This is a genomic window from Roseofilum sp. SBFL, from assembly GCF_017746885.1.
In the GTDB taxonomy this organism is placed as follows: domain Bacteria; phylum Cyanobacteriota; class Cyanobacteriia; order Cyanobacteriales; family Desertifilaceae; genus Roseofilum.
Genome location: NZ_JAGHZH010000198.1, coordinates 1 through 49,484, shown reverse-complemented (window position 1 = coordinate 49,484; position 49,484 = coordinate 1). Strand labels below are relative to the sequence as shown.

The 49,484-nt window shown below is 45.6% G+C and carries 42 protein-coding genes; 19 read left to right on the top strand and 23 right to left on the bottom strand.

The annotated features are described in order from the left end of the window. Positions 1-178 precede the first annotated feature (178 nt). The 9 genes from J7545_RS23825 (at position 179) to argH (ending at position 9,877) form a co-directional block, all read left to right on the top strand. Complete coding sequence (locus J7545_RS23825) at positions 179-355, top strand: hypothetical protein (RefSeq protein WP_318699322.1); 177 nt, start codon at positions 179-181, stop codon at positions 353-355. Between the two features lie 244 nt (positions 356-599). Further along, complete coding sequence (locus tag J7545_RS23820) at positions 600-767, top strand: hypothetical protein (protein WP_318699323.1); 168 nt, start codon at positions 600-602, stop codon at positions 765-767. 3 nt (positions 768-770) lie between these two features. Further along, a complete protein-coding gene (locus J7545_RS23815) occupies positions 771-1,946 on the top strand; it encodes a homocysteine biosynthesis protein (protein WP_318699324.1) in 1,176 nt (391 codons plus the stop codon). A 93-nt stretch (positions 1,947-2,039) separates the two neighbouring features. Beyond that, positions 2,040-4,277 carry a Na-K-Cl cotransporter gene (locus J7545_RS23810; RefSeq protein WP_318699325.1) on the top strand — a complete coding sequence of 746 codons (2,238 nt, stop codon included), beginning with the start codon at positions 2,040-2,042 and terminating at the stop codon, positions 4,275-4,277. Continuing rightward, complete coding sequence (gene rarD / locus J7545_RS23805) at positions 4,278-5,174, top strand: EamA family transporter RarD (protein ID WP_318699326.1); 897 nt, start codon at positions 4,278-4,280, stop codon at positions 5,172-5,174. 102 nt (positions 5,175-5,276) lie between these two features. Next, a complete protein-coding gene (locus tag J7545_RS23800) occupies positions 5,277-6,437 on the top strand; it encodes a hypothetical protein (protein WP_318699327.1) in 1,161 nt (386 codons plus the stop codon). 353 nt (positions 6,438-6,790) lie between these two features. Further along, positions 6,791-8,248 (top strand): PP2C family protein-serine/threonine phosphatase, encoded by a 1,458-nt coding sequence (locus J7545_RS23795; protein ID WP_318699328.1) that lies wholly within the window; start codon positions 6,791-6,793, stop codon positions 8,246-8,248. A gap of 11 nt (positions 8,249-8,259) precedes the next feature. Beyond that, entirely contained in the window at positions 8,260-8,460 is a 201-nt protein-coding gene (locus J7545_RS23790; RefSeq protein WP_318699329.1) for a hypothetical protein, read from the top strand. A 25-nt stretch (positions 8,461-8,485) separates the two neighbouring features. Then, positions 8,486-9,877, top strand: a complete 1,392-nt coding sequence (gene argH, locus J7545_RS23785; RefSeq protein WP_318699330.1) for an argininosuccinate lyase — start codon at positions 8,486-8,488, stop codon at positions 9,875-9,877. Positions 9,878-9,980: 103 nt separating this feature from the next. Here argH and J7545_RS23780 read toward each other — a convergent pair whose 3' ends face one another. Continuing rightward, complete coding sequence (locus tag J7545_RS23780; protein ID WP_271941479.1) at positions 9,981-10,166, bottom strand: hypothetical protein; 186 nt, start codon at positions 10,164-10,166, stop codon at positions 9,981-9,983. 186 nt (positions 10,167-10,352) lie between these two features. Here J7545_RS23780 and J7545_RS23775 point away from each other — a divergent pair, with 186 nt between their 5' ends. Together J7545_RS23775 and J7545_RS23770 are read left to right on the top strand one after the other, a co-directional pair. Next, positions 10,353-10,808 carry an NUDIX hydrolase gene (locus J7545_RS23775; protein ID WP_318699331.1) on the top strand — a complete coding sequence of 152 codons (456 nt, stop codon included), beginning with the start codon at positions 10,353-10,355 and terminating at the stop codon, positions 10,806-10,808. A 171-nt stretch (positions 10,809-10,979) separates the two neighbouring features. Then, on the top strand, positions 10,980-12,227 hold the full coding sequence (locus J7545_RS23770) for a DNA repair exonuclease (protein ID WP_318699332.1): 1,248 nt from the start codon (positions 10,980-10,982) through the stop codon (positions 12,225-12,227). A 29-nt stretch (positions 12,228-12,256) separates the two neighbouring features. Here the strand turns inward: J7545_RS23770 and J7545_RS23765 are convergent, their stop codons facing one another. The 10 genes from J7545_RS23765 to J7545_RS23720 form a co-directional block, all read right to left on the bottom strand. Next, complete coding sequence (locus J7545_RS23765) at positions 12,257-14,011, bottom strand: ATP-binding protein (protein ID WP_318699333.1); 1,755 nt, start codon at positions 14,009-14,011, stop codon at positions 12,257-12,259. A gap of 48 nt (positions 14,012-14,059) precedes the next feature. After that, entirely contained in the window at positions 14,060-14,965 is a 906-nt protein-coding gene (locus J7545_RS23760) for a PhnD/SsuA/transferrin family substrate-binding protein (protein ID WP_318699334.1), read from the bottom strand. An 87-nt stretch (positions 14,966-15,052) separates the two neighbouring features. After that, entirely contained in the window at positions 15,053-15,733 is a 681-nt protein-coding gene (gene bioD, locus J7545_RS23755; RefSeq protein WP_318699335.1) for a dethiobiotin synthase, read from the bottom strand. Positions 15,734-15,761: 28 nt separating this feature from the next. Continuing rightward, complete coding sequence (locus tag J7545_RS23750) at positions 15,762-17,270, bottom strand: site-2 protease family protein (RefSeq protein ID WP_413038746.1); 1,509 nt, start codon at positions 17,268-17,270, stop codon at positions 15,762-15,764. A 143-nt stretch (positions 17,271-17,413) separates the two neighbouring features. Further along, positions 17,414-17,836 carry a hypothetical protein gene (locus J7545_RS23745; protein WP_318699337.1) on the bottom strand — a complete coding sequence of 141 codons (423 nt, stop codon included), beginning with the start codon at positions 17,834-17,836 and terminating at the stop codon, positions 17,414-17,416. Positions 17,837-17,845: 9 nt separating this feature from the next. Then, entirely contained in the window at positions 17,846-18,154 is a 309-nt protein-coding gene (locus J7545_RS23740; RefSeq protein WP_318699338.1) for a hypothetical protein, read from the bottom strand. 86 nt (positions 18,155-18,240) lie between these two features. After that, a complete protein-coding gene (rnc, locus tag J7545_RS23735) occupies positions 18,241-18,909 on the bottom strand; it encodes a ribonuclease III (RefSeq protein WP_318699339.1) in 669 nt (222 codons plus the stop codon). Positions 18,910-19,105: 196 nt separating this feature from the next. Beyond that, entirely contained in the window at positions 19,106-19,342 is a 237-nt protein-coding gene (locus tag J7545_RS23730) for an HNH endonuclease signature motif containing protein (protein WP_318720207.1), read from the bottom strand. 332 nt (positions 19,343-19,674) lie between these two features. Then, positions 19,675-20,580: an N-acetylmuramic acid 6-phosphate etherase gene (murQ, locus tag J7545_RS23725; protein ID WP_318720206.1), complete on the bottom strand. Its 906-nt coding sequence runs from the start codon at positions 20,578-20,580 to the stop codon at positions 19,675-19,677. Positions 20,581-20,584: 4 nt separating this feature from the next. Next, positions 20,585-20,986 (bottom strand): DUF3110 domain-containing protein, encoded by a 402-nt coding sequence (locus J7545_RS23720; protein WP_318699850.1) that lies wholly within the window; start codon positions 20,984-20,986, stop codon positions 20,585-20,587. Between the two features lie 260 nt (positions 20,987-21,246). On the opposite strand from J7545_RS23720, the gene J7545_RS23715 reads away from it, so the two are divergent. Continuing rightward, the gene (locus J7545_RS23715; protein WP_318720205.1) at positions 21,247-27,381 is read left to right on the top strand and encodes a translocation/assembly module TamB domain-containing protein; all 6,135 of its coding nucleotides are present in this window, start codon (positions 21,247-21,249) and stop codon (positions 27,379-27,381) included. Positions 27,382-27,439: 58 nt separating this feature from the next. Then, positions 27,440-28,333: a Uma2 family endonuclease gene (locus J7545_RS23710; RefSeq protein ID WP_318699848.1), complete on the top strand. Its 894-nt coding sequence runs from the start codon at positions 27,440-27,442 to the stop codon at positions 28,331-28,333. A gap of 107 nt (positions 28,334-28,440) precedes the next feature. Here the strand turns inward: J7545_RS23710 and J7545_RS23705 are convergent, their stop codons facing one another. After that, the gene (locus tag J7545_RS23705; protein ID WP_318699847.1) at positions 28,441-29,259 is read right to left on the bottom strand and encodes an SDR family NAD(P)-dependent oxidoreductase; all 819 of its coding nucleotides are present in this window, start codon (positions 29,257-29,259) and stop codon (positions 28,441-28,443) included. A 289-nt stretch (positions 29,260-29,548) separates the two neighbouring features. Here J7545_RS23705 and J7545_RS23700 point away from each other — a divergent pair, with 289 nt between their 5' ends. Then, on the top strand, positions 29,549-30,124 hold the full coding sequence (locus J7545_RS23700; protein ID WP_318699853.1) for an EF-hand domain-containing protein: 576 nt from the start codon (positions 29,549-29,551) through the stop codon (positions 30,122-30,124). A 180-nt stretch (positions 30,125-30,304) separates the two neighbouring features. On the opposite strand, the gene J7545_RS23695 is transcribed toward J7545_RS23700, so the two are convergent. Beyond that, positions 30,305-31,012, bottom strand: a complete 708-nt coding sequence (locus tag J7545_RS23695; protein ID WP_318699846.1) for a 4'-phosphopantetheinyl transferase family protein — start codon at positions 31,010-31,012, stop codon at positions 30,305-30,307. 212 nt (positions 31,013-31,224) lie between these two features. On the opposite strand from J7545_RS23695, the gene J7545_RS23690 reads away from it, so the two are divergent. Continuing rightward, positions 31,225-31,911: a TIGR04283 family arsenosugar biosynthesis glycosyltransferase gene (locus J7545_RS23690; protein ID WP_413038685.1), complete on the top strand. Its 687-nt coding sequence runs from the start codon at positions 31,225-31,227 to the stop codon at positions 31,909-31,911. Here J7545_RS23690 and J7545_RS23685 read toward each other — a convergent pair. Together J7545_RS23685 and J7545_RS23680 are read right to left on the bottom strand one after the other, a co-directional pair. Further along, on the bottom strand, positions 31,908-32,426 hold the full coding sequence (locus J7545_RS23685; RefSeq protein ID WP_318699845.1) for a methylmalonic aciduria and homocystinuria type D protein: 519 nt from the start codon (positions 32,424-32,426) through the stop codon (positions 31,908-31,910). The genes J7545_RS23690 and J7545_RS23685 overlap by 4 nt on opposite strands. A 67-nt stretch (positions 32,427-32,493) precedes the next feature. After that, positions 32,494-33,867, bottom strand: coding sequence for a dolichyl-phosphate-mannose--protein mannosyltransferase (locus J7545_RS23680; protein ID WP_318699844.1), 1,374 nt, complete (start codon positions 33,865-33,867; stop codon positions 32,494-32,496). 539 nt (positions 33,868-34,406) lie between these two features. On the opposite strand from J7545_RS23680, the gene J7545_RS23675 reads away from it, so the two are divergent. The 3 genes from J7545_RS23675 to J7545_RS23665 are packed head-to-tail and all read left to right on the top strand — an operon-like array spanning position 34,407 to position 38,725. Then, entirely contained in the window at positions 34,407-37,067 is a 2,661-nt protein-coding gene (locus J7545_RS23675) for a DUF3536 domain-containing protein (protein ID WP_413038686.1), read from the top strand. 38 nt (positions 37,068-37,105) lie between these two features. Then, on the top strand, positions 37,106-38,128 hold the full coding sequence (locus J7545_RS23670) for a hypothetical protein (protein WP_318699842.1): 1,023 nt from the start codon (positions 37,106-37,108) through the stop codon (positions 38,126-38,128). A 9-nt stretch (positions 38,129-38,137) separates the two neighbouring features. Continuing rightward, the gene (locus tag J7545_RS23665) at positions 38,138-38,725 is read left to right on the top strand and encodes a Uma2 family endonuclease (RefSeq protein WP_318699841.1); all 588 of its coding nucleotides are present in this window, start codon (positions 38,138-38,140) and stop codon (positions 38,723-38,725) included. Between the two features lie 88 nt (positions 38,726-38,813). Here the strand turns inward: J7545_RS23665 and ftsY are convergent, their stop codons facing one another. The 7 genes from ftsY to J7545_RS23630 all read right to left on the bottom strand — a co-directional run bounded on the left by ftsY (position 38,814) and on the right by J7545_RS23630 (position 46,745). Further along, complete coding sequence (gene ftsY / locus J7545_RS23660; protein WP_318699840.1) at positions 38,814-40,301, bottom strand: signal recognition particle-docking protein FtsY; 1,488 nt, start codon at positions 40,299-40,301, stop codon at positions 38,814-38,816. 198 nt (positions 40,302-40,499) lie between these two features. Next, positions 40,500-41,900 carry an oxygen-independent coproporphyrinogen III oxidase gene (gene hemN, locus J7545_RS23655; RefSeq protein WP_318699839.1) on the bottom strand — a complete coding sequence of 467 codons (1,401 nt, stop codon included), beginning with the start codon at positions 41,898-41,900 and terminating at the stop codon, positions 40,500-40,502. Between the two features lie 186 nt (positions 41,901-42,086). Continuing rightward, positions 42,087-42,842, bottom strand: coding sequence for a heme oxygenase (biliverdin-producing) (locus tag J7545_RS23650; protein ID WP_318699837.1), 756 nt, complete (start codon positions 42,840-42,842; stop codon positions 42,087-42,089). A 214-nt stretch (positions 42,843-43,056) separates the two neighbouring features. Beyond that, positions 43,057-43,677: a transcription antitermination factor NusB gene (gene nusB / locus J7545_RS23645; protein WP_318699835.1), complete on the bottom strand. Its 621-nt coding sequence runs from the start codon at positions 43,675-43,677 to the stop codon at positions 43,057-43,059. A gap of 33 nt (positions 43,678-43,710) precedes the next feature. Next, complete coding sequence (locus tag J7545_RS23640; protein WP_318699834.1) at positions 43,711-44,475, bottom strand: DUF502 domain-containing protein; 765 nt, start codon at positions 44,473-44,475, stop codon at positions 43,711-43,713. 281 nt (positions 44,476-44,756) lie between these two features. After that, the gene (locus J7545_RS23635) at positions 44,757-45,656 is read right to left on the bottom strand and encodes a glycosyltransferase family 2 protein (RefSeq protein WP_318699833.1); all 900 of its coding nucleotides are present in this window, start codon (positions 45,654-45,656) and stop codon (positions 44,757-44,759) included. Between the two features lie 291 nt (positions 45,657-45,947). Next, the gene (locus J7545_RS23630) at positions 45,948-46,745 is read right to left on the bottom strand and encodes an HpsJ family protein (RefSeq protein ID WP_318699832.1); all 798 of its coding nucleotides are present in this window, start codon (positions 46,743-46,745) and stop codon (positions 45,948-45,950) included. 275 nt (positions 46,746-47,020) lie between these two features. On the opposite strand from J7545_RS23630, the gene J7545_RS23625 reads away from it, so the two are divergent. Beyond that, the gene (locus J7545_RS23625) at positions 47,021-47,674 is read left to right on the top strand and encodes a tetratricopeptide repeat protein (RefSeq protein ID WP_318699830.1); all 654 of its coding nucleotides are present in this window, start codon (positions 47,021-47,023) and stop codon (positions 47,672-47,674) included. Positions 47,675-47,739: 65 nt separating this feature from the next. Here the strand turns inward: J7545_RS23625 and J7545_RS23620 are convergent, their stop codons facing one another. Further along, the gene (locus J7545_RS23620) at positions 47,740-49,326 is read right to left on the bottom strand and encodes a sodium:proton antiporter (RefSeq protein ID WP_318699829.1); all 1,587 of its coding nucleotides are present in this window, start codon (positions 49,324-49,326) and stop codon (positions 47,740-47,742) included. Positions 49,327-49,484: the final 158 nt, after the last annotated feature.

The window sequence follows — 49,484 nt, the reverse complement described above, 5'->3', positions numbered from 1 at the left end:
TAGGAACAAGAAAAGGGCCAATAAAGACCTTAAAAGCAGCGGTGTCTAAAGAGCCATCAAGGGTCATCAAAGCTAAAACTTTATCTTGAGTAATCGCCCCAACTAATGTAACTTTTTCTCCTCGATAAAAAGGTTTCATTTAAAGCTAGATAAACTGATTACTAAAAATGTGAATGGAGTGACCTTACAGATTCTGATGGTATGGATTGCTTACTTAATCTTGCAGTTAATGGAAATTTCTCAGTTCTATGGCAAAACCTTGTTGGATAAATTCCGTTATTTGCAAGTCGAACTTAGTCGGCGCTGCTCTATTATTCATTGGAGTTACGATCTGATTCCAGAAACCCTGATTTAGTTCACTAGGGACTTTTCTTCAGTTGAATGTAAAGTTTTATGTCAACATTCCACACTTCTGGCGTTTACCATGATTGTTACACCTTGGTAATTGGAGAGAGCAGCAGCGTTAAAATAACGATCGCTTCATCCCCCATTACCCATTACTCGTACGAAGCGCTATAATTCTTGGGTTTCCTAGACTTGGACTTCCCTGTCCATCCAGCAGAAACCCACTCCAACTCTATAAACCTTACTCTCTCACCATGAACCGCTCTAAATTTGTGGCTATTTTGACCGGAGCCATTTCCTTACTTTTGGCGATCGCCTATCTGATTCTAGTACAACTGCTCGATTTTCGAGGGGGAATGGTTCCTGCACCTCCCCTATCTACCCAGTATCCACCCTTGATTGTTACTCTGGATATCTCTTAACCCATGCGTACCGTTGCTGAAATCAATCATAAAATTCGCCGCCGAGAAGCGGTGGTGGTTACCGTAGAAGAACTGAAAGCTAGAGTTGCCGAAAGCACGGTTTCTGAAGTCGCCAAACAGGTCGATGCGATCGCCACCGGAACCTTTGAACCCATGGAATCTTCCGGAGCAATGCTCAACCTCGGGCAAACCGATCCACCGATCAAAATCCGTCAATGCTGGATTGATGGAGTGCCTGCCTACTCTGGGTTTGGGGCGGTAGATCTGTATTTAGGGGCCACGCAGATCGCAGAAACAAGAGAAGGCGAAATCCTCAAAGATCGGGGGGGAGGTCAGGCAATTGAAGACTTGATTGCAGGGAAATCCTTGCCTCTACGGGCCCTGGGTCAAGGTACAGATTGCTACCCAAGAGAATCTTTTGAGACCAATATTAGTAAAGAGAGTATCAACCAGTTTTATCTCTATAATCCCCGCAATTTATACCAGAACTTTATTGTTGGAGTCAATGGCGGCGATCGCCCCCTCTACACCTACCTAGGGCCCCTGCTGCCCCGCCTCGGTAACGCGGTATACGCCAATGCTGGGGCCCTTTCTCCCCTGTTCAATGACCCTGACTTAAGCTGGATTGGCATTGGCACACGGATTTTTATCGGCGGGGCGATCGGTTATATTACCTGGGAGGGAACCCAACACTTTCCCCTACAAAAGCGTCTTCCTAATCGTACCCCCATCGGCCCTGCTGCCACCCTTGCCCTCGTTGGAGATGCCAAACAAATGAGCCGAGAATGGGTGAGAGGCTGTTACTTTAAAAACTATGGCCCTTCCTTAATGTTAGGGGTAGGCGTTCCCCTACCCGTTCTGAATGAAGAAGTCGTACAATGCTGTGCTGTGCAAGATAAAGATCTGGTGGCTCCCATTGTTGATTTTTCTATTCCCCGACGCAACCGCCCCACATTTGGCTTGGTTAGTTATGCCCAACTCAAAAGTGGTAAAATTACCATCGAAGGAACCCCCGTGCGTACGGCTCCCTTAGCCAGCCTCTACCGATCGCGCCAAGTGGCGATCGCCCTAAAAAACTGGATTGATAGCGGTGAGTTTACCCTCACTGAACCTGTAGCAGCCATTTCTCGCGATCGCTCCTTCCTCCCCCAAGACCGGATTTTGGAATCGACGAATTAATGGCAGGGACGCGGAGATCGGTAAGATAGGAGGATGGGGAGACGCAGAGATTGGTTGTTCCCTATTTCCTATTCCCTATTCCTTATTCCCTTTATGAAAAAAAACAGCTCAAGTGCTGAAGTATCGCAAATATCTGCATCAGACGAGCCAGTAAAAACGGGCTTAGGAACCTTTGGTGGAGTCTATACCCCTTCGATCTTGACCATTCTAGGGGTGATCATGTACTTGCGGTTTGGACGGGTAGTGGGTAGTGTGGGGCTGATTCCCACATTGGCGATCGTTACCCTGTCTACTGCCATTACCTTCCTCACAGCCCTCTCGATCTCTGCCATTGCCACCGATCGCGTTGTCCGCACAGGCGGCGCATACTATATGATTAGTCGCTCCTTGGGCATTGAAACTGGAGGAGCTGTTGGTATTCCCTTATATTTTGCTCAAAGCCTTTCCATCGCCCTCTATACCATCGGTTTTGCCGAAAGTGTCGCCGCAACCTTTCCCGCTCTTAATCAGCTCTATGTGGGTATTATCACGACAATTCTGGTAGGAATTGTCGCCCTCACCTCCGCTAGCGTTGCCATTAAAGCCCAGTATTTTATTATGGGAGCAATCCTATTATCACTCACTTCTTTTGTCTGGGGTTCAGCTCTTCCTGATGTTACTCCTATGGGATGGGTGGGATCGCCCCCAGACAATAGCACATCCTTTTGGGAAGAATTTGCCGTCTTCTTTCCTGCGGTTACTGGAATCATGTCTGGGGTGAGCATGTCAGGAGACTTGAAAAATCCAATACGCTCGATCCCTGATGGCACTCTAGCAGCGGTAGGCACGGGATATGTCATCTATATGATTTTGCCGGTAATTCTGGCCATGCGATCGGACGCAAGCAGTTTGATTGCCAATCCTCTGATTATGCAACAGATGTCCTGGTGGGGGCCGGCAATCTTATTAGGGGTTTGGGGAGCAACCCTATCAAGTGCCTTGGGAAGTATTTTAGGGGCCCCTAGGGTATTACAAGCCTTAGCCAGAGATGGAGTCCTTCCAGACTGGTTGAGTTTTTTGGCAAGTGGGAGCGGTCGAGAGGATGAACCGCGTATCGGTACAATTGTTACATTAGGTGTGGCAGTTGCCTTGGTCTCTTTGGGAGAACTCGATCTGATTGCTCCCATTCTGACCATGTTTTTCCTTACCACTTACATGGTTCTTAATGTTGCCGCAGGTATAGAAGGCTTTTTACAAAGTCCCTCCTATCGCCCTGCCTTTAAAGTTCCCTGGTATCTATCCATTTTAGGGGCGATCGGCTGTTTAGCGGTCATGTTCTTAATTGATGCCATGGCTACTGTGGTTGCCGCCATTATCGTTCTGGCGATTTTTATCTGGTTGCAACGACAGGAACTCGAAGCTACTTGGGGAGATACTCGGCGAGGGATTTGGATGGCGATTCTCCGGGAGGGACTGCTCCAACTCGATCATGCTGAAGACCCCAAAAATTGGCGGCCCCATTTATTGGTGTTATCGGGTATTCCCCGCAAGCGCTGGCCTCTGATTGAGATTGCTGATGCTCTCACCCATAACCGAGGATTAATTACCATTTCTAGCGTGCTTCCGGAAGGTTCGCGGGATCTGTCTCAGCAGGCAGAATTGCAAATAATGATCCGCGAATATGTGGAAAAACGAGGCGTGCAAGCGTTGGTACGGGTGATTACAGCCCCCGATCCTTTTGAAGGAGCGGTACGCTTGGTGGAAAGCTATGGGTTAGGGCCTTTGGTTCCCAATACGGTGTTGTTGGGGGATAGTGAATCCCCTCAACGACGAGATCAATATTGTGAGATGATTACCCAATTACACCAAGCCAAACGCAGTATCCTGGTGTTTCGGGAAAACCCAGAACGAGGGTTTGGGAAACACCGCAGGATTGATATTTGGTGGCGGGGAATGCAAGCCAATGGGGGGTTAATGCTGTTATTGGCTTATCTGCTGCGTACTGATATCGATTGGCATCAGGCACAAATTTTTGTCAAAATTATCGTTACCGATGAAGCGGCGGCGGAATCAGCACGCTTGAATTTGGAACAATTTATCGGTCAATTGCGTTTGGGGGCGATCGCCGAAGTCATTGTTTCCCAAGGACGCTTATTTGAAGATATTCTGCACGAAAGTTCCCAAAATGCCGATTTAATTTTCTTGGGACTGGCTAAACCGGATTTAATTCCAGCCCACCAATACACCCAATATTATGAAACGTTGCATGATAAAACGGCGAATCTACCCACATTAGTGTATGTGTTAGCAGCTCCCGATTTCGATTTTGAAGAGGTGTTGACTGAAACTTAAATGCAAAGGGTCTTAATCAAGTTGAATCTCGGCATTCTCTATGCTGTTTTAGCCTATGGCACTTGGGGGCTTATTCCTCTATATTGGAAGCTCTTTGAGGCGCTGCCAGAGATGGAAATTATCTGTCATCGGATGATTTGGTCTTCTCTGCTGCTGTTGGTAGTGTCAGCCATGCAGCGGCAACTCACTGAGGTGAAGCGGTTGTGGCGATCGCCGAAAACATTGGCTATTCTACTGAGTACAGCAGCTTTAAACTCCCTCAATGGGGGCATTTATATCTATGGGGTCAATAGCGATCGCGTTTTAGAAGCGAGTTTAGGCTATTTCATTAATCCTCTGTTTAGTATTTTCCTTGGCTTTGTATTTTTGCGAGAGAAGCTTAATATTGGCCAATGGATTGCCGTTATCCTGGTGATGATAGGTGTGGGATATCTGATTTGGGAACAAGGCCAAATCCCATGGATTGCCATTGGCCTCACCCTCTCTTTTGGATTATACGGTCTCGTCCGTAAACTTTCTACTATCCAACCCATACCTGGATTAGCTGTTGAAAGCCTACTGATAGCTCCCATTGCTCTCGCTCTAGTCATGCATTGGGCAAAAACCGGCTCGGGTAACTTTGGACTCAGTTTACCCCTGACCTTCCTATTATTTAGTTGTGGGTTAGTGGCTCCTTTACCTTTACTCTGGTTTAACCTAGCAGTGAAACGAATAAACCTCTCAACCTTGGGATTTCTGCAATATATCGAACCAACGATTCAATTAATTTTAGCGGTGTTTCTCTATCAAGAACCCTTTACTCGAACTCACTTGATCTCTTTTAGTTTGATTTGGATCGCTATGGCCATTTATTCAAGTAATTCTCTGATCTCCCTCAATCCAAATCAAAAGGGTTGAATTTTCAAAAAAAATAATACTGAAGGTGAAATCGATCGAACCGGATGAAATTTCAGGTATGATGAAAGTCAGATCTGTTTTCACTGGATTTCGCGACCGTTTATGCCATTTTTGACTCGTAACTCTCTCCCCCTGTCGATTTCTCCCGATCGCCTCTACGCTGAATTTTTTCAGGAGGAAGCGGGATATAACAGTTGTAAAATGGCATTTCTCGATCGCACCATCGAGCGCTCTCCCTATCGGAGCGATGTGTCAAGCTATGGCGATCGCCTGAAACAATGCCCTAGTTTATACTATAGTTTATACTATGCTGGGTGTAAAAATTATTCTCCACTCAAGGAAAGACCTAAAATTAATGAGAGACGCTTAGATTTTCTGCACCCGGATATTAAAAATGCTTGCATTTGTATCGGTGGATCGGCGGGTGGTGCATTTAAAGCCCAATGGTTGGGTAGGAATGCGCTAGACAAAGTGGAGTTTTGGAGTGCAACCAAGTTTTTGCAAGTGATTAATGCCCTAACTCAGGTAACAGGAGAGTTGGAAGGGGCACAAATTGGAGATTCAGAGACGGTGTATCCCTTGATGGGTGCGATTAACGATCTGGTGAGCTATGCTGAAACCTACGGCAGTTCTAATGCGATCGCAGCAGCATTTAAGTGTTTCCAAACCTATGCCGATCTGGAAACTTGGGTGAAAGAACTCAGTGGACAAGAGGGTTTGGATTTCCAAGGATTATATGGGGAAGAACCCTTTACTGCCCAGCCACAAATTACTCGCAATGGGGAAGTCTTGCTCTCGGCGGTGGATGAAGTCAAATCTCGTGCAACTCAACCGGGAGAAAATTCAATCCCAGCTTATGTTCTGACTCGAATTTTATCGATGGTGGGTTGGCATCATCATTTATCTTCATCCGCTCGTATCCCTGGATTGGGGGATTCTCAGCTTGCCCTATTAGTGCCTTGTTTAGGGCGAGATTGTGCCCGCTATGTAGATGTGGCGATCGCCAAATTAGGCATACAGATTCAGAACCCGGTGATTCTCTCTAAAATGGGATTTGGGCGCAGTTCTTACCGCGATCGTACGGAACTGACGTATAGCTGTTTTGTGCAATTTGAATACCGAGGTCAATTGAAGTCTTTGACGATGACGTTACGCGCCGGGAAGGATTTAGGAGATGGCGATCGTGAAGCTGTAGAATTGGATGCTCGGATGGCAACGGAAGTCACGCAAATTATTCAGAGATTGGTGTTACATCAGTTATAGCGCTTCTGAGTTCTTCAGGATATATTAGGCTAATTTGAAGTTCACTTATACTGAAAGCCCTACGGAGCAAGCTTTTCAGGATAAAAAACTTGTGGATAAATGAGAATACTTGCCCCGTAAGACTAGAGTATCGCTCTCCCCCATGATAGCTCTGGGATTTTTGAATCTCTGAAGTTTATCCGGTTTTCCCTATTCCCTATTCTTTTATTCCCTATTCCTGGCTCATAGATTAAGATGAACGAGGATCGGCCACAATTGACCGGATTAGAGTATCCTGAATACCCAAAGATGCTGACCGAACTCTTGAGATAACCTGTATTCCTCCTTTGTCTACACTCTTGCACCCCGAGCAAATGAGCGCTGTGCCAATTCCCCAACCTTCCCCCCAACCAACCGGCAATTCAACTCCCCAATTGCCCACCAGCACCCCCAAACCTGTGAGTGAGGATCAAACCCCAGTCCATGCTCTGAAGGAATTGGTGGTTCGTCTGAGGCGAGAGCAAAATAAAATTCAAGATCTGTTAATGTCCTTGGGGTTTGCCCTCCGCAGTTTTAACAACCTCAATCAATTTCTAGAGTTAATTCCCTTGATGGCAGCACGGGTAACGGATGCAGATGGAGGCGCTTTGGTTTTATTTCAAGCCAATGGCAAATTGAAACTTGAACAAATGCATTGTCATGACTCCCACCAATGTCAAGATATTCGCCAAGCCCTAGAAACGGTCAATACTCAACTGAGAGGTCGTTATGGGCGATCGCTGAATATGGAAGAGATGACGGTTTTGCTCGATCGCGAAGTGAATCATTATCTCGGTTCCCATACCCAATTATTTGGTACAGCAGTAATTGTGCGCAAAACGGAACGGGGGAGATTATATGTATTTAGTCGCAACTCTGACTATACCTGGACGGAAACTCGCGAGAAATTACTGCGTTTAATCGCCGATCAAACAGCAGTGGCGATTGAAAATGATGAGCTGTCCGCAGAGCTACGCAAAAAAGAACGATTGGATCGGGAATTGGAAATTGGTGCAGAAATCCAAAATCAACTCTTACCCCATACCTATCCCCAAATTGAAGGACTTAAACTGGCCGCTCGCTGTCAAAATGCTAACCGAGTCGGAGGAGATTACTATGATTTTATCTCGATCCATCCCCCAGAATGGTTAAAACGCTCTGGTACTCAGGCTCAACCGTCGAGGCGCTGGTGTATTACGGTGGGGGATGTGATGGGAAAAGGGGTTCCGGCGGGTTTAATCATGACAATGTTGCGGGGAATGCTGAGGGCAGAAGTCCTCAATGGACATTCTCCTTCGCGAATTCTTCAACATCTCAATCATGCGATGTACCAAGATTTAGACCAAGCGAACCGCTTTGTGACCCTGTTTTATTCGGAGTACGATCCTTCGACCCAGGTTTTATCTTATAGCAATGCGGCCCATAATCCGCCTTTGCTCTGGCAAGCCTCGAATCAGTTGATCCAACGTTTAGATACGATGGGGATGCTGATTGGTTTGGATCTCAACTCAGAATATGAAGATGCACAATCTCAACTGTATCCAGGGGACATTATTCTCTACTATACAGATGGGTTTACAGATGCATCCAATCGTAAGGGCGATCGCTTTGATGAAGAAAACCTGATTGAAGCCTTTCAATTGGCCTGTCAGCATTACGCCAATCCCCAAGCTATTCTAGATTACCTGTTCGATCGGGTGAATGAGTTTATGGGGCCGGGGAATGACCATCGAGATGATATGACTCTTGTGGTGATGCAAGTTGACCCTCATAGACAATCAGCGGTTCATTAGAAAGGTGAGTTATGACTTTAGGTTCTAAGTTTAGTGTGTATGGTGTCGGTGGTTTCTTAAGTGTCGTTTTAGCTCAACAGACTGATGCCGATCTGATGGCTAATGTCAAGACGGCTTTTGCTAATTTTATTGAAAGTGGACAGGTTTGGGCGTTTATCTTAGGGATTATTTTGGGCTATATCATTCGCCAAATTACTACCTATGGTGGTTAGGGTTCGTTAACGAGGAAACACGATTATGACTGAGAAGAAAACCTGGAGCGATCGCTTTGAGAGTGCTTTACATCCGGCGATCGCCCGTTTTAATGCGAGTATCGGCTTTGATATTGAGCTAATTGAATATGATATCGCCGGTTCCATCGCTCACGCCCAAATGTTGGCCCACACGGGGATTATTTCTGTCGCAGAAGGGGAGCAACTGGTGGAAGGGTTGCAACAGGTTTTGCAGGAGTATCAACGGGGAGAATTTCAACCCACTGTTGATGCGGAAGATGTGCATTTTGCGGTGGAGCGACGGCTAACAGAAATTACCGGAGATGTAGGCAAGAAACTGCATACTGCTCGCAGCCGCAATGACCAAGTGGGAACGGATACGCGGCTCTATCTGCGCGATCGAATCGGTAAAATTAAAACGCAATTACGGGAATTTCAGCGAGTTTTAATTGATTTAGCCGAGCAGAATATTGAAACTCTCATCCCCGGTTATACCCATCTGCAACGGGCCCAACCCTTGAGTTTAGCTCACCATTTGTTAGCTTATGTGGAAATGAGCCAACGGGACTGGGAGAGGTTAACGGATGTGGCGAAACGGGTGAATATCTCTCCCTTGGGTTCTGGAGCGTTAGCGGGAACCACGTTTCCGATCGATCGCCACTATAGCGCCAAGTTGTTGGGATTTGAGCGCGTATATAACAATAGTTTAGATGGAGTGAGCGATCGCGATTTTGCCATTGAATTTGCCTGTAGCGCCAGCTTAATTATGGTGCATTTATCCCGGTTAGCCGAAGAGGTCATTCTCTGGTCTTCCGAAGAATTTCGCTTTGTCACCCTCAAAGATAGCTGCGCCACCGGTTCGAGCATTATGCCGCAAAAGAAAAACCCCGATGTTCCCGAACTGGTGCGAGGTAAAACCGGGCGCGTATTCGGTCATCTGCAAGGGTTACTGGTATTAATGAAGGGGTTGCCCTTAGCCTATAACAAGGACTTACAGGAGGATAAGGAAGCCCTCTTTGATACAGTCAAAACCGTACAAGCCTGCTTAGAAGCCATGACTATTTTAATGGCAGAAGGCTTAGAATTTCGTCCCTCCCGCCTCCAAGAAGCCGTAGAGTCTGACTTCTCTAATGCCACCGATGTAGCGGATTATCTAGCAGCTAAGGGGGTTCCCTTCCGAGAAGCCTATAATTTAGTGGGGAAAGTGGTAAAAACCAGTCTAGGGGCTGGAAAACTACTCAAAGACCTGAGTTTAGACGAATGGAAAGCCTTACATGAAGCCTTTGAAGCCGATATTTATCAGGCGATCGCCCCCCGTCAAGTCGTAGCCGCCCGCAATAGCTATGGGGGGACAGGGTTTGAACAAGTTCAGCAAGCCCTAGATATGGCTAGATCCCGCTTAAACTCCGATACTTAGACCATTTCTTTTCAGGATTGCTAGTTATCAGAATCGATATTAATCCTTAATAGACAAGGGGCTTCTAGCCCCTTGTTCAATGCATCTTCAAATAGAAATGGTATTAGCTCCCATCAGAGGTTGCTTCAACTTCATTCTCTTCCTTTTCTTTCTCCTCTTTCTCATTTTGGAGACTATCCATCGGAGAACGTCTGCTGGTATAGCCCCGATGAGTCCGTTTACGGAACTTACGAGCGTATGCTAGGTTTCTTTGAGCCTTTTCTTTTTTCGGATTACGGCGTTTCGCCATGTTCACCTCATTGGAAATCACTGATGGCACAGAAGAGTGATTATAACCCTTCTGTGGGTACATCAGCAAGTTGCATTAGCGCTCTTTCTTCAAGCCTCGACTTTGAAAAACTAACACGTTAAGATGATCGAACCTCTTGCTCAGTCCCTAACTTTGCACTGCCCTTATTCCCTTGATTGACTTCCTATGAGCCGTCTGTGGCAAATTTTTCAAACTGTTCTTGGACTCATTTTCCGCCATCCCTTGGTGGGAACCAGTATTGTACCGATTCTTCCCGATGGACGTGTAGTCTTAGTGCAACGCAAGGATGATGAATCCTGGGGCTTACCCGGAGGATTAGTCGATTGGGGCGAAACAATTCAGCAAGCAGCAGTGCGAGAAGTGGCGGAAGAAACTGGCTTAACCGTGGTGAGTATTCGGCGATTAGTCGGGGTATATTCTGCACCCGATCGCGATCCGCGCATCCATTCCGTTTGTATTATGGTGGAAGCACAAGTAGAAGGGGAGATTAGCATTCAAGATACCTTGGAAATTCAAACGGTTCAAGCTTACGACTGGTCGAATTTACCCGAAGGTAGCCTTTCCCACGATCATCGCCAACAAATTGACGATTATCTCCAAGGAAAAACGGCCCTCGCTTAAGGTGAAGGGGACACGGATGCAAGCTCTTGGGAGAGTGTCTATTACTTACAGCGCAAAGTGCTGTTATAGAGTACACTGTTCAACCCCCAAAGCCATGTACCACAATCCTATTCCCTATTCCCTGTTCCCTGTTCCCTAGCGCAAAGCGATACATACGATCTTTGATTAATTATGGCTCGATTTTTACACCTGTCGGATGTTCATTTGGGATTCGATCGCTATGATAATGCAGAGCGAACTAAGGATTTCTTCTTTGCCTTTAAGGATGCCCTAGAGAAATATGCGATCGCCGAATCGGTCGATTTTGTCCTCATTGCTGGAGACTTGTTTGAACATCGCCAGATTCTACCGGCGACCCTGAATCAGGCGCAGATTGGTTTAGAATTGCTGCAAAAGGCAAATATTCCGGTTTTGGCGATCGAAGGCAATCATGATAATCTCCCCTATGGGACGCGCACCAGTTGGCTACGCTATTTAGCTGATAGTGAACTGCTCATTTTATTGGAACCCAATGCCGAACAAGCTTACGATCTGTGGACTCCGGAAACACGACAGGGAGGCTATATCGATCTGCCTTGTGATGTGAGAGTGATTGGATCTCGCTGGTATGGTGCATCCGCTCCGAAAGCTATTCTTCAGTTAGCAGACTCGATTCAACACTTGCCCGATCCCCCGACCTATCAGATCATGTTATTCCACCATGGTTTAGAAGGACAAATTTCTCGCTATTCGGGAGCGCTGAAATATGATGAGTTAAGACCTCTTAAAGAAGCTGGAATTGATTATTTAGCCTTGGGTCATATCCATAAACAGTATACGGCTGAAGGATGGATTTTTAATCCAGGTTCAACCGAAGCCAATAGTATTGCAGAGGGACAGGATCAAAACCCAAGAGGAGTATATTTAGTTGCTCTTGAAAAGAGTGAAATACAGGCACAGTTAAAGCGAGACTATTATCAACGGCCGATTGTGCGACTTAAGCTAAAAGTGAACAAGCAGCAAACGCAAGAGGAAGTTGAAGAAGCAGCCGAGAAAAAAGTGGGTGAGGAAATATACCAGACAAAGGAAGCGATCGTTGAATTGCGAATTGAGGGACAATTAGGATTTAATCGGTTAGATATTAATGTCCGAAAATTACGGCAAACATTACACGAAAAAAGTCAGGCGCTCATTTTCTTGCTCAAATATGAAGTCACTGGAACTGAGTATGAAAGTCCTTTCCCCAAAAGTGGAGAACCTCCTAAACGAGAGGAAATTGAACAACAAGTTTTTGAAGATTTACTCAGTGCCAATACCCGTTATCAGCCTCAAGCTGAACCCTTGGCAAAAGGATTAAGAGTCTTAAAACAACAAGTGTTAGACAGCGAACATCCATCAGTTCTTTATCGCTTTGTCGAACAACTTTTGAGTGAGGAATGATGATTATAAATCCGTATTTTACTGCTAATTTAAGCCTGAACCAACTCAATGGGAAGCGTGATTTCAAAGGTCGTTCCTTTACCCATTGCAGAAAAGACTTCGATTTTCCCCTGATGTTTCTCGATAATGCGATAGGAAATGGCTAAACCCAAACCCGTTCCTTTGCCAATTGGCTTGGTTGTAAAAAATGGGTTAAAGATCTTATGGCGAATTTCTTCCGGAATTCCCGGGCCATTATCTTGAATCTTAACCTGGATTTTATCTGGATTGATTCTATCCGTTGAAATTGCGATCTGTTTAGGCTCGATTTCACTACTTAACAAAGCATCAATTGCATTCACAATTAAATTTAAAAATACTTGATTGAGTTGGGAGGGATAACAAGTGATATCCGGTAATTCTCCATAAGTTGTAATGATTTCAACGCCTAATTTGAGTTTGTTACCAAGAATAATCAACGTACTATCTAAACCTTCATGAAGGTTAACATCTTTTACTTCTGATTCATCTAAACGGGAGAAGTTTCTTAAAGAAGAGACAATAGATTGAATGCGGTTGGTTCCCATCCGCATTGAGTCCAAGATTTTCGGAAAATCAGATTGAATATACTCAAAATCGATTTCTTCCATCTTTTCTGTAATTTCTGCCCTAACATCTGGATAAAGTTCCTGGTAAAGACTCAGTAAATCTAAAAAGTTATCTAGGTATTCTTGGGCATGGCTAATATTGCCATAAATAAAACTAACAGGATTATTGATTTCATGGGCTACTCCAGCAACCATTTCGCCCAAGCTTGACATTTTTTCTGTTTGAATCAGTTGAGCTTGAGTCTCTTTTAAGGTATCTAATGTTTCCTTCAACTCATGAGTCCTCTCTTCAACTCTGTTTTCTAAAAAAGATTGCGCTTCTGAGAGTTCATAGAGCTGTTTTTTGACTTTTTGAATGAGTTGATTTAAGGCATTTGCTAAGATGCCAACTTCATCGTTAGTCAGGACAGGCGCTTCGAGATCGTAATTAGATTCAGCCGTCACTTTTTGAGCGGTCTGGGTTACTACTTCAATGGGGCTAGCAATTTTTCTTCCGGTATAAAAAGCTAAAATAAATGCCATAGAAGTAGAAACCGTTAGACTAAAAAAAATGACGACTTTGCGGATTTTTTTTGCCTGCTTAGTTTGCAGGGATGCCTTTTCTTGATAATCCTCGGAAATTTGTAAAAGTCTGTTGAGTTGATTGCTTAATCTCTCAAATTGAATGTCAATTTCTTGACTCTCTTTCTCCAGAACAGCCAGCAAAACTTGCTGTTGAGCATTGCCTCGTTTGTCTGGTGATAATCTCAGGGGATCGACTTGAGGTAGGATTTCTTCAAAGCGCTCGGCATAATTATCTATGACTGTTTGGGCTTGTTCGCAAAAGCGATCGATAGATTGGGCTGCACTTCCTGAAAGGTCTCCTAATTGATTCAGTTCGCTTACTAAGCCTTCTATGTAATCAATATCTTCTTCAAATTGCTGTATCTTGTAACTGAACCATAGGGCTTCTTCTACCGTACTAATGAGTTTATAGGGGTGGGATTGAATTTTGAAGATGTAAGTTTCTAGGTTGTGCAGTAGCTCTTCTTGTTGAATGGCTTTGGTCAAACTTTTCTGTGCTTGTTCTTCATAATAATCGCCAATTAAAAATCCGATAAATGTTCCAGAAATGGAGATACTCACCACTAGGAAGTTAGCGTAACCAATTTTTCTGAAGATACTGGAAACTTGCCAGTGGTTCAGCCACTGTTTCATGGTGAATTGCTCCATGCTTGCTTGGGTTAGCTTATGAATGATAATAGGTTATTGGTTTGGAGAAAGTAAATCTTCTTCACCGATCGCCTTATATCCCTCCCGAATCAGGTCGTAATCTTCGTCTTTAGCGGGAACTATTTGTGACTGGGCGTATTTTTTGTTCGCTGGGGAGACCCCAATCGCGTCAATTAATTTCCTTTCATTTTCAACAATCCGAGCTTGCAGTTGTGCGATACACTCTGCATTTAGGGATGGATTCGCAACAATCAGATCGTTTGGCAAGGGTTTGCCCTGGGAAATCCGGGTGAATTCTGATGCTTGAAGATTATATTTTTCTAGGGCACGCTGATAGTGATGGTTACCATCTGACCAAGCGTCTAGCTTGCCATCCTTGAGTACCACTAAGCCGCGATCGCTGCCAATAATTTCTACGTTAAAATCTTGATTGGGTTTTAACCCCATATCAGCTAATATTTTCAGAGCGCCTAAGTGACTTGCAGTTGAACCCTCTTCTCGAATGCCAATAGTTTTTCCTTTGAGCTGTTGCAAATTCTCAATCCCGCTGTTGGCATTGGCAACAATGACGGTATAATAGCCAGGACGGGTAATTCCTACTAAGGGAATCGCGTCAGCATTGGCTTTTAAAAGCACATATTCAGAAGGCCCTGCTAGAGCGAGATCGATACGCTCAAAGAGTAATGCAGGGACAGCAGTAACGCGGTCATTCATCGGAAAGAGATCAATAGAAATTCCCAAAGCTTCCCCCAAAATGGTTTGAAATTCACCAAAGTCTTTTTTTAGCTCTTCTTCTCCGAAAATATCGGTAACTGCTAAGGTCAGTCGCTCCGGACAAGCGGCGATCGCTTCCCGGTTGCTGTTTGTAGACTCTATTTCCTGGGAACCACAGGAGATTAAGAAAAGTAAAGGTAAAACCAGTAATCTTTGCAGTTTCATGGGTTATGTCATTCCAATAATTGTTAGAGAATTTTAACCCAAAAGTGAAATTGGATAATGATTAGCTGGCTTGATTTTTTTTAACTTTTAATAGATGAAAAAACGCTCTAGATCGAGACGGGCTGCTGCTTGGGTCAATTGGCTTACATCTCTGGGATTCTCTAAATAGGGAAGTGTGCCTAGAATTGGCATTTGAGTGAGGGACTCGATGAGGGAAATGGGGGCCCATTGTTCCTGTTGGGTAGGAGTACAGGGATGGATACAATTGAGAACTAGTCCGATCAGGGGTACGCGATATTGACGGGCGAGAGCTACATTGGCAACCGTTTGGGCGATCGCCCCCAACTTAACCGGAACGACTAACACCGTGGGTAGTTTCCAGTCCCTGGCTAAGTCGGCAATAACCAATTCATGAGTAATCGGCGAACCTAAACCCCCCAAACCTTCCACAATTACCAACTCTTTGCTCTTCTGAAGGCTAGTAAATGCCTGCCATATAGGGGCAAGGTCAATCGTCTTATTCTCCACTTCTGCGGCAATAGGAGGGGCAACTGGAGTTTGCAGATAGAGGGGGGTAATGGATTCTGGAGCCTGGTTGAGGATAAATAAATCCAGGTAGAGTTCTAGGTCTCCCACTCCAGATTGAATAGGTTTCATTACCCCTAGGGGTCGGTCTTTGTAATAGGTTTGCCAATAGGCAATTAAGGCTGTCGTTAAGACACTTTTGCCCGTTTCCGTATCCGTTCCTGCGATCAGTAGACTTTTCATCCCATTCAAACCTAGAGGAGAAACATAATCACCCAATCCCTAAACGCCCGGCTAAACTGGGAGTCAAGGGCATCAGAGTGGCAATCATCAAAAATAGGGCTAAAAGAGCCAAAGCAGCGCGAGCATCATTGGGTTCTGTAATTTCATTTGAGCTAGGTCGCTCTAAATCCCGTTGTAGGACTAAAATGACGATCGCCCAATACAACGCTAATGGAGTCACAAATGAGGCAAACCCCAACACAATTAACGTGGCAACGGTGGTGATTCCGGCGATTTTGCGTCCGTAAATCGCTTGTACCATGCGCCCTCCATCCAATTGACCCGCAGGCATGAGGTTAATGGCACTGAGAACTAAACCTAACCATCCCATTAAGGTTAATGGATGCACATCAACGAGGGAATTTTGCAACACATCCCCTAAAATTCCTCGGGCTAAGGTTCCCACTAAAACTGAACCTTGGAAAAATTGGGAGGGAATTTGAAACAGGCTACCGGGATGGGACAAGGATAAACCTAAAATTAACAGAAATAGGGATAATAAACCCCCTGCTGCTGGCCCGGCAATGGCAATATCAAACAGAACACTGCGGTTGGGTAAGATGGACTCAAACCGGGTAATAGCGCCAAAGGAACCGACTTGCCAGGTGGGGAGGAAAAAGGGCAAACTGAGGCGAATGTGGTATTTTTTGGCTATCCAGCCATGGCCCAACTCATGAACTAATAATATCGCCCACAGGCCAATGGCGATCGGCAGGGCTTCGGGCCATCTTGACCATTCACTAAACCAGTCAAACCCTTGAAAAATACCGCCTGCTTCCATACTGGTGGCGAGGGTAGCGAGTCCTAAACCTACGGCTAAAGCCTTTTGACCCAGGGTGAGGGGTTTGGGGTCTTGACTTTGGGGAAGTACGATCGCAATGGGCTTATTATCTGGGCCCATAACTAAGAATAACCGATAGCGATCGCCCAGGCGCCCCTTTAACCGCTCCGAAAGTTTCTCATACGACTGATCTGGGTCTCCTCGTAAATTCCCCTTAAAAATTGCCCCTTCTTGATAGGGCAGAGTTTCCGTGAGAAAATAGGTATCGATGCCAAAAATTTCCTTAATCTGATTCAATTCCTCTGCTGGAATGCCAATCGGTTCTGACGCAACAACCGAAGGCATCTCCCCAGTTTGAGCCGCCAACGCTTGGTCACTGAGGGAAGTCGAAGGGTTTTCCTGCCGCTGTTTCAAGCGCTCTGCTACCTGTTGACGCAACAGCTCATCTTGTCCCGATACTCGCAACTGTCGGCCCAGAAAAATATAAATTGCGGTTGAACCCACCAGCATAAACAAAATTCCCGCCAAGTTGAGATAAATTCCCAGGGAAAACAGCCCAAAAAACAACAACCAGGGAACCATCAGCACCACAGATTGCAACCAAGCCAAGATTCCCAACCTACCATAGGGACGAGCGCGTTGAAATCCCCAAAACAAGATGCCCAGGGCAACGAGTAAGATGAGGAATGTAAGGGAATTGTTGGACACAGCAGACATCATAGAGGAATTGCCAATGGGACAGAATGCTACGCCTTAGAGCTAGAGAGCCAAGGCATAGGCCAATTTAATTATACCAGGGGACAGGGGATAATTAATAATTAACAATTAACTCTCTATTTTCTCGATAGTCGCTTTTAATATTATTTTAACCGGATCGGTTCTATTTGACGATCGCACTCAGCATTCTCAGAAATAGCAACAACAGGAGAATCGAGATCGAGACACCAATTTTCATCGATAATATTTAACTGAGCATCTAAAACAAGAGTCAGTTCGCCAATTTCTTCATCTTCTGAATTATTATATGGGGTGAGTAAAAATTCCAACTTAATCCACGGACAAGCCTTCTCGTTGACCTGGTTAATACCAATAGCACTATTCACCAGAGTAATGGTTGGTGAGTCAAGCAATGTAACCCGATCGTAAAATTGATTTTCACTGTCCCAATAACCTTGGATATTATCGTTACAGGATTCTAGATGTTGTTGAGCAATTCTGCACGGTTCAATTTCATCTAGAAATTGGGATAAGCTATTCCAAACAGTATGATTAGGGATGGTCATAGTGATGTTTTAATGACTGGTTCTCATGCCAGGGAAATGTAGTATATTTTCGATAAAGTATCCATGCAACCGGTAATCTCCTCCTTGTCCTAAGACTTTTGATTTCAGGTCAAAATCGGGTAATTCCGAAGGAACGAGACCGATGCTACCATTGGCTGGAACTCTACCATTTTCAATAGCTTTCAGATGTTTACTCTGTCCATCATAGCGTTGAGCGAGGCGGATTTGCTTTTTCGCAAACGAGACCAAGAATTCTTCCGCAGTTTCGTAGATAATATCAGGGATAACATCTGTCCAATTGCTGGGTAAGGGTTCCATTCCTCTTTTGCGCGATCGCTCCTCTATTTACTCTAATTTTACTCCCGCTTAACCAAAACTGATGTTTGCGTAAGTCTAAAGTTAGATTAGATAATCCCCTTTTCTTTTAACTTACCTAGGGCATAAGTAGCCGCTTCCTTTTCTGCATCTTTTTTGCTTCTTCCTTTGCCTTTACCCCAGGCTTTATCACTAATAAAAACTGTAGACATGAATTCTGGAGCATGATCCATACCGCCTATTTTTTCCGTTACATATTTGGGAGGATTTTTGGCTCCCCTCGCTTGGACTAATTCCTGTAATCGATTTTTTGAGTCGATGTTGGAACGAGCCACCATTTGCTCTTGAGGGACAGAATCAAACAGTTCTTCTATGACAGAGCGCACTTTTTCCATGTTTTGATCGCAATCTAAATAGTAAGCCCCAACAATGGCTTCAAAGGTACTACTGAGTAAATTTGGATTTTGATATCCCCCTTCTTTGATTAACCCTTGACTTAGACGCATTCTCAAGTCTAGACCAACTTCAACTGCAAATCTAGCCAATTGTTTTTGATCGACTAAAGCGGAGCGCCGTCTGGTCATTTCATCTTCTCCCATTTCCGGATAGCGCTGATAGAGATATTGACCACTGATAAAGGTCAAAATGGCATCACCAAGAAATTCTAAACGTTCATTGTGTCCTATAGCTCCAGGATTTTCATTAACATATGAACGATGGGTTAAGGCACGATGGAGAAGTTTTTCATTTTTAAACATCAAAAGTTTGTGAAAGTAACTAGCATCTTCTGCTAGTGATTTTTGCTTTTTTCTTTGTTTTAAATTTATCTCTTGATGGTCTATATCCAAAGTCATAGATATGGAGTATTTTATGATTGATTGCAATCCTCTATTATACTGTATATTTAATTAAAGTTGTAGGGGGAGGTTTAAAACCTCCCCCTACAACAATAGACTACCTCACTTTTTTCCTAAAAGATGGGGGAGGAAAAAGGCTATGTCCTCGTTGATTATTGCAGGAAAAACAGGTAATACGCAGATTTTCTAAAGAGTTAGAACCTCCATGTTTTTTAGGAATCAGGTGATCGAGGGTGATTTCTTCGGGGGATAGAATGCATTCACACCAATAACACCGAGTGCCAAACTGTTCAATGAGTTTGGCTCTTTTATTCTGTTTTTGTTTGGAATTCATGGTTTACTATTCCAATAACTACAGTTGGAATATCGCGTACAAGCAAAAGTGACGCTTAAGTGAATAAGCGACAGTTTTCTTGATTACATCTTAGTAAACGTCTCAAACTTACTACCTTCGAGCCTCAAACCAGTGCAGATCCAGTCTGCTGAACTACCAGTTATCTGAAGGGCTAATTCCTGATTCAGATACATGCTAGGCCAGAATACTGGACTTGCACTAACCTGAGAATCGGAGGTACTACCCATGAGACGAACACTTATGGATATTCTTACCTTGAATTGTTGCACCAAACAATCTTTAATGTCAAGAGTCTCAACTCAATTCTACTCTCAGGAGGAAACAGCAGCTAAAGCCGATCGCAGATTTCCTTGGTTTTGATCCAGATAACTCTGAGCTGTTTGAGCATCCACTCCTGTCCAAGCCATCAGTAAAGCTACCTTAACCCGTTGTCCGCTCTCGTCTAAAAGTTGCTCGCATTGCGATCGCCCCAACTCCGTTAAATCCTCTAAAATGCGTAGAGCGCGATCGCGTAACTTCGTATTCGTCACCGCCACATCCACCATCCGGTTACCATACACCTTCCCCAATTTCACCATCACCCCAGTAGACAAAATATTCAGCGCCATTTTCGTTGCCGTTCCCGCCTTCAGGCGCGTGGAACCAGCCAAAACTTCCGGCCCCACTAATAAGCGAATATCCACATCCACCGCGATCGAAACCTGCTCAACAGGCACGCAAGCCATAAAAATCGTCGTTGCCCCCTGTGCTTTTGCCCCCTGCAACGCCCCCTGAACATAGGGCGTTGTCCCTCCAGCCGTAATTCCCACGACCACATCCTTCGAGGTCACCTGATACTGCTCAATGACCTGCACCCCATCCTCAAATCTATCCTCTAAGCCCTCAGAACTGCGTACCAGGGCAGCCTCACCCCCGGCTAAAATCCCCTGTACCATCTTAGGGTCAGAACAGAACGTAGGCGGACATTCCGCCGCATCCAGCACCCCTAAACGGCCGCTCGTTCCCGCGCCCACATAAAACAACCGTCCCCCATTTTGAAGCGCTAACGCCGTCCGATCAATGGCTTCTGCTAACTGTTCCTTCGCCTGCGAACAAGCCACAACCGTTTGAGCATCTTCCCGATTAAACAGCTCCACCAACTGCACAGTTCCCAATTCGTCTAACGTTAAACTTTGGAGATTAATTTGCTCTGTTAACAGATGACCTCGATTTTCCATGGTCTTATAACAATCCTTCCAAACTTCGGCGAATGCGATCGAGTTCTTCCGAACTCATTTCTGACTCTGACTCTTCAGCGCTCGGTACATCAGGCTCTTCCTCACTCCAATCTAAAGAATCCACATTACTCTCTGGAGGAATGACCAATTTCCCCTCACTCACCCACTCAAAATCTAGATCTGCCTCTTCGCAAAACGCCTTAATCTCATCTTCATCGATCGCCTCTACACTAGGAGAAGGGAAATCCTGAGCCTCTAACTGCAAGGCAAACCGAGTGGCATCATCCTCGACTTCAAAGACTAAAACCTTATTGCGCACTTGCCTAGGATTGGTGTGGGGAACCTTAATCGTATGAATTCCCTCATTTTCCGTGCCTACATTAAACAACAGGACATAAACTCGCATAAGCTACTAGAAGTTAACGCTCCCAAATTCGATTATTTTCCCTTATTTTATAGCAGTTAGGGGATGGGGTGACACGGAGACGCGGGGATGGGGGGATAGGGAGATGGGGTGACGCGGAGACGCGGGGACGCAGAGACGCTCCGACGCGGAGACACGGAGACGCGGGGACGCGGGGAAATTGCCTTTTGCCTATTCCCCATTCCCGCGATTCCCGTGGCATCATCAGAACAAGGTGTGAGTATTCAGAACGGTGTGAGGACATGACAACCCCTAACGATCCCAATCAACTACCAGAATCGGATCTTGAGCTTATGGATGCTGAAGATCAACAGGAGCCATGGGAAGACGCGGACGAGCCGGGAAAATGGCGACGTTGGGCTGGATGGGGGTTAGGTGGTGTGGTGCTATTGTTGGTGGCGGGAGGAGCCTATGGTTGGCATTGGGTACACACAGGATTAGGCCCCATGGTGGCAGAAGCGTTGAGTAAAACCCTCAAGCGTCCCCTAGAAATTGGCCCGGTGCAGAGGGTATCTTTAAATAGTATCCGCTTTGGCCCTTCTGGATTGCCTGCCACTGCAACCGATCCCGATCGCGCTACGGTAGAAGCAGTTGAGGTTAAGTTTAATCCCATTGATGTGATTGACAATGAGATTAATCTGGATCTGACCTTAATTAATCCCCAAGTTTATTTAGAAGAAAATGCAGAACATCAATGGCTGAATTTGGACATTACTGAAGAAGAGCCGAAAGAAGGGCAATTTAAGATTAATGTGATTAAAGCTGGGGTGCAAAATGCCACTGTGGTCTTGGTTCCCTGGAAAGGAGAAGGGGTAAGTGTTGAAGATAGTGTAACGTTTAAGCCGATTCGCGCCACTGCTGAGTTTTTTGACGAGTATAATCGGATTAGCTTTGATGCAACTGTAGCTCAAGATCAAAGTCCCGGAGAGGTGCAAGCGAAAGGAGAATTTTTGAACCGGGAGCAACGGGTAAGGGTACAGGCGCGATCGCAAGATCTAGACTTGATTCCCTTAACAAATTTAGTGCCCAATTTACCCCCAGAAGTAGCATTAACGGGCGGTAAACTCAATGGAAATATCAACGGACGAATTAATCTGCAAGATATTCCATCCTCTTTGCTCAATGGGACGCTATTGGTGAGCGAGATCGCTGGAGAGTATACCCTTCCAGAGTCCAAATCAGATGAGACTGAGCCGGAAAAACCAGAGGACAATGACAATACAGAAGAGCCTCAATTTGACATTACCCAAGTTCCCCTTTATCTGTCCCAAGGGCAAGCCACTCTGCAATTCCAAAATCAATTGGTGTTAGTCGAAGAAGGGTCTATTCTTTATGCCGATCGCCTTCCGATATCCCTAGAAGGAGGAATCGATCTGCAACAGGGGATTCAGGTTGTCGCTTCCTTAGAGCCAGTCACATTTAAAACACTGACTGAAACGATCGAGACGGAATTACCAGTACAGGCAACTGGAGAATTCCAAGTAAAAGCGAAGTTGGAAGGGCCGTTTGAGCAACCCTTACTGGTGGGATTATTTGAAACCACAAAGCCCACGCAAATCGATCGCGTCGAATTTGCACAAATCACCAGTCAATTTGCTTACGCCAATTCCACGATCGCTATTCAAGGCTTGAAACTGGTTCCTACCCTGGGTGGCGAAATACTGGGACAGGGAGAGTTGCAATTACCGGTGAATGAGCCTGCCAATCCAGATCCAAGTCAAGATAATGGAGGGGCGGGTTCGCCAAGCCTTGAGGAAGCCAACCCAGATCTTAGTGAACCCGCCCCTACTTCTGCACCGACAGAAAATAATACTCCTAACTCGCAACAACCCTTTCTGGTATTTGAAGCCCAAGGGCAAAATATTCCTGTAGATGCGATCGCTCAACTTTACCAAGTGCCTTCGGATATTACGGTAGGAACGGTTTCGCCCCAAATTCGAGTCATAGGGCCGCTGAATGATTTAGAGGCGATCGCCCAAACCAATCTCGCTGGCGGACAAGTACAAGCGGTTGCCCGTCTAGTTGGTTTAAATACAGGAACCAATTCCGTAGGGGCGGGTTCACCAAGATCGAGCTTGGAAGACCAAAAACCCGGCGAACCCGCCCCTACAGAGATACCCGGGCGAGAAACAGGGGAGGTGGCAACGCCACCTCTTCCCAAAATCCCCTTACAACTGCAAACCGAAATTAGGGCGGAAAACATCCAACTGGCTAACCTTTCTTCCCTTGTACCATCTCAACTGGCTGCACCGTTTAGTGGTGGGGCGCAGATGATTGTACCTCTAGAAAACTTTAGTCTGAATCAAGTTGAGGCGATCGCCGAAGGTCAACTGAATGTGGCTGGAGGACAAGTCAATATATCCAGTCGTTTGCAGAATAACCAAATTGCCACATTAGTGCAAGCGAATACGGTGCAATTGGGTCAATTTCGCAGCGAACTGGAACAATTTGTGCCACCCCAGCAATTTCAACTGCCTTTTGCCGAAGCAGCACCGTTTACTGGAGTGGCGGAAATCGTTGGCTCCTTAGATAACCCTAATCTGTCAGCAGTTCAAGGACGATTGCAAGGGACTCTGGATTTAGCTGGAGGTATAATTAGAGGCGGTGGTGTATTGGAGGGTGGACAGTGGGAAGCCGCCCTAGACATTAACCAAGTGCAAGCTTCCCTCTTGTCTCCTCAGTTACAGTTAGCTGCCAGGGAACAGACCTTTCTGCAATCTCCCCTGAGTGCAACCGTGAATTTAAGGGGAGATGTGAATAATTTATCTCCAGAGGCAATCGTTGCAGAAGCGAAAGCCGATTTAGATATTGCTGGAGGTCGAGTAAATGCGATCGCACAGGTACTCAATGGAGAGTGGAAAGCCTCTGTACGCGCTGATGGGGTCAATGTTGACCAGTTATCTCCCCAAGTTCCAGCTAATGTGCCCAGGTTACCCTTTAGTGGCGTAGCCAATGCACAGGGCCGGTTAGATGAGGTTTCACCCAATAGCATCTTTGCTGAAGCCCAAGGATTTGTAAATGTGGGTAATAGTATCGTTAATGTAGAGGCGATCGCTAGGCAAGGACAATGGCAAGCGAAAATGAATGCCGAACAGGTGGAGTTAGACCAGTTGGGTTTAACCTTACCGCCTGAGTTCCAACGCCTGACGGGGGCCGGGCAAATGATAGCCGGTGGACGGTTGGATAATTTCGATCCCACAGCGATACAAGCACAAGGGGAAGTTTTCCTCTCCAAGTTACCGATTTTAGAGCAAGGGCCATTTAAGTCTCAAATAGCCTGGAATGGGCGTTCTTTAGATATTGTTGCTGCCGCAGGTTCGGTTGTTGTGCCTTCTGAGACCTCTGTGAGGGCAGGTTCGCCCAATTTTTCATTTTCCAACCCAGATGCCCCTACTGCGCCCGTATCTGGCCTCGTAGCCGTCGGTCAAATTGTGCCCAATTTCCAAGATCTAATGGCTTCTCGGTATAATTTTACGACCGAGGTTGCCGATTTCAATTTAGCGACTCTGCCCTTTACGCTGCCTGATGCTGTAGCCGTGCAAGGTCAGGTGGATTTTGCAGGACGGATTGCGGGAACGGGATTACAGCCGAATTTAGATGGGCAAATGCGGTTGAGAAATGTGGTCGTGAATCAAATTGCCTTCGATCCAGTGATTGAGGGGCCGATACAGTTTACACCGAGTCAGGGAGCCGCGATCGCCTTAAAGGGAGAATCCGATGAGATTTCGGCGGTCATTGACCCCACATTTATGCCCGAATCGTTTACTTTTAAGTTGGGAGAGGCGATCGCCACCGGACAACGAACCCCTGCTTCTGAAGGCTCAGATTTAACCCATTTTCAGGTTGATGTGGCTCAGTTTCCCTTAGAGTTAGTAAACCTGATTCCCACGGCAACTCCTTTAGGGCCAATTTCGGGTACAGCGTCCGGTAATTTTAACCTCAGTTTCCCTCAAATCTTCGATCCGATGGCTGTTATTGCCCAAGGGGAAATTCAACTGGATAAACCCTCGATTGGCACCGTTGAAGCTGAGGTTTTAACCGCTAAATTAAACTATAGTGGCGGTCAAGGAGAATTAACCGATACTCAGTTAAAGATTGGCGAGAGTGAATATAATCTGCAAGGAGCCGTGAATCTAACCGATCTGAGCGATCCGCAATTTGAAGCCGAAGTGAAAATTGCCCAAGGTAGCGTACAAGATGTTTTGCAAGCCTTGCAAATTTTTGATCTAGAAGATATTGCCCAGGGTTTTGCACCGCCCACCGGAACAGCCGCAGACTTAGGCGTTGTGACTGTTGATCGGAGCCAGAGAACAGTCGAAGAGCAGTTGCGTCGCTTCTCAGAAATTCTCAAATTACAGGATTTACGACAGCAAGAGCGCGATCGCTTCCCCATTCCTGCTCTAGCTCAACTGCAAGGGGGATTTGATGGCGATATTAAGATTTCCGGCTCTCTAAAACAAGGTCTTTCAGCCGATATCGATTTATTGGGCGAAAACTGGGAATGGGGCAAATATAGTTTTAATCCCATTATCGTTAAAGGAACCTTGAAAGATAATGTTCTCACCTTACTACCGGTTCGCATTAATTCTAATGAAGGATTAATCACATTTTCCGGACAAGTCGGCGGCGAACAACAATCCGGTCAGCTAAAGGTTGAAGATGTACCTGTAGACTTAATTCAGCAATTTATCCCCGATTTACCCGTTGATTTAACCGGAAAAATTAATACGACTGCCACACTCTTAGGAGGAAGCCTACAAAATCCTCAAGTGATTGGTAAATTAGATTTATCTGATGGTACATTAAATGAAGAGCCGATTCAAGAAGCCACCGGTAATTTTTCCCTCGCCGATGGTCGATTGCGGTTTGGCGGTAAACTCTTAGTCACCGGAGATTCTCCCGTAACTTTGACGGGTAGTATTCCTAGTCCCCTGCCCTTTGGTTCTGTCTCACCGATTTCTCAAGACATTCAGCTAGACTTAAACTTGGAAGATGAAGGATTGGGAATCTTAAATGTGCTGACTCGTCAACAAGTGAATTGGGTAGCAGGGTCAGGAAACGTCAACATTAAAGTCTCCGGAACAGTAGATAATCCCATTGCTTTAGGAGAAGCAAAAATTGCTGATGCTACCCTGCAATCCCAAAATCTTTCAGAACCGATGACTAATGTCAATGGTGTGGTTAAATTTAACGGAGAGAAAGTCTTGATCGAGAATCTCACTGGCGATTTTAGCAAAGGAAAAATTGAAGTGGCTGGCTTAATTCCTTTGTCCGATCCTGATTTGCCTTTATCGGAAGAAGAGGAAAATATTCCGCTCAAAATTCAGTTGGAAGAAATTGATTTTAACTTCCAAGATATCTACAATGGAGGCGTAAATGGCAATATTGAAATTGCTGGTACAGCTTTGGAACCGGTCATCAAAGGGAATATTATTCTCACTCAAGGAAAGATTTTGCCCGCAGAAGCTACGAAACTACAACAGACGGATCGAGAAGATAAGGTTCCTTCCTCGAATAGCTTAGTTCCGGTATTTGATAGCTTTGATATTGATTTAACCGATGGTATTGCCATTTTACAGCCTGGTTTTGTTGATATTCACGGTGAAGGAACGCTAACTATTAATGGCCCCATTGATGATATTCGTGCTGATGGTGAAATTGATATTAACCGGGGATTTATCAATATTATTTCTACCCAGTTCCGCGTAGATCGTGAATATGAGAATAAAGCAAGGTTTATTCCCAGTCAGGGGTTAGATCCAGATCTGGATCTAGTGCTGCAAGCGTCTATTTCTGAGGTTCAAGGCAGTCGGCAACCGGAAGTTTTATTCTGGGGACAAAATGAAATTGATGACACTCCACCTTTGGATAACAATGATACGGAAACAGTGCGTATTCAAGCTGCAGTGACTGGGCCAGCTTCTCAGTTAGAAAATAATTTAGAATTAACCAGTTCTCCGGTACGCAGTCGTTCCGAAATTATTGCCCTCATTGGGGGCGGTTTCTTGAATACGATTGGCGGTGGTGGAAATACGACATTAGCGCTGGTGAATATTGCCGGATCGACAATTTTATCCAATCTGCAAACGACTCTGGGGGATGCTCTGGGATTAACGGAGTTACGAGTTTATCCAGTAGAAGATCGATCGCGTCGAGGGGCGATCGGTGTAGCAGGAGAAGCTACTTTAGATGTTACCCGTCAGTTTTCTACATCTTTGGGCAAAAATTTTACGTCTAGCGATCCGTTTCGCCTGCGGTTCCGCTATCGTTTGAGTGAAAATTTGGTGTTGCGTGCAGCCACGGATTTAGGAGGTGAAGAGTCAGGAAGACGGAGGACAGATAGTCGGCTTCAGTTTGAATTTCGTAAGCGGTTTTAAGTGTCCTTAAGATACAATCAGAAACAACCGAAAACTACCAGAACATGGGGAGCCAAAAATGTCAGTAGAACTCACTACCCAGACTTGCCCCGAAACTGAAACAATCCTAGATCCGGAGTGGAACCCCCCTACTCCACCTACCGACCTGATTTTTGATGATGGAGAACCCTTGGAAAGCAACCGCCACCGCATTGCCATGAACGTCCTGATCCGGTCATTGCAACAAGCTTGGAGCGAACGTAATGACTTCTACACGGGCGGCAATATGTTTGTCTACTACAGCGACAAAGAAGTGTTCAACAAAGATTTTCGCGGCCCGGATTTCTTTGCTGTTCTTGATGTCGATGGCACCAAACAACGACAGGGTTGGGTGGTGTGGCAAGAAGAGGGTCACTATCCTAATGTCATTGTGGAACTGATGTCACCGAGTACGTCCAAAGTAGATACAGGAAAGAAAAAAGATATCTATGGACGGATTTTCCGCACTCCAGATTATTTTGTCTATGACCCCTTTAAGCCCAAGTCATTACAAGGATGGCATTTAGACATTTCCAAGGGGTATCAGTCTTTGGTTGCCAATGAGCGAGGTTGGCTATGGTGTGAAAGTTTGGACTTTTGGCTGGGAACTTGGTCGGGAACAATTGACCGAGAGGAAGCGGTTTGGCTGCGCTTTTACGATACTGAAGGTAATTTGGTATTGTTACCCGAAGAAGTAGCTCAACAAGAGGCTGAAACAGCCCAACAACGCCTTGAGGAAGCTGAACAAGTGGTTGAGGCTGAACGTCAACGGGCAGAGGCTGAACGTCAACGGGCAGAGGCTGAATCCCAACGGGCAGAGGCTGAATCCCAACGGGCAGAGGCTGAGTCCCAACGGGCAGAGGCTGAACGGCAGCGATCGCAACGTCTTGCTGAACGGTTGCGGGCTATGGGGTTAGATCCAGATAATCTTTAATCAACCTGAGGAAGCGATCGCCAAAGCAACAAGCAGTAGGGGCAAAAAATATGCAAGCCCCTACTTCGGTACTCTTAACTCTATCATGCAGGAAACTGCTGTAATCATTAAGCAGCTCGCTCTCTCTCAGAAGGAGATCGCAACGGTAAGACTCTGCGATCTGGAGCTGCTAAGGCAACAACCTTCTGCATCACTTGCGGGAAGAACCGCCCCATCAGGGAGGCGACTTTTCCTTGCCATCCGACGACAATCTCCTCGTCGCGATCGCGCAATCCCGCAACTAGGGATTTGGCAACCATTTCGGCGCTATCCGCGGCTACCCAACGAAATTTATCCGTATTCCGCACCATGTCGGTGTCGGTGAGCGACGGCAGCAAGGCGACAACGCGTACGCCTTTGGGGGCAAGTTCTTGGCGGAGAGCTTGGGTAAAGCCAATAAGCGCAAATTTGGTGGCGGAGTAAGTGGCGTAGCTGGGAGCGGCGACTTTACCCATGAGGCTGGAGACATTGACAATTGTCCCCTGGGAACGGGTAACCATGCGTTTGGCGATTAAGCGGGTAATGCGGAAGGTTCCCAGGAGATTGACGTTGATTTCTTCTTCGATTTTACGGGGGTTGGTGGCCAGAAAGTCCCCTTGGTGGGCAACTCCAGCATTATTGATCAGAAGGTCAATGGAGCCATAGTCGCGCCAAGCTCTGGCGATCGCTCCATCTAAGGCTTGACCATTAGTCATATCAACAGCTAGAGCAACTGATTCAACTTCAGGATACTCTTGTTGGAGTGTTTCAACCATGTGTTGCAAGCGCTGAGAATCTCGGGCAACCAGGAGTAAACGTTTGACTCCTTGGGCAGCAAGTTCTAGAGAGATCGCTCGCCCAATGCCCCGTGAGGCTCCAGTTATAAGTACAACTTGTCCTTGGATCATGGATTGAACCTCCTTTATCCGACAGGGTTGACAACGCGCCCGAATGACGACGCTATGTATCGTATTGTTTCAAGAGATTGACAAAGTCAGTGTGAAGTGTATCTCTATAGAAGAGTGACGGCGATCGCAGCCTCTGTTAGGGAATAGGGAATAGGGAAAGACCGCACTTTGCACTAACTAACTTCTGTAATCAAACTCCCCTTTTAGCCGGGTATTTAGGCATTAGGTAATTTGAAGAAATGGTGAGAAATGCTATACTTCCTCAAAGTTGATTGTGGAATCAGTAAAAATGTCTCCAGAAGAGTTTTTGTCATCTACTTTTTGGGTTACCAAGATGAAGACCTACTTCAAGGTTATGGATACTAACCAAAATGGCTTTTTGTCGCGCTCTGAATATGAGGAGATTGCGAATCGGTTGATACAAAATCAAAGCGATCGGTCGAAAGACGAAGAAATTCTTGCGGTATTTCGCTCCCTGTTTGACAATTTTGTTGCTGGAGGAAATCCAGTCGATCCTCAAACTCAGATTGGTTACGAAGAATTCCTCACTAATGCTGCCAAAGCAGTCTCATTGATGCAATCCTCCCGTGAAGCAGGCAGGCGAAAAAACGAAGTGTTCTTTGATTTCGTCGATACAGATGGCTCTGGAGAGATATCTCGTGAAGAATATCGAAGGTATTTGGCCGTATACTCTGGGGGAGAAAACACCGACACTGCCGATCGCGCTTTCGACAGCATCGACGTTGATAGCAATGGTTTTATCACCCGCACCGAGTTTATTGAAGGTCATATGCACTACTGGTTTGAAGCCACTAGCGATCCAAGCTATTCTCCGCTTCCCTATGGGCCATTGGTAGATTCATAATCACTCTTATAGTTGATTCAATTAACACTCAGACCCTCTAAGAGTGTCTACAATAACGGTATATGTAGGGGCGAAAAATTTTTCGCCCCTACAAAAACATCTCACTGTTATTTGAATTGACTATAGGTCACTTCCCGAGATGCTAACGAATTTGCATCATTACAGCAAGCGATCGCTCTATCAATTTTTAATGTTTAATTGATCTAGAATCACCTGTTTTTGTACCACCTGCCAGCGATCTCCCTCAACGGACACCGCCGCTACAGTACCGGAGGGAGTAGTTAACGGATATAATGACCAGGCGCGATCGCTAACTTTTGCCCCAGTGTCTGTTAATTCAATTTCGGCTTGTTCGAGTCCTGCTAATCCTTCGCCAATGGCTTTTAAGTAGGCTTCTTTGTACGTCCAATAGCGAAAAAAGGTATAGGGTTGCTCAGAAATAGACGTGTTTTGAATATGTCGATATTCTGAAGGTAAAAAGAAGCGCCTGGCTAAGGAGCCTAAATCATTCAGAGGGCGAATGGCTTCGATATCCACGCCAATAGACGAATTGGAAGAAAATCCATACAGGGCATAGTTTTTTGAGTGAGAGATATTGAACTTTAAGTCAGATTTGGGCAGGGCTAAGGCGGGTTTACCTCGTTGAGAATAGGTAAACTCAAGGTCTGAAGGATTGCAGTTTAAATACTGTGCCAATAAATAGCGGAGAATGCCCCGCGCCAGGATAAAATACTGTCGATGTTCGTCAAAATGGAAGCGCTGCGATCGCTCCACTTCATCTGGAGACAGAACAGATGTAAATTGTGTTAACTGGGGCATAAACTGATTTAAGTCAGCCTGCCATAGGTGAAGGTGGCGATCGGATAACATCATGTCTATAGATACCATTTTATGCCCCTCATCCCCCTTCTCCCTTGGGAAATGCAAGAGGAGAGGGCAAAAGCTGGACGATTTAGAAATCAATTCAAAATACTATATGTAGCACAAGAAGGTATCTTATGAATCTCCAGAAGTGTTGAATGTTGAGATAAAACTTTTTTCCTCGCAGCAGTGATTGGGTTTTTACTGCCCTATGTGTTTACCATGTCTCCAGAGAATTAATGAACGTGAGTATGATTTCAGTGATTATTCCAGTTCTGAATGAAGTGGATCAAATTTTGTCTACTGTGGCTAGGGTTCAGCAAGGAAAAGAGGTGGAGATTATTGTGGTGGATGGAGGATCTACAGATGGGACGGTAGAATCCTTAAAACAGGAAGGAATTAAAGTGATTCAAACGACTCCGGGACGAGGACATCAGATGAATGAGGGGGCGAGAAACGCTAGGGGAGAGTATTTATTATTTTTACATGGAGATACTCGGTTACCTAGGGAGTATGACGAATGGGTACGGGATATTTTGCCGCAACCGGAGGTAGTTGCAGGGGCATTTGAGTTGCGGATAGGTTCAGAAAACTGGGGTTATCGCATGGTGGAATGGGGGGTGAAGTGGCGATCGCACCTTTGCCAACTTCCTTACGGAGATCAAGCGATTTTTTTATCCCGTGCTAGGTTTGAGCAGGTGGGTGGATTCCCAGAGTTACCGATTTTAGAAGATTGGCACTTAATTCAATCGTTGAAACCATTGGGAAAAATTGCGATCGCACCCCTCCCCGTCGTTACCTCTGCTCGACGTTGGCAAAGATTAGGCATCTGGCGCACTACTGCGATCAATCAAGGGGTATTGATAGCTAATTTTTTGGGCGTGGATCTGCATCGAATTGCCCGTTGGTACCGAAAAATCCGTTAACAACGATCGAGGAGGGTAGAGTGGAGAGCGGTGAGGATTTCTGGTACAGGAGCAGCAGAGATCATCACACTGGGATAGACTGCGGTTCCCCAAAAGGGGTGAACAATGGTGGCACAGTCTCCATTTTTCTCAATGGGATATCCCAATGCCGCATGAACCGCAGGTACATCTTTGTGGGAAAGGGTTCCAGGGGAGCATCTGCGGGGATATCCGGTGCGCGGATCGAATGCATCGGTGGGATAATCGCGATCGCCTAACCAGTTAGCAACTAAGTCTGCCCATCGGATAAAATTGTCTAAGAGGATGTTTTTTTCGGCTTCAACTTCTGGAGAGATTTCAGTTAAAGGCATCTGTGTTTGTTGCAGGAAAATAATCACCGAAACGGAATTATTTTGCCAGTTGGGTAGTAATTCCTGAAGATGTTCCTGCACATAATCACTTGGGGGATGAATGGAGATTTCTACCGTGAAGGTTTGGTTATTCCGTTTTACCGTTAGGGTTTGAGAAGGATTCATAGGGAATACTATAATAATGTAATTGATGAGTGTTCATTGAGAAACTCAAGAGGATTCATCCTTAATCCTAAATCCAAGTGTTGAACCACATGCGTAGACGAAAGCCTTGGGGAGAGAGCGGTAGACCAAGATAGATAGGGAGCCAAAAGAGAAAGGCGATCGCCATCACCCCTAAAATACCGATCGCTAAAATCCGAAATTTTCGCCGAGAATGATACAGCCATCGCTCCAGAATAACACTGAGAGCTAAAATGGCAAAGATGAGAGCGCCCATGTAATGATAGAGAAATAAGCATCGACTGACAATGCTCCAGGGGAGCCAGTTGGTAATATAGTTGATGCCTAGATAGAGGGAGAGATTGAAGAGGGGCGGGGATGAATAGCGTTGTAAAAAACACAAAGATAAGAGGGCGATCGCTACAGTTGAACTCCACCACAACAATGGATTTCCGAAAGCATGAACATCGAAAATCACTTGCCCATCATTAACTGCTTGATAATAATAGGCAACAGGACGAATTAAAAACGGCCAACTGAACCAAGACGAGCAATACGGGTGAACTTCTTCACCGCCACCAATGCGGTTATGATAGCCGATAATTTCCCCTTGCATCTGCCAGAAGCTATAGTCGGGATTCAGGTTAAGATGGGGAATCCAAACTAGGGCATAGGTGACATAGGGTACAATTAGCCCATAAATGGGAATGGTCCAGAGTCTTAACTTTGTTGCCCTATCGTACCAGGACAAATTAGCGATCGCGCCCTCCCTATTTTCCCACTTCTCCCAGAGCTTAATAACTAAAATTACTCCCCAAAATCCGAGCCAAAACCCCAATCCATTCCACTTCACCGCAGCAGACAACCCAAAGCTTATCCCCGATAAAATCAGCCCTAGCGTGCGCCATCGAGGAGTGGTTTGTAATCCCCATAATCCGAAACCCTGTCCCAGCAATCCAAACAGCACTAAATAAATGTTGATCAAAGCATAGCGAGATTCGACTAAAAATAAGCCTTCTATCGTCATTAATCCAGCCGATAGAAGGGCATAACTTTTGCGCTGAGTTAACTGATAACTGAGCCACGCAACCACCAAAGGAATCAACGATCCGGTAAACGCATTGAACCAGCGGTAACTCAATGGGGAGCGTAGAGAACCGGTTAAATCGTTGGTAACGGATGAATCCCCTAAAGACAAGCGATCGGCTAGTCCCATCCCCACGGCAATCAGATACTTCCCTAGGGGAGGATGGGCATCAAACAACTGGGTTTGATCTAAATAATTCTGGGCAAATTTGGCGAAATAGACCTCATCAAAAACCAGAGTGTTAAACCGATTTAATCCCCAAAACCGCAATCCTAAAGCAATAATCCAGAGCAGTAATAAACCGCAGCTAAACCAAGGGAATCTTGACCGAAAGGTATTAGGAGTAAATTGGAGCATGGGGAATAGGGAATAGGGAATAGGGAATGGGGAATGGGGAATAGGGAATAGGGAATAGGGAATGGGGAAATTAGGGAATAGGGAATAGGGAATAGGAATCAGAGCGTTTGTGTCTACTCCTGAATTGCCTTTAAATTTTGGCTCACATCACTTCAGTAAGTAATAATTAGTATACCAAAGAGAAAGAGTTTTAGGTTGCTCTATGCTTTGAAGTTAAAAGGCGTTGAACTCTACAAACAGGCACTTGACATGGGTTTTATTCTGGTAATTAAGAATATCTTTATATTTATTCATCCTTAAATTTGGGTCGCTGAGATACACTATAAATGGCTCATTTTGATATTCGCTTGCGAAAACGATGATACAAAAGTAAATATTTCGATCGACGTTACGATTTATAAACAACTGAGCCATTAATAAGTTTTTAATTAACGCTTATATTACTTCATGTCCTGTTGGAGGTCTTGTCAACTGTGGTGTCTATTTCTCAATTCCTAACAGAGGGAACCGTCTTCCCCAATATACAACCGATCCCTGAAATTTCTTTGCCGAAAAAAGAAGGGGATCAAGGTCAAGAATTAGGGGATCAAGTTAATCTTGGAGTTTGTGTCACAATTCATGGTCACTTCTATCAACCGCCGCGCGAAAATCCTTATCTGAATGAGATTGAACGTCAACCGAGTGCTGCCCCTTGCCACAATTGGAACGAGCGTATCTATCATGAATGCTATCGTCCCAATGCCTTTGCTAGAGTTCTGAATGACCAGGGCGAGATCATTGGGATTATCAATAATTTTGAGTATCTGAGCTTCAATATTGGCCCGACTTTAATGGCTTGGTTAGAGCGTTATGATACCCAAGTTTATCAACGGATTATTGAAGCCGATCGCAAAAGTTGTCAGCGATTAGGCGGTCATGGCAATGCGATCGCCCAAGTCTACAACCACATGATCATGCCCCTGGCGAATGAACGGGATAAATACACCCAAATTCGCTGGGGAAAAGCCGACTTCAAATCCCGGTTTGGTCGCGATCCCGAAGGCATGTGGTTAGCGGAAACAGCGATCGATTATCCCACCGTGGAAGCGCTCATAAACGAAGGCATTAAATTTACCATTCTGGCGCCCTCCCAAGCCCAAACCTGTCGCCCGATCGCCACGGAAGACAACCCCGATCCCGAATGGTACGATGTAGAAGACTCCACCATCGATCCCACCCGTCCCTATCGCTGTTTTATCGCCGACGGTCGCTATCTGGATATCTTCTTTTACGATGGTCCCATCTCCAGCGATATGGGCTTTAGCGATGCCCTAAGTAGCTCTTACCATCTGGGAGATCGCCTAGCCCATGCCATCCATGGTGATCAACGTCCCAACCAACTGATTTCCGTGGCCACTGATGGAGAAACCTTCGGTCACCACAAAGGGGGAACGGAAAAAACCCTGGCCTATGCCTTCTTACGGGAATTTCCCGACCGAGGATGGCAAATTACCAACTTTAGCCACTATCTCAGCCAACATCCCCCGACTTGGGAAGTGCAACTCAAACCCGTCACTGCTTGGAGTTGTTCCCATGGAGTAGGCAGATGGCAAGAAGATTGTGGTTGTGCCAGTGGGGGCGGATGGCATCAAAAATGGCGCAGACCCCTACGAGATGCCCTCAACCACTTGCGAGATCAGTTGGTAGAGATTTATGAAACCCAGGGCTATGAAATGTTCCAAGACCCTTGGAAAGCGCGAGATGAGTATGTTGAAATCATTAATAACCGCAGTTGGCATACAGTCGATCGCTTTTTGAATCGTCATCAAACCCATCCCCTGGAACCGAGCGAACAGATCGAAGCCTTGCGCTTGCTGGAAATGCAACGCCATGCTCTGTTGATGTTCACCAGTTGCGGTTGGTTCTTTGAAGAAATTTCCCGCCCAGAAGGAACGCAAATTCTCCGATATGCCAGTCGGGCGATCGAGTTAGCTAGGGAAGTAACGGGTCAGGATTTAGAAACGACGTTTGTCGATCGATTAGCCCAAGCTCCCAGTAATGTAGACATTTTTGAAACGGGAGCCGGGGTTTATGACAAAAATGTGATGACTGCGCAAGTCAGCTTAGAGCAAGTGGTGGCCCATTTTGCGATTAGTTCTCTGTTTAATAGCTATCCCACCTCCCATAAGGGTTTATCTATGACGAGGGAGCAGTCGAGTCCATCGGACAAAGATTTTTCCTTATACTGCTATTGGATCGAACAACAGGATTATCAGCTTCAGCGCATGGGTTCCCTAACTTTAGCGGTGGGTGAAATTAACCTTACTTCTGAAGTGACGAGGGAAGGGGGGCATTTTGTCTTTGCTCTCTTGCATTTAGGAGGATGGGATTTCCATTGTTGCGTTCAACCGTTCTCTAATCGCCGATCCTATTTATCGATTAAAGAAACGCTCTTTCATGCTCTGCAACAGGCGAGTGCTGCTAATGTGATTTTAGGGATGGCGGAGTGGTTTGGCGACCAAACCTTTAATTTAGACGATCTATTTGCAGAAGACCGCCTGCGGATCATGACTCTTCTGACCCAGGAAACCTTAACCCGCGTAGATCAGTTGTATACCCAAGTGTATCGGGATAATTACGGCGTGTTAAGGGCATTTCACCGGGACAATATGCCGCCACCAGCGGAGTTACAGGTGGCGGCAAATATGGCCCTGTCCCAGCGTTGTTTTAGTCTGTTGAATGCTCTGAAACCCGAGAATTTTGCTTTGCCTGAAGGTTTGAGTTTGCTGCTAGAGTTAGAGGCGATCGCCAAAGAAGCTGAATCTCTCCATTGCCATCTGACTATTCCCGATGGTCAAGAAATCCTAGAGCGCTTAACCTTGCTGGGATTTTGGGAAGTTTTAGAAAATAATGACCCTGCCAGCTTAAATCATCATCTGGAGCGACTAGAACGCTTGATCGACCTCTCCTGTCGTTTGCAGGTGGGATTATGCTTAACTCGCTGTCAAGAGCTATACTTTAGTTATCTGCATAATAAGATTATCCCTCGCTGTTTTGGTATTTCCACTTCAGCCTTAAATGGCTCGGAGGAGGAAGACACGTTAGAGAGCGAGGATACCTCATCGCAGATGACCTTAGATTTGCCTCAAAGCCGTCGCCTGCTGCGTCTGGGCCAAACCCTAGCCATTGATGTTAGCGTTTGGTTAGAACGCTTAGAGTAATGCCCTAACCCCTTGAGGAACTCAAAGGAGAGTCGATCGTGAAACGTTCCCGTCGCCGAACTCAAACCACATCTACCCGCAAATGGGCCCCGTTATCGAGAATAAAATGGAGACGTGGGGGATTGTGGTGGGTATTTATTCCCCTATCGGGGGCGATCGCCATTTTCTGGAAACCGATCGCCAATCCAGACACCCTCAATCAGATGGGAACGAATATTTCTACTAATGTTCAGACTTTCCTGAGTCCCCTTACCCCTTATATCAATGATCTGAAAGACACTCTCGAAAGAGCGCAAACCATAGATCCCGTGCAACCCTCTTTAGCTCGCCCAGAAGAAGATGGAGATACCGGATCGCCATTATCGACTCAATCGGATCTGTTAAGCGACTCAGAACTGCAACAGGTTATTGCGACTCTATCCCTAGAGGAAATCGGCGAAGAAATTAACACGTTCTCCTCCCCTTCCCTATCTGCTCCCGTTTCCCTGGACTTCTCCCCATCTGGAAACAAGGAGAAGAAAAGTCCTCTGTCTGCTTCCCATCCTCTGGTTTCTTCGGTTCCCTACTGGAGTCAAAAACCTGCTCAACCTGAACCCGATGAAATTCTCTCTGTCTCTCCAACATTTAGCTCTTCTCTCACCCCAACCACCGGGGAAATTGTCGAGTCAGTGACTCAGAACTTACCCACCGATGGTTCCAGTGTCTTCAGTTCTAACTTAACGTCAACCCGTCAACTGCCCAAAACTACGTTGCCAAACAACACGCCACAAACAACACTCAATGGCAATTCCAGCTCAGGAACTCTGCCCTCGTCCTCCGTCTCAGAAACTCGAAGTTTTGGCTATAGTCGCTTATCTCCTTTTGTCGATCCCCCTCCTGAATCAACTCCCTCTAATCCTTTCACCCCTCAAACTCAATTCACTGCTCCCGCTGGCTCCATTCGTCCCAGGGGATATGGTTTGATTCAACCGACGACTCCATCTTTAACTGTACCAACTACTCAAAGGCGATCGCTCTATCCCATCCCCAACTCCAATCCCTATGAAATCAATCCCAATTAGAGGCTGAATATGGAAACACCCATTATTTCTTTACCTCCCCAACTGGCTCTCAAAATCAATTTAACAGACGAGCAATTTTGGCAACTGTGCCACGAAAACGACAATTTGCAATTTGAGAAAACGGCCCAGGGAGAGTTAATTGTGATGCCCCCAACTGGAGGAAATACCAGCGAACGCAATGCCGATTTAACGTTTCAATTACAAGCTTGGAATCGGCAAACTAAACTGGGTAAGGTCTTTGATTCTAGTGGCTGTTTTCAACTGCCCAATGGAGCCAATCGCGCTCCCAATTCTTCTTGGGTAAAACTAGAGCGCTGGGATGCTTTAACGGAGAAAGAACAAGACCGGTTTGTGCCCTTATGTCCCGATTTTGTCGTCGAGCTGATGTCTCCTAGCGATACCTTATCGCAAACTCAAGCGAAAATGATCGAGTATATAAACAATGGAGCGCAGTTAGGTTGGTTAATTAATCGCAAACAGCGACGAGTCGAAGTGTATCGTCCTCAGCAAGAAGTCGAAATCTTGGACAATCCCCAAACGATATCCGGAGAGTTTATTTTACCGGGTTTTATCCTAGATTTATCCACAATTTGGTAATGTTACGGTTTCTTTTATAGAGCAGCGAAAGGGAGAGTGAGGACACTTTCTATTGCCTATTCCCTGAGTTCTACAAGAATTCTAATCTTCATCCACTAATTAATGCTTCCACAAATTCATAACTGGAAAATGGGCGTAAATCTTCAATCCCTTCTCCTGCACCAATAAAACGAATAGGTAAACCGAGTTGTTGGGAAACAGCTAAGGCAACCCCCCCTTTGGCTGTACCATCTAATTTAGTTAAGACAACCCCACTAAGTTGGGCAACTTCGGCAAACACTTGGGCTTGACGTAAGCCATTTTGACCTAGAGTAGCGTCTAAAACTAAGAGTGATTCTACTTTTGCATTGGGTGCTTTCTTATCAATAATGCGGCGAATTTTGCTCAGTTCTTCCATTAAGTTTTTCTTGTTTTGCAGTCGTCCAGCCGTATCAACCAGTAAGAGGTCTACATTTCTTGATTGTGCGGCAGTAATTGCATCATAAACAACGGCCGCCGGATCAGTATTTTTACTTGGATTAGCAATAACATCTGTTCCAGTTCGCTCTCCCCAAACCTTCACTTGTTCTACGGCAGCAGCCCGGAAGGTGTCGGCTGCCCCAATTAAACATTGATAGTCAGATTTTTTGGCTAAGTGTGCTAATTTACCAATAGTTGTGGTTTTGCCTACGCCATTGACTCCGGTTAACATCCAAATATTGAGGACATCTTGTTCTGGGGCAAAAGTGGTATCGTAGGCTTTGCCACCAGGATAGTCCAAAATATCACAGAGGAGTTGTTTTAAGTAGGCGATCGCCTGTTCTGGGGGTAAACTTTCTTCGCGCAGTTTAGCTTGTAATTGTTCAATAATGCGATCGGTCGCCTCAACGCCTACATCTGCCTGTAATAACAAGGATTCAACTTCTAAAACCGCATCCTCATTGAGAGGTCCTTGACCCACAACTGCCTTCAATTGGTTAATTAATCCGCGCCTGGTTTTCCCGAGTCCCTGACGCAGTTGTTGTAACCAATTAATCTCTTCTAAGGACACCTCATCTGGCCGTCTCCCTTGTTTAGCAAGAACCTCAGCCGACCAAAGGAAATCTTCATCCAATTCTTGAGGCGCTGGAGAACGACGTTTTTCTTCTGGTTCTGGCGCTTCGACGGCCTTTTCTTTCAGTTCTTCTAACCGCGCTCCCCGCTCTGCTTTGGCTCGTTCTAGGAAGGATACAGGTGCTGGAGTGGGTTCGGGTTCGGGTTCTGTTTCCATAACCGGTTCCGGTTCACTCTCAGATGGTGGTTCCGGTTCACTTTCTGTTGCACTCTCAACGATAGGTTCCGTTTCTTCAGGGGCAACGTCTGCTTCAAGTTCCTCTGCTTTCTCTTCTACTTCAGAAGAGGGTTCTACTTCTTGTTGTTCTTGTTGTTGAATATTTTGATAAGCAGCCTTAGCCCACGCCAGATAATCTACAGCCTCTTCCGTTTTTTCTGCTTCAACTTCCTCCTGTTGCTCTGGTTGCGGTTCAGGAGCAGGTGCAGGGGAAGGAGCAGGAGACTCAGAGCGATTAAACTGGCGGCGAAACCAATTAAAGACCATAAGATTACGTGCAGGTTGTAGGATTAAGGGACTATTGCGATCGCAATCACCAGTCTATCATTGGGCATTCACCAAAAGTACAGTTTCGCGATCGCCCCCTGTACAGCGCTTTACGTTGTGATGCGGCAATAGGGGGACTGAACCCTTAGACCCTAAGCCATACAACCTATTGCCTAGCGCGAAGCTCACTATAGCTTTTTAAATTGCCCTAGAAAAACTGGTAATTTGCCGTTTTCTGGTACGAGCATCAAAGATAGAGGCAATATTTCTGATTAGCAATCGACCGGTCGGTGTGACCTCAATTTTCTCACCATTGAACCGAATTAATCCATCCGCTTCCAGGACACGCAGTTCAGCAATTTCTCTGGCAAAATATTCATCGAATTCTAGATCGAAGTGTAAGTGGTATTTTTCCTCGATCGCATGTTGGCAAACCTGAAATTGGCACATGAACTCCATAATGACCGCTCTGCGGATGATGTCATCGCGATCGAGACTAACCCCTTTTTCTATGGGGAGGATACCGGCATCAATAGCTTGATAGTAGTCTGGTAACTGCTTATGATTCTGGATATAGACATCATGTAGCATACTAATGGAAGTCATCCCAAAAGAAAATAAATCTGACTCCGGTTTTGTGGTGTACCCCTGAAAGTTCCTGTGTAGGACTCCGGCTTGTTGAGCGATTGTTAATTCATCATCAGGCTTGGCAAAATGATCCATGCCAATAAACACATAGCCTCCCTCCGTTAATTCTTCAATGGTCATTTTAAAGATATCGAGTTTTTCCGATGGCTCGGGTAGAGCATCTACAGGTATTTTTTTCTGAACTGGTTTCATCCAAGGAACATAGGCAAAATTGAAAATCGCAATCCGATCGGGATCGAGTTTTAGGGTCTTCTCAATGGTATCCTTAAAAGTTTCTAGAGTTTGAAATGGTAGACCATAAATCAGATCGACATTCACACTCTCAAAGCCGGCTTCTCGAATCCAACTCATCACATCAAAGAGCATGGACTCTGGTTGTACGCGATTGATGGCGGCTTGAACTTGAGGATTAAAATCCTGAATGCCAAAGCTAATTCGATTGAAGCCCAAGTTTTTCAAGAATAAGATCGCATTGCGATCGATGTATCGAGGATTGATTTCTAGAGAAACTTCTGCCTCTTCACTAAAACTAAAATGCTGCTGAAATTGATTCCATAAAAATTCAATTTGATTGAGATTTAAATAGTTGGGAGTTCCTCCTCCCCAGTGGAGCTGATTAACTTTTCTGTCTCGGTCGGTCAGGGCAGCAACCTGTTCAATATTACGGGCAACATAGTCCAAATAAGGATCGACTTTCTTTTGGCTCTTGGTAATGATGGTATTGCAGCCACAAAAATAACAGGGACTTTGGCAAAAAGGAATATGACAGTAGAGGGAAATCGGTGTTTTTTTATGGTTCCCCACGGCGATACCCGTTCTAAAATCTAGATCGCCAACATTGGGTTTTAACTCTGTAGCGGGAGGATAACTGGTATATCGAGGTAGAGGTTTATCATATTTTTTGAGTAAGTTTGAGTCGAATTTTACGGTTGTTTGTGGCAGAATTTGCATCGCTTTACCTTAATATTTTTGTGATTTGGATTTCATTAGGAGCAGGAGGAGCAAAATTGATTAAAGCCACCCCTGCTCAATACTTGTATCAAATCCTTAGATATGTGCCACAGATGGTTGACACTCCGGACACGGAGAAACGGGGACACGGGGATTGATGTGTAGCGTGATTTTTAGGATTTGATATTATTCGGCGGCTGAGACTAACTCAACTGAACTGCTGCCAGGCGCTCTTTCTGTACTTCCGGGCTTATCTTGCCGGGTGAGCAAATCGAAGGTATGATCGCCGATCGCCGCTTTTACGGCTGGTTCGAGTTCATGGACAACATTGCGGTTGAGTCGAAACGCAATGTTGGCCTCATCGACAATTTTTTGAGCTAGGGCCTCATCAACCGGGAGTGAATTCAAAGCATCGCGGTACTTAGCCTTGAATGCCTTTCTGGCCTCGACGGTGGGAATTTGGTCGAATTCATGGAGTCCAGTTCCCTTATCTGGAGGCAATTCCAAAGCTGAACGGACAATATTTCTTAAAGCCTGACCGCCGGAAAGATCTCCCATATAGCGAACGTAACAATGGGCAACCAAAAGAGCCGGTTCGGTATTGGCGACTTCGTGAATGCGGTCAACATAATTTTTGCCTTCGGGTGAAGGTTGGATTTGCTCTTTCCAATCTTCCCCATAGTAATAGGCTAAGTCTTCCTCTAATTTCCCTTTGCGCTCTAGTTCGGGGAAATAAATGGGAGCGATCGCTTGATGGTCTTTGTGGCGCTGTACTTCTTCTTCGAGGGCACTGTAGAGGAAATACAAATCTGCGGTTAACAGGCGGAAAGGCTCTCTTTCCACAATCCCTTTGAGAAAACATTTCATAAAGGCTGTGTTTTCAGCCATGGTATGGGATTGTTTCGTTCCTTCCCGAAGTTGGCTTGCCAAATTGTTACTCATCTTTGCTATCTCGTAAAAGTCAACTACTTTTTTGGTTTAATTTCAATAGTTCAATTACTGTATAGCGATATATAATTTTGAGCAACTAAAGCGTATTAAAACTTAACAAATCGCCACCGAGTAGTAGAGGTGACAAATTTTTCGCCTCTACAGATACCGCCGTTGTCGATCGAGCATCATGTATCAACCTTAATTGAAGTGACTTTACCTATGCCTACTTAGACTGCTCTTCCTTGAGTAACGTCACCACCCGACGCAACACCCCATTAATAAACCGATATTCCTGCTCCCCACTGTAGCGTTTGGCTAACTTCACCGCTTCATCAATAGCTATCCGTTCATCCAGGTTAACGTACAAAATTTCTGCCACTGCAATTCTGAGAATATCGCGATCGATACGAGCAATGCGCTCTAACTGCCAATTGACCATCGCCTTAGATAAAATAGAGTCCAACTCCTGGTGATTTTGAATGACCCGACTCACCAACTCTAAAGCATAATCTTGAACAACTGTTTGCTCTTGATAATAATGGACTTTCTCGGGAAACGTCATCGCATCTCCCAATTGATTAATAGCCATTTGGGTGAGTTCAACCGCCTCTTTGAGCATCGCTCTAGAGCTGGCAATATTGGGGGCCACTGTTTCGCTATTCAACAGGCGATCGTTTCCTCTCTCCAACTGAGCCGATGCCATCTCTAAAGACTCTGATGCTTCCGTTTGCAACGTCTTCACTGCTGCTAAGATCATCGATTCAAGGTTTTCGGGAGTCTTTCGCTTAGAAAACTGGGAAAGACTCAGCAAGGCAAGTTCACGAGCAATTTGGCGCGGTTGCATAATTCTTAAAAGCCGAAGATTGGCCCTCTAACACTACTCAACTTTAGAAGATTCCTCAAGAGTCAGAGAAACCGTTAGGCCAAGTTTTTCAGCAGGATTCTCAGTCAATTGAGACTTCTTCCGATCCTCTAGTGTATATCCTGATTGGTCATCCGCTGACGGGAGCAGTGCCATTGTGGGGTTAACGATACCGGCTGAGACGACCACCTTAAAGGCATCTTCAATGGAGATGGCTAAATTAATCACGTCCTTCTCCGGAACGATCGCATACCATCCAGTGGTAGGATTTGGCGTGGTGGGAATAAATACATTAATCATCGGTTCTGGAAACTTGGAGCGTAAATCTGAACTCACCGGGCCTGTGACAAACCCCATCGACCATAGTCCCTCACGGGGATATTCAACCAACACCACTCGTCGAAACTTATCTTTAGAATCTTTGAGTAGGGTTTCCAACAATTGCTTTAAGGTTTTATAAACCGAACCAGCCAAAGGAATTGCCTGTACAATGCGCTCCCCCACATCCAACAACCAGCGGCCGACGATATTCCGAGCCATCAAACCAATGACCAGGATACTGAGTAAGGGAACGGCAAGCCCGACAACCAGATTGAGAAGAGAGACTAAAATTGGATGCAATCCATCAAAGGGGTTCACCTGTTTAGGAATCTGGGTGAGGACATTGACCACCCAACTGGCGATGGTAATGGTTAGCCAGATTGTGGTTGCCAATGGGATCACCACCAGCAAACCAGCAATCAAATCATTCTTCAAATCTTGCTTCAAGCGTTGGAACACAAAGATTCTTGACTCAGGGAATAGGAAACAGGCAATAGGAAACAGGCAATAGGTAGTGGGCAGAAACTGGCTTTCTAGCCTGACTCCCGACTTCCTAATCGGGACGATCCCCACTATTGGCTATCATAAAACACTTTGCCGGCGATCTGTGGAATAGCTGACGAATTGAGGGCTATCTACACGAATCCAACAAAGGGGAAAACCAGGTTTTGCCTATTGCCTTTTGCCTCTTGCATCCCCCAATACACAATTCGCTCACAGCCTTAACGGGTGACCCATGACTATGGCCTATTGCCTATTGCTTCCTCTTGTGAATTCTGGGCAGAATTTTCCTGTGGCTTTAAGGTCTGTGGATCTAACTCAGGGACGGGTAAATATTGCATTTCCCAGGTTTTCAATAAGATCAGATATTCATAAAAGGCTTGTAGAGTACACCAAGCCAAACCGGGCGAACCATCCCAACATCCCCCTAAAATGAAATACATATAGCAAAATCGTACAACCGGGCGAAAGGGTAGACGCAAGGAGAGATCTTTAAGCGCTCGTCGTCTAGCGACTTCGGTTTTCCCAAAGACTAACTCAGCCCAGTTGACCTTCCCTTTTTCCAGTTGACGGATGGTTTCGGCTGCTTCATCGGTGGAATAGCGATTATGCTTTTCGAGCCACCGACTGAGACCTTTACTACAGGTATAGTGAGGATAGGTTTCTTTGAGAAATCCTGTGGGGCCATCACACACTTCTCGTTCAGTATGGCCATAATCGCTAAACCAAACTCGATCGGGACGCAAGAGCCGCAATTGATACCGAGGATACTGGGTACTGTAGCGAATCCAACGATTCATGAACATCACTCGTTCTGCCACATAGTAGCCCACTTTGTCGGCTGATTTAACCACCTCTAAGCACTCGTTAAATAACTCAGGGGTCATGCGCTCGTCTGCTTCTAGGATATATATCCAAGGATGTTTAGCAGGGACTTCTTGGAGCATCCAAGTGCGTTGACGGCCATGGCTTTCAAATTTATGCTCAACAACGCGGACAGGATAACGTTGGGCAATTTCGACAGTGCGATCGCTACTGAGCGAATCTACCACAATCACATCATCCGACACTAGAGCAGATTCAATACAAGGGCCAATATCAAGTTCTTCGTTATAGGTGAGAATATAAATTGAGAACATTTTCAGTCAATCAGAGCTAAAACTTCAGGAGCAGGTCACTTCACCTCCACGTATAGCGGAAGACTATAGGTGGAGCACTGCGACAGATCTCGGTAGGGTCAAAAAGCGATCGCTCCCTCATGTGGGTTTCTAGTGGACTGAAACAGCTCGAATCGGGCATTATGATTCTGATGGTATGGGTTAAGTCTTGCCCATCCTCTCGCTCTTAACGCCCTTCCCCATCTTCATCTCATGCTACGCTTAAACTGGAACGGTACACTAGGTTTGGCGATCGCTCAAAACAGAAGGATCTTACCGACGGCGCTTCTTCCGTCCTCCACCTCCAAGTTGTACACCGGTCAAACCAACACCCAAATACCCAACCGCTAATAAGGCTCCATTCATCGATTGAGATATAGATTTTACCGTAGTCACTTGGGCCCTCTCTTCCCGTTGCATCTTCTCTTCCTCGATTTGGGTTCTTGCCCGTTGGGGTAGAGCGGTTACCTGTTGATCGATGAAGCTATCAATTGCACTGGGATCATCCTTGAACTGCTGGAGTAACTCAGCTTGTCCTTCTGGTGCTTGTTCTATAGCTTGTTGAAACTGCTCCTCATTACTAATTAAGGTATTAATCTGAGTCCTAAATTGTTCTCGACGTTGATCTAATCCCGCCTGAAATTCGGGATTTTCCAATTGATCTTGCAATTGTTGTTCAGCTTGTTGGGCTTGTGCGTCCAAGTTTCTCAGAGCGCGGTTACGACTGCGCACCGTGTCAATACTATGTAGGGGAACCACTAAGAGATAAACAATTCCTAAAATCAGAGAGACTAAGACGGCTGCTGACCGCAACATCCCCTGTTTAGAGCCGCTTGTCCCTTCTGAATCTTTAATCCAAATTCCTCCTAAAAGTAGGGCAACTCCCACCAAGGGAATTACCCCTCGGTCAATCAACTGACTGGTAAAATTGAGTCTCCATTGGGGACTCAGAAGGTTAGGAGGAATAGCGATAATCAGAATATCAATAATAAACGAGACAATCATCACTAAGCCCACCAGTTGCAGTGACCGGGAGGCTAAGGGAGAAATAGGGTTGCTACTTGCTTTCATATGAAATGGTTATGTTTTACGATCGGAATATTGAGAGACCCTTGAAAATGCCCTGAAGTCGTTGGCCAAAGATGACCAGAACCAGGATAACATCGAAAACCGATGAACTGGTATAGTGCTGCGTGCTAGGCAAAAGGCAAAAGATGATGGGGGCTAGTTAAAGCAAAAACAGTTGACTCATTACTGAATTCCCCATTACCAGCACAAAGCGCTATATATTACAGTTTAAGCGATCGCTCTTGTATGAATTATCCTCAGATGGCTTCAGGTGTCTCATGATTTCTAGTTTCACTCCTATTTTGGCAAACGTCTATTTTCCGATCGCTCTCTTAATTTTGGGACTGGGGTTCTGGGGACAACCGAGTCTCGCTTACCTCTGTTCCCCCTTATCGATCGCTCAAGAGGAAATCCCTAATGATGAAGAGGAAACCCCTAGTGATGCCCTTGATGAGGCTCAAAAGTATAATCAACAAGGGATTGAGTTGATGAAATTGGGGGACTATTCTGAAGCAGTGGAAGCGTTTCAACAGGCACTGGAAATTTATCCCAATTCGGAGAAAATTTATTCTAATTTAGGCATTGCCCTGGGTCACGATCGCCGATTTGACGAAGCAGTGGTTGCTTTTCAGGGGGCCCTAGAGATTAATCCCCAGAATTGGGAGACCTATAATAATTTAGGGATTGCCCTAGGCTCTCAGGAAAAGTATGATGAGGCGATCGCGGCTTTTGATGAGGCGATTGTCCTCAATCCAGATGCTCCCATGTCCTACCATAATTCTGCCGTAGCCTATATTAAACAAGAGAAATGGGAAGAGGCGATGACCTCCCTTGAGGCTGCCCAGGAGCGCTATGCAGATTTGGGGCAAACGGAGGTGGTTGAGTTAATCGATCAGGTTTTATCAGATTTGCAAGAGAAAATTGGGGAGTAGGCAGGAGGGACAATCGGCAGTAGGCAGTTAGCTATCTTCTCCGTGTCCCCGCGTCCCCCCATTCCTCATTCCCTATTCCCTATTCCATCCCCCTTATCTTGGAAAACATCGACCAGGTAGGGGGAAAGTTCCTGATTGAGTTGTCCCGCTTTGATAAACTCGGCATAGGTATCTGCTTCGATCGCCAAAAGTTCCTCCCGCAATTGTTCAATAGCATATTCTCTCGTTTGGGGATGTTGTTGGCGCAATTCTTGAATGTTCCGCTCTAACTGCTCTAACTCTCCTTGCACAAGTGCAGCTTGATAGCGATAGTATTCTGGCTCAATTTCCGGCCGTTGTTTGCCGGATGTTAATGTTTCCATGACTCGATTCAGTGCTACTCGGCGAGCCACGGCTTCTAAATATTGCCGTCTTAGGGGTTCATCACCGAGGAGGTTTAAGCCTTGTAAGAGGGGTTTAATCGTTAAACCTTGAACTAAGAGGGTAAAAAGAACCACACCAAAGACAGTTGCACTGATTTGATCCCGTCCTTCTAGGGCAATGGGTAAACTTAAGGCTAGGGCAATAGAAACGGAGCCACGCAACCCTCCCCACCAGAGTACGGTTTGTTCTTTCCAATTAATATCGACTTCAGTTATCCAATTACTCAATGTGCCTAAACCATAAATGGCGATCGCCCGCGTAACAATCATGGCAGCGATGGTAATGAGAATCTCATCTAAATTTTCCATCAGACTAGAGAATTGCATCTGATCTCCAATCAAGAGGAAAACAATGGAGTTCACAAAAAAGGCTAAAAATTCCCAAAATTCACTGACAATGACACGGGTGCGGGGATTCATGCCAATACGGGAGCCAAAGTTACCTAAAATTAAACCTACAGTAACCACGCCAATGACCCCCGATCCGCCGGTTTCTTCAATTAAAATGTAGGTTCCATAGGCGGAAATCAGGGTTAAGGATTGTTCGACTAAGGGTAAATCAAAGCGCTGGGTAAGATAGGAAATGCCAAAGCCAATTAGCCCACCAATACCCAATCCTAAACCGACAAAGACGGCAAAATGAACAATACTTGCTTGCCAGTTAAATTCTTCTATGCCTAGGGGAATACCGACAAGCAAACTAAAAGCCACTACCGCCACCCCATCATTAAACAGGCTTTCCCCTTCCATCACTACACTCAAGCGTTTGGGAGCGCCTAATTCCCGGAATAGAGCAACCACAGAAACGGGATCGGTTGCCGAGAGACTTGCACCTAAAAGCAGAGCCGTGGCTAGGGGTAAACCAGTAAGTTGATTGACTCCCAAACCAATTCCCACCACGGAAATAGCTACGCCGAGGATGGCAAAGAGGCTAATGGGAACAATATTTTTTTTCAGCCCTGACCATTTTAGATTCCAAGCGGCTTCAAAGAGCAGGGGAGGGAGGAAAATGGAGAGGATCAGCTCAGGGGAGAGATTAACCAACCGCACATCGACGAGAGCCAGTCCAAGTCCAACAATTACCAGCAGAAGGGTGTAGGGGATCTGGCGAAACCAAGGAACGATTTGGGGTAAGGTGGCAACGCTGAGGGAAACGGAGAGGACAAGGAGAAATTGCTGGAGGTTAGCGGCGATCGCTCCCTGTTCTTCTGCTACAGTCGCTATCAGCATGGTCAGTTACTCCAAATGCTCTGGCTCAAGTCAGGGTTATTGTATCCGACCCTTGGGGAGTTTGCTAGGGTCAATCCGGTTACAGCGCTTCGCGCGGTAATAGGTAATAGGTAATAGGTAATAGGAAAACCATTTTTCACGCTATAATGCCCATTCTT

Coding starts and splice junctions, on each gene's coding strand:
- J7545_RS23820 (WP_318699323.1), top strand. CDS start 600: ATGAACCGCTCTAAATTTGTGGCTATTTTGACCGGAGCCATTTCCTTA.
- J7545_RS23815 (WP_318699324.1), top strand. CDS start 771: ATGCGTACCGTTGCTGAAATCAATCATAAAATTCGCCGCCGAGAAGCG.
- J7545_RS23810 (WP_318699325.1), top strand. CDS start 2,040: ATGAAAAAAAACAGCTCAAGTGCTGAAGTATCGCAAATATCTGCATCA.
- rarD (WP_318699326.1), top strand. CDS start 4,278: ATGCAAAGGGTCTTAATCAAGTTGAATCTCGGCATTCTCTATGCTGTT.
- J7545_RS23800 (WP_318699327.1), top strand. CDS start 5,277: ATGCCATTTTTGACTCGTAACTCTCTCCCCCTGTCGATTTCTCCCGAT.
- J7545_RS23795 (WP_318699328.1), top strand. CDS start 6,791: ATGAGCGCTGTGCCAATTCCCCAACCTTCCCCCCAACCAACCGGCAAT.
- J7545_RS23790 (WP_318699329.1), top strand. CDS start 8,260: ATGACTTTAGGTTCTAAGTTTAGTGTGTATGGTGTCGGTGGTTTCTTA.
- argH (WP_318699330.1), top strand. CDS start 8,486: ATGACTGAGAAGAAAACCTGGAGCGATCGCTTTGAGAGTGCTTTACAT.
- J7545_RS23780 (WP_271941479.1), bottom strand. CDS start 10,166: ATGGCGAAACGCCGTAATCCGAAAAAAGAAAAGGCTCAAAGAAACCTA.
- J7545_RS23775 (WP_318699331.1), top strand. CDS start 10,353: ATGAGCCGTCTGTGGCAAATTTTTCAAACTGTTCTTGGACTCATTTTC.
- J7545_RS23770 (WP_318699332.1), top strand. CDS start 10,980: ATGGCTCGATTTTTACACCTGTCGGATGTTCATTTGGGATTCGATCGC.
- J7545_RS23765 (WP_318699333.1), bottom strand. CDS start 14,011: ATGAAACAGTGGCTGAACCACTGGCAAGTTTCCAGTATCTTCAGAAAA.
- J7545_RS23760 (WP_318699334.1), bottom strand. CDS start 14,965: ATGAAACTGCAAAGATTACTGGTTTTACCTTTACTTTTCTTAATCTCC.
- bioD (WP_318699335.1), bottom strand. CDS start 15,733: ATGAAAAGTCTACTGATCGCAGGAACGGATACGGAAACGGGCAAAAGT.
- J7545_RS23750 (WP_413038746.1), bottom strand. CDS start 17,270: ATGTCTGCTGTGTCCAACAATTCCCTTACATTCCTCATCTTACTCGTT.
- J7545_RS23745 (WP_318699337.1), bottom strand. CDS start 17,836: ATGACCATCCCTAATCATACTGTTTGGAATAGCTTATCCCAATTTCTA.
- J7545_RS23740 (WP_318699338.1), bottom strand. CDS start 18,154: ATGGAACCCTTACCCAGCAATTGGACAGATGTTATCCCTGATATTATC.
- rnc (WP_318699339.1), bottom strand. CDS start 18,909: ATGTTTAAAAATGAAAAACTTCTCCATCGTGCCTTAACCCATCGTTCA.
- J7545_RS23730 (WP_318720207.1), bottom strand. CDS start 19,342: ATGAATTCCAAACAAAAACAGAATAAAAGAGCCAAACTCATTGAACAG.
- murQ (WP_318720206.1), bottom strand. CDS start 20,580: ATGGAAAATCGAGGTCATCTGTTAACAGAGCAAATTAATCTCCAAAGT.
- J7545_RS23720 (WP_318699850.1), bottom strand. CDS start 20,986: ATGCGAGTTTATGTCCTGTTGTTTAATGTAGGCACGGAAAATGAGGGA.
- J7545_RS23715 (WP_318720205.1), top strand. CDS start 21,247: ATGACAACCCCTAACGATCCCAATCAACTACCAGAATCGGATCTTGAG.
- J7545_RS23710 (WP_318699848.1), top strand. CDS start 27,440: ATGTCAGTAGAACTCACTACCCAGACTTGCCCCGAAACTGAAACAATC.
- J7545_RS23705 (WP_318699847.1), bottom strand. CDS start 29,259: ATGATCCAAGGACAAGTTGTACTTATAACTGGAGCCTCACGGGGCATT.
- J7545_RS23700 (WP_318699853.1), top strand. CDS start 29,549: ATGTCTCCAGAAGAGTTTTTGTCATCTACTTTTTGGGTTACCAAGATG.
- J7545_RS23695 (WP_318699846.1), bottom strand. CDS start 31,012: ATGGTATCTATAGACATGATGTTATCCGATCGCCACCTTCACCTATGG.
- J7545_RS23690 (WP_413038685.1), top strand. CDS start 31,225: ATGAACGTGAGTATGATTTCAGTGATTATTCCAGTTCTGAATGAAGTG.
- J7545_RS23685 (WP_318699845.1), bottom strand. CDS start 32,426: ATGAATCCTTCTCAAACCCTAACGGTAAAACGGAATAACCAAACCTTC.
- J7545_RS23680 (WP_318699844.1), bottom strand. CDS start 33,867: ATGCTCCAATTTACTCCTAATACCTTTCGGTCAAGATTCCCTTGGTTT.
- J7545_RS23665 (WP_318699841.1), top strand. CDS start 38,138: ATGGAAACACCCATTATTTCTTTACCTCCCCAACTGGCTCTCAAAATC.
- ftsY (WP_318699840.1), bottom strand. CDS start 40,301: ATGGTCTTTAATTGGTTTCGCCGCCAGTTTAATCGCTCTGAGTCTCCT.
- hemN (WP_318699839.1), bottom strand. CDS start 41,900: ATGCAAATTCTGCCACAAACAACCGTAAAATTCGACTCAAACTTACTC.
- J7545_RS23650 (WP_318699837.1), bottom strand. CDS start 42,842: ATGAGTAACAATTTGGCAAGCCAACTTCGGGAAGGAACGAAACAATCC.
- nusB (WP_318699835.1), bottom strand. CDS start 43,677: ATGCAACCGCGCCAAATTGCTCGTGAACTTGCCTTGCTGAGTCTTTCC.
- J7545_RS23635 (WP_318699833.1), bottom strand. CDS start 45,656: ATGTTCTCAATTTATATTCTCACCTATAACGAAGAACTTGATATTGGC.
- J7545_RS23630 (WP_318699832.1), bottom strand. CDS start 46,745: ATGAAAGCAAGTAGCAACCCTATTTCTCCCTTAGCCTCCCGGTCACTG.
- J7545_RS23625 (WP_318699830.1), top strand. CDS start 47,021: ATGATTTCTAGTTTCACTCCTATTTTGGCAAACGTCTATTTTCCGATC.
- J7545_RS23620 (WP_318699829.1), bottom strand. CDS start 49,326: ATGCTGATAGCGACTGTAGCAGAAGAACAGGGAGCGATCGCCGCTAAC.